The organism is Prevotella sp. P6B1, from assembly GCF_000702825.1.
Taxonomy (GTDB): Bacteria; Bacteroidota; Bacteroidia; order Bacteroidales; family Bacteroidaceae; genus Prevotella.
Window position 1 is genome coordinate 57672 of record NZ_JNKF01000017.1, and the last position, 57671, is coordinate 115342.

At 47.2% G+C, this 57671-nt stretch carries 37 protein-coding genes (2 of these 37 cut by a window edge); 26 read left to right on the plus strand and 11 right to left on the minus strand.

Going from position 1 to position 57671, the window contains the following annotated elements; all coding sequences use genetic code 11:
• Nucleotides 1-1456: the 3' portion of a helix-hairpin-helix domain-containing protein gene (locus T495_RS0114290; RefSeq protein WP_033149168.1), read on the plus strand. Its footprint begins 470 nt before the window's first position; 1456 of the gene's 1926 nt are visible here — the last part of the coding sequence; the start codon falls outside the window, past its left edge; the stop codon is at nt 1454-1456.
• Here the strand turns inward: T495_RS0114290 and T495_RS0114295 are convergent.
• Nucleotides 1440-2561, minus strand: a complete 1122-nt coding sequence (locus T495_RS0114295) for a glycosyltransferase family 1 protein (protein ID WP_033149169.1) — start codon at nt 2559-2561, stop codon at nt 1440-1442. The genes T495_RS0114290 and T495_RS0114295 overlap by 17 nt on opposite strands.
• Nucleotides 2558-2941 (minus strand): GtrA family protein, encoded by a 384-nt coding sequence (locus T495_RS0114300; protein WP_033149170.1) that lies wholly within the window; start codon nt 2939-2941, stop codon nt 2558-2560. The genes T495_RS0114295 and T495_RS0114300 overlap by 4 nt, the downstream gene beginning before the upstream one ends.
• 83 nt (nt 2942-3024) lie before the next feature.
• Between T495_RS0114300 and T495_RS0114305 the strand changes: the two genes are divergently transcribed.
• The 6 genes from T495_RS0114305 (at nt 3025) to T495_RS0114330 (ending at nt 9123) form a co-directional block, all read left to right on the plus strand.
• Complete coding sequence (locus tag T495_RS0114305; RefSeq protein ID WP_033149171.1) at nt 3025-3816, plus strand: glycosyltransferase family 2 protein; 792 nt, start codon at nt 3025-3027, stop codon at nt 3814-3816.
• On the plus strand, nt 3809-4690 hold the full coding sequence (locus tag T495_RS0114310; RefSeq protein WP_033149172.1) for a glycosyltransferase family 2 protein: 882 nt from the start codon (nt 3809-3811) through the stop codon (nt 4688-4690). Before T495_RS0114305 ends, T495_RS0114310 begins: the two co-directional genes overlap by 8 nt.
• Nucleotides 4691-4789: 99 nt before the next feature.
• Nucleotides 4790-6466 (plus strand): phosphoethanolamine transferase, encoded by a 1677-nt coding sequence (locus tag T495_RS0114315; RefSeq protein WP_197020406.1) that lies wholly within the window; start codon nt 4790-4792, stop codon nt 6464-6466.
• A gap of 20 nt (nt 6467-6486) precedes the next feature.
• The gene (locus T495_RS0114320; protein WP_033149174.1) at nt 6487-7419 is read left to right on the plus strand and encodes a lysophospholipid acyltransferase family protein; all 933 of its coding nucleotides are present in this window, start codon (nt 6487-6489) and stop codon (nt 7417-7419) included.
• Between the two features lie 3 nt (nt 7420-7422).
• On the plus strand, nt 7423-8226 hold the full coding sequence (locus T495_RS0114325) for an alpha-1,2-fucosyltransferase (protein WP_033149175.1): 804 nt from the start codon (nt 7423-7425) through the stop codon (nt 8224-8226).
• Nucleotides 8227-8244: 18 nt separating this feature from the next.
• On the plus strand, nt 8245-9123 hold the full coding sequence (locus tag T495_RS0114330; RefSeq protein ID WP_033149176.1) for a hypothetical protein: 879 nt from the start codon (nt 8245-8247) through the stop codon (nt 9121-9123).
• Here T495_RS0114330 and T495_RS0114335 read toward each other — a convergent pair.
• From T495_RS0114335 to dgt, 5 genes are read right to left on the minus strand one after another with little or no spacing between them, the layout of a single operon-like run.
• The gene (locus tag T495_RS0114335) at nt 9097-11067 is read right to left on the minus strand and encodes an LTA synthase family protein (protein ID WP_033149177.1); all 1971 of its coding nucleotides are present in this window, start codon (nt 11065-11067) and stop codon (nt 9097-9099) included. The two genes, T495_RS0114330 and T495_RS0114335, sit on opposite strands and share 27 nt — an antisense overlap.
• Nucleotides 11064-12863 carry an LTA synthase family protein gene (locus tag T495_RS0114340; protein ID WP_033149178.1) on the minus strand — a complete coding sequence of 600 codons (1800 nt, stop codon included), beginning with the start codon at nt 12861-12863 and terminating at the stop codon, nt 11064-11066. The genes T495_RS0114335 and T495_RS0114340 overlap by 4 nt, the downstream gene beginning before the upstream one ends.
• On the minus strand, nt 12847-14673 hold the full coding sequence (locus T495_RS0114345; RefSeq protein WP_033149179.1) for an ABC transporter ATP-binding protein: 1827 nt from the start codon (nt 14671-14673) through the stop codon (nt 12847-12849). Before T495_RS0114345 ends, T495_RS0114340 begins: the two co-directional genes overlap by 17 nt.
• Nucleotides 14674-14695: 22 nt before the next feature.
• Nucleotides 14696-16027, minus strand: coding sequence for a tRNA (N6-isopentenyl adenosine(37)-C2)-methylthiotransferase MiaB (miaB, locus tag T495_RS0114350; protein ID WP_033149207.1), 1332 nt, complete (start codon nt 16025-16027; stop codon nt 14696-14698).
• 10 nt (nt 16028-16037) lie between these two features.
• Nucleotides 16038-17375, minus strand: coding sequence for a dGTP triphosphohydrolase (gene dgt, locus T495_RS0114355; RefSeq protein WP_028903370.1), 1338 nt, complete (start codon nt 17373-17375; stop codon nt 16038-16040).
• Between the two features lie 151 nt (nt 17376-17526).
• Between dgt and dut the strand changes: the two genes are divergently transcribed.
• From dut to T495_RS0114375, 4 genes are read left to right on the plus strand one after another with little or no spacing between them, the layout of a single operon-like run.
• Nucleotides 17527-17964, plus strand: a complete 438-nt coding sequence (gene dut / locus T495_RS0114360; RefSeq protein ID WP_028903371.1) for a dUTP diphosphatase — start codon at nt 17527-17529, stop codon at nt 17962-17964.
• An 8-nt stretch (nt 17965-17972) separates the two neighbouring features.
• A complete protein-coding gene (locus T495_RS0114365) occupies nt 17973-19565 on the plus strand; it encodes a tetratricopeptide repeat protein (protein ID WP_231495125.1) in 1593 nt (530 codons plus the stop codon).
• Nucleotides 19565-20428, plus strand: coding sequence for a DUF4292 domain-containing protein (locus tag T495_RS0114370; protein ID WP_081773296.1), 864 nt, complete (start codon nt 19565-19567; stop codon nt 20426-20428). The genes T495_RS0114365 and T495_RS0114370 overlap by 1 nt, the downstream gene beginning before the upstream one ends.
• Complete coding sequence (locus T495_RS0114375; protein ID WP_369793262.1) at nt 20428-22044, plus strand: murein hydrolase activator EnvC; 1617 nt, start codon at nt 20428-20430, stop codon at nt 22042-22044. Before T495_RS0114370 ends, T495_RS0114375 begins: the two co-directional genes overlap by 1 nt.
• A 3-nt stretch (nt 22045-22047) precedes the next feature.
• Here the strand turns inward: T495_RS0114375 and T495_RS0114380 are convergent, their stop codons facing one another.
• Nucleotides 22048-23112, minus strand: a complete 1065-nt coding sequence (locus tag T495_RS0114380; protein ID WP_028903374.1) for a M20 family metallo-hydrolase — start codon at nt 23110-23112, stop codon at nt 22048-22050.
• 2 nt (nt 23113-23114) lie between these two features.
• The gene (locus T495_RS0114385) at nt 23115-24107 is read right to left on the minus strand and encodes a TerC family protein (protein WP_231480210.1); all 993 of its coding nucleotides are present in this window, start codon (nt 24105-24107) and stop codon (nt 23115-23117) included.
• A 121-nt stretch (nt 24108-24228) separates the two neighbouring features.
• Between T495_RS0114385 and T495_RS0114390 the strand changes: the two genes are divergently transcribed.
• Nucleotides 24229-25422 (plus strand): ComEC/Rec2 family competence protein, encoded by a 1194-nt coding sequence (locus tag T495_RS0114390; RefSeq protein ID WP_051523031.1) that lies wholly within the window; start codon nt 24229-24231, stop codon nt 25420-25422.
• Here the strand turns inward: T495_RS0114390 and T495_RS0114395 are convergent.
• Nucleotides 25367-26266 carry an AEC family transporter gene (locus T495_RS0114395; protein ID WP_231480211.1) on the minus strand — a complete coding sequence of 300 codons (900 nt, stop codon included), beginning with the start codon at nt 26264-26266 and terminating at the stop codon, nt 25367-25369. The genes T495_RS0114390 and T495_RS0114395 overlap by 56 nt on opposite strands.
• 114 nt (nt 26267-26380) lie before the next feature.
• Entirely contained in the window at nt 26381-29110 is a 2730-nt protein-coding gene (locus T495_RS0114400; protein WP_033149182.1) for a triple tyrosine motif-containing protein, read from the minus strand.
• 263 nt (nt 29111-29373) lie between these two features.
• On the opposite strand from T495_RS0114400, the gene T495_RS0114405 reads away from it, so the two are divergent.
• The 14 genes from T495_RS0114405 to T495_RS0114470 form a co-directional block, all read left to right on the plus strand.
• Nucleotides 29374-32511 carry a TonB-dependent receptor gene (locus T495_RS0114405; RefSeq protein ID WP_033149183.1) on the plus strand — a complete coding sequence of 1046 codons (3138 nt, stop codon included), beginning with the start codon at nt 29374-29376 and terminating at the stop codon, nt 32509-32511.
• Between the two features lie 38 nt (nt 32512-32549).
• Nucleotides 32550-34223 carry a RagB/SusD family nutrient uptake outer membrane protein gene (locus T495_RS0114410; protein WP_033149184.1) on the plus strand — a complete coding sequence of 558 codons (1674 nt, stop codon included), beginning with the start codon at nt 32550-32552 and terminating at the stop codon, nt 34221-34223.
• A gap of 30 nt (nt 34224-34253) precedes the next feature.
• Nucleotides 34254-34853 (plus strand): hypothetical protein, encoded by a 600-nt coding sequence (locus T495_RS0114415; protein WP_155993717.1) that lies wholly within the window; start codon nt 34254-34256, stop codon nt 34851-34853.
• A 9-nt stretch (nt 34854-34862) separates the two neighbouring features.
• Nucleotides 34863-37178: an alginate lyase family protein gene (locus tag T495_RS0114420; RefSeq protein ID WP_033149186.1), complete on the plus strand. Its 2316-nt coding sequence runs from the start codon at nt 34863-34865 to the stop codon at nt 37176-37178.
• 2 nt (nt 37179-37180) lie between these two features.
• Nucleotides 37181-39562, plus strand: a complete 2382-nt coding sequence (locus T495_RS0114425) for a glycoside hydrolase family 2 (RefSeq protein ID WP_033149187.1) — start codon at nt 37181-37183, stop codon at nt 39560-39562.
• A 2-nt stretch (nt 39563-39564) separates the two neighbouring features.
• The gene (locus T495_RS0114430) at nt 39565-41769 is read left to right on the plus strand and encodes a glycoside hydrolase family 2 TIM barrel-domain containing protein (protein ID WP_033149188.1); all 2205 of its coding nucleotides are present in this window, start codon (nt 39565-39567) and stop codon (nt 41767-41769) included.
• A 35-nt stretch (nt 41770-41804) separates the two neighbouring features.
• Nucleotides 41805-44384, plus strand: coding sequence for a triple tyrosine motif-containing protein (locus T495_RS0114435; protein ID WP_051652085.1), 2580 nt, complete (start codon nt 41805-41807; stop codon nt 44382-44384).
• A 159-nt stretch (nt 44385-44543) separates the two neighbouring features.
• Nucleotides 44544-46253 carry a hypothetical protein gene (locus tag T495_RS0114440; protein WP_155950073.1) on the plus strand — a complete coding sequence of 570 codons (1710 nt, stop codon included), beginning with the start codon at nt 44544-44546 and terminating at the stop codon, nt 46251-46253.
• 20 nt (nt 46254-46273) lie between these two features.
• On the plus strand, nt 46274-49435 hold the full coding sequence (locus tag T495_RS0114445) for a TonB-dependent receptor (RefSeq protein WP_051652086.1): 3162 nt from the start codon (nt 46274-46276) through the stop codon (nt 49433-49435).
• Nucleotides 49436-49453: 18 nt separating this feature from the next.
• Nucleotides 49454-51409 (plus strand): RagB/SusD family nutrient uptake outer membrane protein, encoded by a 1956-nt coding sequence (locus T495_RS0114450; protein WP_033149190.1) that lies wholly within the window; start codon nt 49454-49456, stop codon nt 51407-51409.
• A 19-nt stretch (nt 51410-51428) separates the two neighbouring features.
• Nucleotides 51429-52199 carry a DUF3823 domain-containing protein gene (locus T495_RS0114455; protein WP_033149191.1) on the plus strand — a complete coding sequence of 257 codons (771 nt, stop codon included), beginning with the start codon at nt 51429-51431 and terminating at the stop codon, nt 52197-52199.
• Nucleotides 52200-53789 (plus strand): glycoside hydrolase family 71/99-like protein, encoded by a 1590-nt coding sequence (locus T495_RS0114460; RefSeq protein ID WP_033149192.1) that lies wholly within the window; start codon nt 52200-52202, stop codon nt 53787-53789.
• Nucleotides 53790-53829: 40 nt separating this feature from the next.
• Complete coding sequence (locus T495_RS0114465; protein WP_369699750.1) at nt 53830-54774, plus strand: family 43 glycosylhydrolase; 945 nt, start codon at nt 53830-53832, stop codon at nt 54772-54774.
• Between the two features lie 1205 nt (nt 54775-55979).
• Nucleotides 55980-57671: the 5' portion of a GH92 family glycosyl hydrolase gene (locus T495_RS0114470; RefSeq protein WP_051652094.1), read on the plus strand. The gene runs 531 nt beyond the window's last position; only the first 1692 of its 2223 coding nucleotides appear in the window; the start codon lies at nt 55980-55982; its stop codon lies beyond the right edge, outside the window.

Consider the following 57671-nt stretch of genomic DNA (forward strand, 5'->3'; position numbering starts at 1 on the left):
TTGGCTGCGCTATCAGTTGTCAAAGGGCGACCAGCTGAAACTGGGACTGGTTGCAGCCCAAGATGCGGGAGAACCTTTCTTTACAAACAAGAATAAGTATGGCTACGACTACTATGCACCCTATCTGGAAATGCGAGGACGGGGAGTGGTTGAGACACTCGTGCTGGGACGCTATCGGGTAGCGATGGGCATGGGGCTGGTGATGAACAATAGTTTTGCGCTGGGCAAGATTGCCATATTGCAGCAACTGGGACGTACCACCAATACGCTGCGAGCCCATGCTTCGCGAACCGTTGGCAGTCTGCAGGGGGCTGGTGCTACCATCAATCTGGGGCATGGACTGCGGACTACAGCCTTCGCTTCGTACGCACCGATGGATGCTACGTTGAATGCCGACGGCTCGGCACGCACGATACTGACTTCGGACTATCATCGTACAGCGACGGAAATGGCCAAGAAACACAATCTACATGTATTGAAAACGGGTGGCGCTCTGAGATACGATGCTGGACGGTATCATTTAGGTCTGCATGCACTCTATACTCATATGGACAGAACGTTGAGTCCCGATATGACACAATTGTACAATTACTATAAGCCAGCTGGCACTGACTTTCTGAACATGGGAGTGGATTACGGCTATACAGGGCGGAAATGGACCCTGCATGGCGAGACGGCCACGGATAAGCAGGGGCATATTGCCACTATCAACACCATCAGCCTATCCATGAACAACGGTCTCAAGGTGATGGCACTACAGCGCTACTATAGCTATCGATATACCTCACTCGACGCCCAGAGCTATAGTGATGGTGGACGGGTACAGAACGAGAGTGGGGTATATCTTGGTGTAAACTGGCAGCTATCACCCCGATGGCAACTCGCAGCTTATACCGACTACGCCTATTTCCCTTGGGTCAGATATGGTGAAACAACTTCGAGTTACTCCTGGGATCACTGGTTACAATGTTTGCATACTACGGGCAGTTGGAAGTTGACGGCACGCTACAGACTGAGGATGAAGGAGAAAACTCACCGTACCCGATTGAGTGCGGAGTATGCTACGGCGTCGCTGAGTGTGAAGACACAATTGGATGGTGGCTATTGCGCTACGGCCGACTCGGAACTGGGGGCTATGCTAAGTGAAAGCGTGGCCTATACTCGTGATTGGTTGCGACTGAATGCTGGTGCAGGCTATTTCCATACAGACAGCTATAATAGTCGCGTGTATCTGTACGAAAATGGACCGCTGTATACCTATACGATGCAGCAGTTTTATGGCGAGGGGCTAAGATACTGGTTGATGGCACGCGCACAAATAGGACGTCATCTGATAATGACCGCTAAACTGGGCGTTACTGATTACTTTGACCGAGGACAGATAGGAAGTGGCTATCAACAGATAGCTCACTCCGCTCAAACAGATCTGGATCTGCAACTCAGATGGACGCCCTGAGCAGTCGTTCGTAGAGCTGGACCACCTGGCCAGCCACATCGTTGCCGTCGAAACGGTGAATGTATTGCTGGCTGAGTTGGATGCGCTGCTCGCGATCTTCGGCGCCTTTCAACGAGCGACGGAGGGCATCGGCCATGCCTAACACATCGCCTGGGGCGACATAGAGATTGTGGGGGCCGCCGGCCTCTTCGAGACAAGAGCCTGTGCATGCTACCACAGGCAGACCACAGCGAACCGCCTCGATGATGGGGATGCCAAAACCCTCGTAGACACTGGGATAGACAAATGCTTCGGCTCCTGCATAGAGGGCTGGCAGTTCGGCATCGCTGACGCCATGGAGAATACGTACACGGTGTGCTACGCCATGTTGTTCGGCCCAAGTTGATATGCGATCGGTATAAGGCGTGTGGCGCCCCACGATGACCAGTGATATTTCGTCGGGCAGATATGGCAAGGCCTGTACTGCTTGTAGCACATTCTTACGTGCCTCGATAGACCCCACGCTGAGTATATAGCGCTGATTGTCTTCTGATGAGCCAATTGGTGATGCCTCGAAACGGGGTGAACACGACTGATAGATGAGTGAGATGCGATCTTCGGAAACGAGGTCGCTACCGTATTCTAATATGTCACGTTTTGTACACTCGCTGATGGCGATGATATGGTCGGCCTCGCGGAGTGTCTGACGGAATTTCCACTTGTATATCTGCACATCGATGGGATGATAGAATTCGGGATGACGCAGGAAGATCAGGTCGTGGATGGTGACCACACTCTTGATGCCACTGCGGCGGATGCCGATGGGGAGCTCGCCTGAAAGACCATGATACAGCTGGATGCCGTCGCGTTTAAGATCGGCAATGATGCCGCGGCTGCGCCAATAAGACTTGAAGTGGCGAGAGGTGGGGTAAACAAACGTAATGTTTTCGCGGGCGATGATTTGCGAGCGGAGGTCATCGCATCCCTTATCGGGAGCATAGAGGTTGAGGCGTAGGGGATACTGGGCCAGATCGTTGACCAACGTGCGGCCATAAGAACCAAGTCCTGTGCCATTACGTACAATGCGCTTGGCATCGATACCTATCAGTGGGGCAGATGAATTCATGAACGGCGGAAGTGTTTAAATACAAAACGGATCATTAGGAAATTGACTGGTACGGCGATGGCATAGACACCTAACGGCGCCAGAGAACGCGACAGACCAAGCCAGAGAAAACCATTGAGCAAAAGAATCTGAAGCAGGTAGTTGCACACATGAGCGCCAACAAATCCTATACCATTACGGGCTGTGGTGCGCTCACGAAAGGTATAGTGTGCCGATAGCAGATAGTTGGCTACAAAACTCACTACATAGCCCACAGTATAGGCTATGTTTACCTCGATATGGTGCTGTAACCACCAGTATATACCATAGTGAATGGCCGTAGCCACCACGCCTACCACGCAGAAGCGTAATGCCTCGGATATGGACTCTTTTTTCAGCATTCTTGCAAAAATATGCTGCAAAGATACGAATATTTTACGGAAAATACAGTTGTTTGGCTTTTTTTTTGTACCTTTGCGCCACAATGAACGAACAAAACAAGATATCGGTAGTCATCAATACCCGTAATGCGGAAGAGCACTTGTTACAGGTGCTTGAAGCTGTCAAAGACTTCGACGAGGTGGTGGTATGCGACATGGAAAGTTCTGACAGGACCCTTGATATTGCTCAGCAATATGGCTGTAGGATTGTGACTTTCCCTAAGGCTGACCATAAGAGTGCGGAGCCTGCGCGTACGTTTGCCATTCAGTCGGCAGATTATCCATGGGTACTGGTGGTGGATGCCGATGAGATTGTGACACCTGAGTTGCGTGACTATCTGTATCGCCGAATCGCAGAGCCGGATTGTCCTGCCGGACTTTATATACCGCGTCTGAACCGTTTTATGGGGCGCTATACGAAAAGTCTTAGCTACGACCATCAGTTACGTTTCTTCCGTCGTGAAGGGACGGTGTGGCCGCCTTATGTGCATACCTTTCCTAAAGTGCAAGGGAGGACTGAAAAGATTCCAGCCTCGCTGCGACATGTGCGTTTTATTCATCTGGCTGATGAGACCATTGGCGACTTGGTGCGAAAAACCAATGCCTATACTGATGGGGAACGGCAGAAACGTGGTGATAAGAATTATGGCTTAGGTGCGCTGATTGGAAGACCCGTCTGGCGATTCTTTCGTAATTATATCCTGAAAATGGGCTTCCGTGACGGGTTGCCAGGATTGGTGCATGCTGGTATGGATGCCTTCTATCAGTTTGTGTTAGTAGCAAAGATTATCGAGAAAAGAACTAGAAATGATAAATCATCAAAGAAAAATGGGTAAACCGTTGTTCTCTATTTTAATTCCTTCGTGGAATAATCTGGATTTTCTGAAACTCTGCGTGGCGAGTATCAAGAAGAACTCAACGTACGAGCATGAATTGCTGATTCATGTAAACGATGGTAGTGATGGTACACTCGACTGGGTGAAGGCTGAAGGACTGAAGTTTACCCATTCGGAGAAAAATATTGGTGTGTGTTATGCTCTGAACGGTCTCAGACCATTGGTGACGACGGACTATGTGCTGTTCATGAACGATGATATGTACACTTGTCCTGGCTGGGACGAGGCGCTCTATGAGGAAATCAAGGCAATCGGACATAAGATGTTCTTCCTGTCTTCAACGCTCATACAGCCTCGAAAGTTCTTCTGTAAGAGTGTGATTGCACCTGCCAATTATGGCGAGAGCGTGGATACATTCGATGAGGAACGATTGTTGCGTGAGTATCAGACTCTGAAGCATGGCGACTGGAAAGGTGCCACATGGCCACCTAATATTGTACACCGTGATCTCTGGGACCTGGTGGGAGGCTATAGTGTGGAGTATAGTCCAGGCATGTATTCTGATCCTGATTTCTCAGCCAAACTTTATCATGCGGGGGTGAGAATCTTTAAAGGTATCGACAAAAGTCGTGTCTATCATTTTGAGGCACGGTCAACTCATCGTATCGTTAAAAATGATGGAAGTACACAGTTCTTGAGAAAGTGGGGTATCACCTCCTCTTCGTTTATGCGCGATGTGTTGCAACGTGGTGAGCCATGGGATAGTCAAAACGATACGAAAATGGCCCTTAAGAAGGATGTGACCAGAAGTATGTTTAAAAAGGCTCTCACAATCTTCCGCGATGTTAAGATCCGGAATATCTGGGAAGACTAAAAAGAAGGTACTTTGATGATGTTGTATTTATCATATATATTGGGCGTTTTGCTTGTGTTTGCTGCCAGTTGCCTGATTTATTACACTTGTAATAAAGGTATGGCGAGTTATGCAAAGGGACAGCAGACAAGACGCTTTCTGATTGGGACTGTTGTCGTCTGGGCGCCGTTTGTAGTTGCTGGTGTTAATCCATTTCAGCTGGGTATTATCACCGCTTGGATAGTAGGCTTCCTGTGGGCGCTCTGCTACCCATTACTCTATCATATCACCTATCGCAAGTCATCACCTGATTACGAAAACTATGGTGACATCTCATGTGGTATGTATTTCTTTGGATTACTGGCTGCTCTTTGGACTATTGGAGCTGGTTATGTTGCTGCGTTGATAGAGTATGTGGTGTTAGTGATTCTGTTGGCACAGGTGGTATATGGTGGCCTTTATGGCACATGTGTGGATGTGAATGGCATGAAACTGATGCACGACACAAATCCTAATGAGGTGATTGAGTTCGCAAAATCCTATCCGTGGTGGAAAGTGGTTCTGATCTTTCTATTGGTCGTTTCGCTCTTGGCTATGCTTTTTGTAGTAAATGCCGATTCGCCCATGTTATGGAAGGAGCAGCCTTTTGAGATGGCGCTTTTATCTGCGGCAGCTATATTCTTTGGCTGGTATATTATAAAACCTCATAGGGGGATGTTTGTGCGTTCTGGTATCATAAGATTGTGGTTGGATGTAAAGGAATACGCTGCTAATAACCAGCGTTATCTGACCGAAATGGAATTACGATTAAAGGACCTTCATGTGACTCCGTTAGGGAAACCGTTTAAGCGCCCTTCTACAATCATTCTGGTGGTTGGCGAGTCAGGTTCACGTGATCATATGAGTGCTTTCAAGCCGATGGAATACGATACAACACCTTGGATGCGAGAGATGGCTGAGGATGTGAACCATTCGGTGATTTATCGCAATGCCTACAGTTGCACCATGCATACGGTTCAGGTGTTGGAGAAGTCGTTGACAGAATATAATCAGTACAATGGCAAACAATTCTATGATTCGTGCTCTGTGATAGATATGGCTCATCAGTTAGGCTATCAGGTACATTGGTTCAGCAATCAAGGGATTCTCGGAGCAAGCGACACACCTATTACCCTTGTGGCAAATACCTCAGATGTGGCAAAGTGGACAAGTGAGGATTTAGGTAAGGTGCAATATGATGAAGCACTTTTGAGCTTTCTTGATGAACTGGATCCAGAACAGAATAATCTGGTTGTGTTCCATCTGATGGGAAGTCACTTCAACTTCTTGAGCCGTTATCCGAGTGAAGCCACAGTTTGGGGAGAGCCTGATGTGCAGGATGATGTACTGAATTACTATAATTCGCTCCATTACACGGATACACTCTTGAAGCATATTTACGAGTATGCCACAGAGAAGCTGAACTTACAGGCTATGGTTTATTTCAGCGACCATGCAACCATTCCTGATCGTCATCGCTCACCAAACTTTGATGGTTTCGGTAACGTGCGTATTCCACTGTTTGTGACCATGAGTGATGAGTATCTGGCATGTCACCCTGAACGGGCAGAAGCCCTGAAAGCTAATCGCGATCGTTATTGGACTAACGACTTGCTGTACGAACTGATGTGTGGATTATTTGATATTCATTCTAACCACTATGATGAGCAGGCCTCTCTGGCTTCTGCATCATACAAATATCAGCGAGATGACCTCCTGACTTATGAGGGAAAGGCACGTATCGCTGATGATAATTGAGTTCTGATATTTAACATCGCATGAAAGTATTGTATTATATCGTTCGATTCGTTTGGTATGTGTTCTCTTTACTGCCGTTCTGGGTACACTATCTGTTCAGCGACTTTATCTACCTGATACTTTATAAGCTGTTAGGCTATCGTGTGAAAGTGGTGCGTAAGAACCTGACAGAGTCGTTTCCGGAGAAAAGTGAGCAAGAACTGCGTGAGATAGAGCGTAAGTTCTACCATCGCTTGTGCGACTATTTTGTGGAATTGGTGAAGACCATGACGATGAGTAATCAGCAGATACGTCGGAGGATGGTTTTTAAAGGGACTGACGTGGTAAACCAGTGTGCCGAGGAAGGTCAGTCGGTGGCTGTCTATCTGGGCCATACCTTCAACTGGGAGTGGATTACATCGCTGCCTTTCAGCGTGTCGGAAAAGTTGCATTGCGGGCAGTTGTATCATGCTCTCGAAAATCCAATCTTCGACAAACTCTTGTTGAATCAGCGTCAGCGCTGGGGTGCAGAGTGCATTGCACTGGTGGATATTCTGCGTAAGACCGTTGAATACAAACGTAAGAACCAATTGACGATTTTTGGTTATATCGGCGATCAGGTGCCGCATTGGAATAATATCCACCATTGGTGCTGGTTCCTGAATCATGATACGCCTGTGATGACGGGTACGGAACGTATTGCCATTAAGAATCGCCAAGCGCTCTTCTTTCTCGAGGTGACTCAGACTAAGAGAGGATACTACGAGGCAGAGTTTAAGTTGATAACACGTCATCCGGAGCAGTTGAAGGAGTTTGAAGCTACAGATATCTATCACCAGATGCTGGAAGCGAATATCCGTCGTCAACCAGAACTCTGGCTCTGGAGTCATAACCGCTGGAAGCGTACACGTGAGGAGTTTGAGCGTCGTTTCAAAGTGGTGGATGGTAAAGTTGTACCAAGAAATGAGAAATAAAGTATGATTTTTGTTCACGATAAAGGCCGTATGGCCAATAATATCCTACAGTACGGACATTTCTATGCCTGGGGCAGAGAGCATGGGCGTCAAACCATGTCTATGCGTTTCGCTTATAAATACCCGTATTTCCATATCTGTAGGACGTCACATCACAACTTCCTGACGTATGCTTTTGCAAAGTATGCAGCCAAATGGGGACTGATTCCTACCTTACATTTTGATGAGAAGGATGGTGATTATCGCGCCCATGAGCAGCAGATGCTGGCACGCAATCTGTTGATGGTGACTGGATGGGAGGCACGTTGGTATGATGCTTTTCTGAAATACAAACAGGAGATTATAACACTCTTTGCTTTCAACGATGCTGTGGAACAGCAGGTGAAACCGTTGTTAGGTGATGGCATCCGACTGGGCATACATATCCGTCGAGGTGACTATGCTCGTTTCTATGGTGGGCGCTTCTTCTATTCGGATGAGCAGTATGTGAATGTGATTCTCAACTTCGTGAAGCTGCATGCAAACGAGCGGATAACGGTATATATTTGTGGCAATGATCCTAAACTGAATCGTGACTACTATCGTGAGCAGTTAGGCGATTGCCAGGTGGTGTTTCCTGATGGTAATCCAGGCGAAGACTTGTGTCTACTGTCACATTGTCACTATCTGATAGGTGCTCCCAGTACGTTTACGTTGGTGGCATCCATGTATCATGAAACACCCTTGTATTGGATTGAAAATCCTGTGAAGGAATTTACTTCCCAAGACTTTAAGCATTTTGATGATTTGTTTAGGCATATTTATTGATAGAAAAATAAACGGATAATGAATATCTTCTATATGATTTTTGGTGAGCAGCCAGTTCACCATATACAGGCATATCTGTCTATACGTACATTCCAGAAACAGTTAAAAAGTGATGATCGCATATTTGTGATGACAACACATCCAGAACTCTACAAGAGCAGTGGGGTAGAAACCATTGCTGTAACAGATGAAATAATCAATAAGTGGAAGGGTGACAAGGACTTCTTTTGGCGAGTGAAGATTAAGGCCATTGAATATATGGCTAACCATTTTCCTAACGACCATCTCATGTATCTGGATACAGATACGATCCTGTATGGATCACTGAAAGTTCTGAAGGAACGGCTTGACGCAGGCTATGGGATGATGCATCTGAACGAAGGGCATCCTTCAAGTATGAAAACGAAGACACTACGTATGTGGAAGAAGGTGGCTGCACATACGTATGGTGGCGTCACACTGGGATTGCAGCACGATATGTATAATGCTGGTGTAGTAGCTATACCCAGAGAAAAACTGAAAGAAGTCAGTCGTTTAGCGCTAACTCTTTGTGATGGTATGCTGGACGATGATGCTGAAAGAATCGTGATAGAGCAATATGCGTTGTCGATAGCTCTTTATGAGTTAACCAATCTGAAAGTAGCCGAAGATCTGATAGGTCACTATTGGGGTAATAAGTCGGATTGGGTGACGATGGCCAACAATCTGATGGTGAATGCCTATATGAAAGGTCTTTCCGTGCAGGAGGCTGTGGCTGCCATCGATGTGGAAAAGTTATGTAAAACACCCGTATTTGTTCACCGATCGAGTACAGCGAGAAGACTGAAAAAACGGATTGATAGCTGTTTTAAGGCTAAGCATCACAAGTATTTATTTGACAATGCTCTGCGGGGTTAGACGGTCTTGCGTCATGCGTTCCATGTACTGCTGGATGATAGCTTTCAACTCGCGTTCCATCTGAGGCTGCTGGGCTACCTTGCCTTTCAGGTTGTGGCGCATCAGCGAATCCTGCAACGCATATACGGCACGCGTGTGCTGTCCATCGAACTGTAGCACATGACCGTGTTTTACATATTGGTAGATACCATTGAGATAGTTGACTGCCCATGTATCTTCAGCAGGGGTGTTGAGTACATCGATACCAAAGCCGAAGTAGGGTTTGGGATAGTGGAGCATGCCCATGATGGTGGGTAGGATATCAATCTGCTGGGCTATCTTATCTTGTATTTCTGGCTGGCAATCCGTACGCCCAGGCTCATATATGATAATGGGTGAGCAGAAACCTCCTAAGTCGGTCTGATAGTAGGCGTGGTCGGAGAGGTTGGTGTGGTCGCTGGTGAGCACAAAGATGGTGTTTTTGAACCAGGGCTGTTTGCTGGCGGTCGCAAAGAACTTGCCTAATGCCATATCTGTATAGCGGATACACTTGTGAATGATGATGCCCTCTTCTGGATAGGTGTTCTTGTATTTCTCTGGGATGACATAGGGGTGGTGACTGCTGGCCGTGAAGACTGCTGTCATAAAGGGTTCTTTCATCTCCGACATCTTTGTGGCGTAGTATTGTAGGAATGGCTCATCCCAGATGGCCCACATGCCATCGAAGTCGGCATCACCGCCAAAACGTTTGTCGGCATCGTAGTCCTCACGACCAAAGTAGTCCTGGAAACCGGTGGCACGAGAGAATGCCTGGAATCCCATGGAACCACGCTGAGCACCATGGAAGAAGGCCGTCTGATAGCCTTCACCAGCCAGCAGACTGGCGATACCGCTGACATGATTCATCGAGGCGGGCGTAAGGAAGAAGGGCTCTACAAACATGGGGATGCTCGACAGTACGCTGGGCATGCCATCGATACTCTTACGACCATTGCAGTACGAGCGACTGAAGGTGATACTCTGACTGATGAGAGAGTCGATACAAGGTGTATAGCCTTTGTATCGTCCGTTCTCTAAGTTCTTATTCAAGGCACCGATATACTCGCGACCAAAACTCTCAACAATCAGTACCACCACATTCTTTTTCTGCATGGGCAGACTATCAACAGGCTCGTGGATGGGTGAATAAACCAGTGCCATCTCCTGTGCATCTGCATAATAATCGGGTACCACGAAGACGGCTTTGCCAATGGTGCGATACATCGAGAATGGGGTGTTGAGTACCAAGGCGGCCTCGACAGGACGATTAACGTACTGATTAGCGTTTGAGATGGTGATAGGACGTACGGCAGTAGTAAAACCACCACGGATGCCTGCTATCACAAAGGGGGCAAAAACCGCTAACGATAACAGGTTGCTGGCATCGTAGGTGAGCCAACGCAGTTGCTGCTTGCGCAGACCTGTTTGGCAATAGAGCTTGTACATGGCCCAGATGATGAACACGAAGAGCAGCACCAAATAAAAGTGGCGCAGGGTTTCTGTCAGGAAAATGGAACCTAAGTTGCCCTCGTTGGAAAACTCGCTGAATACCGTACTGGTGGTACGGCGCATGGTGTACTGGAAATAAACGCTGTCGCAGAGGTTCATGGCCAGTGCGACACCATTGATAAACAGATAGACCATACGGCAAATGCGTTGGTAGGTTTTATTCTCCTTGCCATGCCAGGGGAGTAACATCAGAACGATGTAGGGGATATTGGTGACAAGGATGGCTGAGGTGTCGAACACCAAACCACCACCCAGCATCTCCATCAGGTGACTGAATGTCAGACCTTGGCCTAAGTAGCTGAAATTAACCAGCAGGTAGGCGATACGTGCGATAAAATAGACCACATACACTACCAACAGATTGCGGAGGGTGGTGTATAAGGGCATGAGAAGACTGGGTAGTTTGATATGCTTCATTTTCCTAATTCCTTTAAATCTTTGGTAGTAGCCTGTAGGATGGCTTTGCCGATACGTTCTAAGCGTTGGCTGTCGGTACTTTTATCGGCTACTATTCTATTGACATCGAAATCATATGCCATGAAACCAGTAGAATCCGTCACGGAGAATCCGTTGCGATAGGTGTGCATGGCGAGGGGGTGCTGATAAGAACGACTGAGTATGTCGCGGCTCCAGCGGAACTGGTTATGCGTCAGACCCAGTTGTGCCAACAGCGTAGCTGCCAAGTCGGTCTGATTACAGATGGTGTTGATTTGTCTGGGACCCTTGATGGCGCCACCTGTCCAAACCATAGGGATACGGTTGCGATCTGGCTGTGTCTGGTTGGCACCTGCATAGTCGTAGCTATGGTCGGGCAGCAGGATGACCAGCGTGTTCTTCCACTGGGGCGACTGTTTAAGCTGGTCGATAAACTCGCCGATGCAGGAGTCGAGATAATAGAACGCATTGAGTATCTCGTCGTCGTATTTCTTGACAGGTACATCCCATGGTTCATGACTGCTGAGGGTGGAATAGCCTATGAAACGGGGTTTGTCTGAGGGGTGCTTGATGAGCGACAACAGGGTTTTGAAGGTGATATCGTCGCGCACTCCCCATTGGGCAGAGTTGCGTTCGTCGTCCTTATAGTCGTCCTTCCAGATAAGCTGACTGAAGCCGGTTCCTATCAGATAGCTGCGCATATTGGTGAAGTTGATGTCGCCACCATAGAGATAGGTGGTCGCGTAGCCAGCCTGCTGCAGTGAAGAAGCGATGCCTGGGAGGGCACGTGTCTTATTGGGCATCTTCATGACCGATGAGGTGGGGAAGGATGGATAGCCGCTATAGGTGCAGACGGTGCCACGATCTGTGCGCCATGAGTTAGCAAAGCAGTTGGCAAAGTTGATGCCCTCCTGCTTGAGTTGTTGCAGGCGCGGCATGCCCTTGGCGAAGACCTCGCCGGCGCTCTCCATCAAGATGATGATGACATCAGGGTGGTTGGTCGTTAGCAGTGTATCAGTATCGACAGAGGTGGTGGTGTAGTAATCTGCCATCAGCTGCTGGCAGGTATCTTCTGTATAGAAATCGTAGTCGACGATGTTGCTGGCAGTTTTCTCGAACGACGACAGAAAACTGAATACGGGGTTGACAGCCGAGTGGTTGAGAAACTGGTTCTGCGAGTAGTACACCTGCCCAATATTGGTGGTCGACTCATCCAGCCCACCACGGATACCAATTACAATGAGCGGTATGGTGAGGATATAGACGAGAAGCTCCAGCCACTGGCGTGAAGAACAACATGCCGTATGTAGCATGAGCGGTCGATAGCCACCATAGATGACAATGCTCGCAATAGCGATGGCTAAGAAACGCCAAACAAGATAGACAGACGATACGCTGGCCATAGCCTCTGTAGGCGTTTCGAGATACTGCAGGCATGAGGCGTCAAGCTTAAACTCCCAGAACGGGTACAGACTTGTGTCAGCCACAAAAGCCAAGGCGAAGGCGATGGCTATCAGCACGAAGTAGCCACGCAATATATAGGTGAGCCATTTGGCCCAGTACCAGATGCTGATTATCGACAAGAGGAAGGGTAGAATCAGGAAGTAGAGCGCTGTTGATAAATCGAGTGTTAATCCATGCCATACAACCTGCCACATGTCGGTAAGGGCAAACGGATGCTCCTCTTGACAAAAGAGCATAAAGGATATCTTGGCCATGATGAACACCAACAGCGTCCACAGATAGGTACCCAGTAGGAACTTAACTCTGCATCTCATGGAGTTTCTTGTAATAGCCGTTACTATTCAATAGTTCGTCGTGGGTGCCACGTTCTACTATCTGACCATCGTGCAGCACACAGATTTCATCGGCATTCTTGATGGTAGACAGACGGTGGGCTATGGCCACAGTGGTACGTGTCTTCATCAGGCGCTCAAGGGCGTCCTGAACCAATCGCTCGCTTTCTGTATCGAGAGCAGAGGTGGCTTCGTCGAGAATCAGAATTGGGGGATTCTTCAGGATGGCACGAGCGATAGACACACGCTGGCGCTGACCACCAGAGAGACGTCCGCCACGATCACCGATATTGGTATCAAAACCTTGTTCAGATGCCATGATGAAGTCGTAGGCGTTGGCAATCTTGGCAGCCTCTTCTATCTGTTGCTGGGTAGCGTTATCCACACCAAACGAGATGTTATTGCGGAAAGAATCATTAAAGAGAATAGCCTCTTGGTTCACATTACCAATTAACTGACGCAGGTCGTGGATGCCTAAGTCCTTGACGTTGATGCCGTCGATGAGCACCTCGCCTTCCTGAACATCGTAGTAACGGGGAATCAGATCGACCATTGTCGATTTTCCGCTACCGCTCTGTCCAACCAGTGCAATAGTCTTGCCCTTGGGGATGACGAGGTTGATATCCTTCAGTACCCACTGTTCGCCGTACTTGAATGATACATGACGGAATTCTATCTGGTGCTCAAAGCTGGCAATATGCTGTGGGGCAGCTGGCTCCTTGATGACGTTCTCGGCCATCAGAATCTTATCTACGCGTTCCATCGAGGCCAGTCCCTTTGGGATGTTATAACCAGCCTTGGAAAAGTCCTTTAGAGGGTTGATGATGGAGTAGAGCATTACCATATAATAAATGAATATAGGACCTGAAAGGGCCTGATAGTTTAATACCAATACTCCTCCGAACCAGAGGACGATGACAATAAGGATGGTGCCCAAAAATTCACTCATAGGATGGGCTGACGACTGGCGGATATTAACGCGCATGATGTCATCGCGATAGGCTGAGTTGATAGCGTCGAAGCGTTTATTCATCTTATCTTCGGCACAGAAGGCTTTGATGATGCGCAGACCACCTAAGGTTTCTTCAACCTGACTCATGGTGTCGCTCCAAAGCGATTGTGCCTTGATGGAGGCTTGTTTCAGACGGCGACCTACGTATCCCATAAACCACCCCATGATGGGCACTATGACAAGAGTAAATACGGTGAGTTGCCATGAAATAAAGATGAGGGCCGCAAAGTAGGAGATAATTAGGATAGGATTCTTGAACAGCATTTCCAGCGATGCCATGATGGAGTTCTCGATTTCCTGTACATCGCCACTCATACGGGCTATGATATCGCCCTTGCGCTCCTCAGAGAAGAAACCTAATGGCAGGGCTGTAATCTTCTGGTACAATTGATTACGGATATCGCGAACCACACCTGTACGAATAGGGATGATAGTTGCGGCCGAAAGAAAATAAGCTCCTGTTTTGAGGAAGGTGGTGACGGCCAGAAAGATTCCTATCAGTAACAAGGTGGTGGTCTGACCATAATCGGCTATCAGACCATTGACGTAATAGTTCATGTTGTTCATCAATACCTCCTGGATGTTTGTCCAGTCCCATGCCATCAGCGCAGTAGCCGTCTTGGCATCGCTGGTCTGGAACAGAATCTGCAGGATGGGAATCAGCGCTGCAAACGAGAAGATGTTGAGCAGGGCTGACAGGATGTTGAACACAATCGATAATACCAGATACTTTTTGTAAGGGGGTACAAATCGCTGGAGTATGTTCAGAAATTCTTTCATGCTAAAACTGTTCTTTAAATCATTAGCTCAATGCCTCGCCAAAAAGGGTGGCGCTGGTGGAGCCTGTGATACGGACACGGACAATCTCACCAATGTGGTGGCTGCCTTTGTCGAATACGACCATCTTATTCTGCTCAGTGCGTCCGCAGAGTTGTTCGCGACTGCGTTTTGAGAATCCTTCAACCAGCACGTCGAACTCTTTGCCCTCGTCCTTCTTGTTCTGGATGGCCGAAATTTCTGTCTGTAACGCGATGAGCTCGTTGAGACGGCGAATTTTCTCCTCCTCAGCCACATCGTCAGGCAGATGCTTTGAGGCGTATGTGCCTGGACGCTCAGAGTATTTGAACATGAAAGCAGAGTCGTAGCCAACCTCACGCATCAATGAGAGTGACAACTGGTGATCCTCTTCAGTCTCAGAGTGATAGCCTACGAAGATATCTGTAGAAAGGCCACAATCTGGAATGATACGACGGATAGCGTTGACACGATCCATATACCACTCGCGTGTGTATTTGCGATTCATCAGCTTCAGAATACGATCACTGCCACTTTGTACTGGCAGGTGGATGTGCTTGCATACATTGGGAACTTCGGCGATGACCTTCAAGGTCTCGTCGCTCATATCCTTAGGATGCGAGGTAGTGAAGCGCACACGCATGGTGGGCACCTCCTCGGCCACTCTGCGGAGCAAGGTGGGGAAGTTGATGTCTTCGAACTTATACGAATTGACATTCTGGCCCAACAGGGTTACTTCCTTATAACCTTTTTCGTATAGGTCGCGTACTTCGCGCAGGATACTCTCAATATCGCGACTACGCTCACGACCACGTGTATAAGGTACAATGCAATAGTGACAGAAGTTGTTGCAGCCACGCATGATGCTGACGAAGCCACCAATCTTATGCCCCATGGCAATGCGCTGGGGTACAACATCTTTATACGTCTCTGTAGTTGAGAGCTCAATGTTCATCGCCTTATGACCAGTCTCGGCCTGTGCGATGAGGTCGGGCAGCGAGAGATACGCATCAGGACCAGCCACGAGGTCGCAATGGTGGTTGTCGAGCAGATCCTGCTGAGCGCGCTCTGCCATACAGCCTAACAGACCAATGAGCATACGCTCTTTCTCTGGATGGGTTTTCTGACGATGGCGACGTTCTGCCTCCAATGCGTCCAAACGATTAAAAATCTTCTGCTCGGCATTGTCGCGAACAGAACAGGTGTTTAAGAATACGGCATCAGCCTCTTCAAGGTTCTCGGTGGTCTCGTAACCAGCCATCTGCATCACTGATGCAACTACTTCGGAATCTGCCACATTCATCTGGCAGCCATACGTTTCAATATATAATTTCTTCATCATTCAATCGTTAAATAAGAGGTAGCGATATGCCATTAATCTTCTGGAAGACATCCAGTGCATAGACATCTGTCATACCGCTGATATAATCGATAATAGCCATGATACGTGTCTCAAGATCGGGGGCATCGATGTCGTATTGACTTGATACGCGACTGATGAGGTGCTTAGAGTAAAAGCGTTCAGGATGAACCGCTGCATTGATAAACTTCTCCATTAAAGTCTGGATAATCTGATAACCAGATAGTTCTACGTCGAGTACAGGACGACTCTTATAGATACGGTCAACAGAAAGCGTGCAGCAGTTCTTGTAAGCTTTCTGTGGTGTGTCGCTGATATGGTCGATGAGACTGCCTTGGAACTCGCCGCTGAGAATCTCATCTTCGTGTTCTACGAATACACGAACACATTCGTTCTCGAGCTTGCCAATCACGCAGGCACGCAGATATACCACTTTTTCGTTGTTATCCGTTACGCCTTCTTCGACGATACGCTGTTGGATGTGGATCTTGGTCTCCTCGTCAAAGAATGCTAACAGAAGTTGGGTAGTCTCTTCGTGTGAAATTATTTTAAGTTTGTGGGCGTCTTCGATGTCCATTATTTCATAGCAGATATCGTCAGCAGCCTCGACGAGATAGACTAATGGATGACGGGCGTAATGTAAAGGTTCGCCAATCTCGGATTTGCAAGGGATTCCTAATTCTTCGGCAATACGGCGGTAATAGGATTTTTCGGAATCGAAAAATCCGAATTTACCTTTCTTGCCTGCTGCACTCGAAGAGAATGGATATTTAACGATGCTTGCAAGAGTGGAATAAGTCATGACAAAACCACCTGGACGACGCCCCTTGAACTGATGGGTGAGCAAACGGAACGCATTGGCATTTCCCTCAAAGTGAACCATGTCGTTCCAGAAGATGGAGCTCACCTGACGTTGCAACTCGTTGCCAGCACCCTCGGTAAAGAAAGACTGGATAGCCTTCTCGCCACTATGACCAAAAGGTGGATTGCCCAAATCGTGAGCTAAACAAGCTGTTGCCACAATCTGTCCAATCTCCTGAAACAGACCGTCTTTTAACTCCGGATGCTTCTTGATGAGCTGAGCAGCCACATCATTGCCTAATGACATGCCCACACTGGCTACCTCAAGCGAATGGGTGAGGCGGTTGTGCACGAAGATGCTTCCAGGGAGGGGAAAGACCTGGGTTTTGTTCTGAAGCCGACGGAATGGAGCAGAGAAAATCAAACGGTCGTAATCGCGTTTGAACTCTGTTCTGTCGTCGTGGCGCTCAGGATGGCGATGCTCCTGACCAAGGCGCTTGTTCGATATCAGTTGTTGCCAATTCATCATAATCAGGGTGCAAAGGTACGAAAAATACGCGCAGTAGCCGCATATTTCGCAGAAATTAACGAAAAAATCAAAAAAATGGGGTTCAAAAAGGCAATTTCTTAGGTAAAAGCACTACCTTTGCACATTGATTAAAATAATATTTTAAAGAATGCTGAAAATTAAAGTTGTAAACAAAGGTCACCAGCCATTGCCACAGTATGCTACTGAGCAGAGTGCTGGCATGGATCTGAGAGCTAATATAAACGAACCGATTACCCTGAAACCTCTGGAACGCCGTCTGATTCCAACAGGCTTGCATATTGCCTTGCCCGTTGGCTATGAGGCTCAGGTAAGACCTCGTAGCGGTCTGGCACTCAAGAAGGGTATTACAGTTCTGAATACCCCAGGAACTATCGATGCTGATTATCGAGGTGAGATTGGTGTCGTGCTTATCAACCTTTCGAACGAGGATTTTGTAGTCGAGGATGGTGAGCGTATTGCTCAGATGGTGATAGCTCGTCATGAACAGGGAGAGTTTGTCTCTGTGGAGGTGCTTGATGAGACCGAACGTGGTGAGGGAGGATATGGACATACTGGCGTGAAGTAATGATAAGAATGAAGAAAATAGGACTGTCGTTGTTGCTGATGCTATCCGTAACTGTTAGTTACGGGCAACGGACCTATGACGAGTTCTTTCTTGAGGCTATGGTGCAGCGCCAGAAGGGGAACAATGATGCCGCCTTTGATTTGTTGCGCCATTGTTTGGAGATTAATCCTAATGCACCAGAGGCTTATTTCTTTTTAGCTCAATACTATAACGCACTGAAGGACAACGAGAAAAGTCTGGAGTATATACAGAAGGCGGCTTCGCTCGATCCTGATAACGGTACTTATCTGGAAACGTTGGCGCAAGCTTATCTTCGTCAGCAGGATTACGAGTCGGCCATCCCCGTTTTCGAGAAGATCTATGCACAGGACAAGGAGCGTGAGGATTTGCTGGAGATGTTGTTTCAGCTTTATCAGCAGGTAGATGACTATGCTCATGCTATTGAGGTTCTGAATCGCATCGAGGCTATCGATGGCAAGAGCGAACGTCTCTCAGTGGCTAAGAGTGAAATCTATACCCGTCAGGGCAACAAGAAGGCTGCTATTGCTGAAATCAAATCGCTCTCGGATAAGTATCCCAATGATTTTAATTATCTGGCGCTGTATGGTGAGACGCTGATGATGAATGGTAAGTTGAAACAGGCATTGAAGGTGTATGATAAGATACTGAAGGGAGAGCCAGAGAACAATCGTGTGCTGATGTCGTATCGTACCTATCATCAGGCTTTGGGACATAGTCAGATTGCCGATTCTCTGACAGAACGTGTACTCTTGAATAAGAATGCCACGATGGAAGAGAAAATCCACCTGCTCCGTCAGGAGATTTCGGCCAGTGAGAATGCAGGAGGCGATAGTACCAGAGTTCTCCAGCTGTTTGACAAGATTCTGAAACAGCCTCAAACCGATGAAAACATGGCTCTCCTCTGTGCCTCGTATATGAATGTGAAGAAGATGCCGAAGGACAGCATTTGTAAGGTGTTAGTCAAGGCGCTCGATATTGCTCCTGACAATTCGTCGGCCCGCTTGCAGCTGATAGGCTATGCCTGGGAGGCTGACGATATGGAACGTGTCATCTCGCTCTGCCAGGATGCCCGTCAGTATAATCCTGACGAAATGGCTTTCTATTATTATCAAGGTGTAGCCTACTATCGTCGTGACAGTTTGGATGCGGCCCTGTCTGCCTTCAAGAATGGTATCGGTGTCATCAGAGAAGATAGTGACCCGGCAATTGTCTCTGACTTCTATGCTGTGATGGGTGACATCCTGCATCAGAAGGGACAGATCAAAGAAGCATATGAGGCGTATGACTCTTGCTTGCAGTGGAAAGACGATAATATGGGCTGTTTGAACAATTATGCCTATTACTTGAGTGAAAACGGTGAGCAGCTCTCAAAGGCGGAGCAGATGAGCTTTAAGACCATCAAGGCCGAACCTAAGAATGCTACCTATTTGGATACCTATGCTTGGATCCTTTATATGTTAGGCCGCTATTCAGAGGCTAAGATTTATATTGACCAGGCTCTACAGAATTTGGATGCGTCGCAGGACAATTCCGTGATTCATGAACATGCAGATAAAATAAAACAAAAAACAGATCGATAATGAAACTAAAGAGTATCGTAAGATTGGCCGTATTGGCATTGCCATTGGTGCTGGTGTCGTGTAAATCGCACAAGAAGGCAGCTGAGACCATACCGATGTATGGACAGCAGAAGACTGCCGACTTTGTTACACAGGTGCGTGAGAATCAGCAGACGACAAAGTTCATTACCTCAAAGGTTAAGTTCTCAGTCGAGGTTGGTCCACAGAAACTGACGCTGACTGGCAATCTGAAGATGAGACGTAATGATGTGATTCGTCTGCAGTTGATGGCCTTCGGATTTGTGGAGGCAGGACGTCTCGAATTCACCAAGGACTATGTGCTGATTATGGACCGTATCAATAAGCAGTACCTCAAGGCACCATACCGTCAGATTGACTTCCTGCGTAACAGCGGTCTGAACTTTGAGGCTCTTCAGGCTTTGTTCTGGAACGAACTTTTTAGACCTAACCAAGGTAGCGAGACAGTGGTTCTTGATAAGTCGAAGAGTGGTGGTGATGGCAACTTCACAACCATTGAGAATGGTGATGATATGATTATCAGTCTGGAGAGTGGCAAGATGGATTACAGTTGGTTGGCAAGTAAGAATACTGCCCTGATCCGTATGGCGAACATTCTCTATAAGGACCGTTTCAATGGTAACACTCAGTTGAACTGGGATTATTCTGATTACGAGGTGTTTGGTCGCAAGATGTTCCCCAAGAAGCATGGTATCACTCTGACAACTCCCACTAAGGAGGTTAAATTGGCTGTGACGCTGAACTATCTAGGTACGGATACCGAGTGGGAGCCACGTACCGAAGTGTCGAACAAATATCGTGAGGTAACTGTGGATGAGATACTCCGCCGATTCATGGCTCTATGATGAGTAGAGTGTTCCGTAGAGATTATCTGGTGATGGTGCTGGTGGCACTCATCGCTTTTTCTTCGCCTGCTATAGCCCAGCAGGCGAAAAAAAAGTCTGCCCAGAAGCGTACGACTATCACCGCTAAGAAGTCGACCACCGCAAGAAAGAAGACAACTCCAAAAAAAGGTAGTTCAACTCAACAGCCTGTTACTGTTAATAGTTTGAAAACGGAACAACAGCGTGTTCGTCGGCAAATTGAAGAGCAGCAACGCAAGCTGAAGGCTAATGAGCGTGATGTGAAGAAACGTCTCCAGAGTTTGTTGATTATCAACAACGAGATTGCCGATAAACGTAAGTCGATTGATACCATTCGTCATGATATCAATCGTCTGGATGGTGATATCCACACGTTGGAGGCTCATATGAAATATCTGGAGAGTGAGCTTGAAGAGCGTAAGCAGCGTTTCATCAAGTCGATGCGCTATATGCATCGTAACCGTGATTTGCAGAGTCGCATGATGTTTGTGTTTAGTGCCAAGAATCTGTCGCAGATGTATCGTCGGTTACGTTTTGTGCGTGAATATGCCTCTTATCAGCAGAATCAGGCAGAGGCGGTGAAATCGATGAAGGCGCAGGTGGCTGAGGCTTACGATGAACTGACCGATACCAAGAAACATAAGAACGACCTGCTGGTGAGAGATGAGATGGAGCGTCGATCACTCGAAGGGAAACAGGTAGAACAGCAGAAGATGGTTACTTCGTTGCAGAAGCAGCAGAAGACCATTCAGGGTATCATCGAGCAGCAGAAGAAACGTGATGCAGAGCTGAATGCTCAGATTGACCGTCTGATTGCTCAGGAGATAGCCCGTGCCAAGGCTCGTGCCGAGGCCGAAGCACGCAGGAAGGCTGCTGAGGCTGAAGCCAAGCGAAAGGCAGAGGAATTGGCCCGAAAGAAGGCAGCTGCCGAGGCAGCCCGCAAAGAGAACGAACGTCGAATAGCTGAGGCCAAGGCGAGAGAAGAGAAAGCGAAGGCAGAGGCTCGTGCGGCTGCTGCTCGTAAAAATGCTGAAGAGAAGGCTGTTGCAGAACGTGCAGCTGCAGAGGCTGAGCGCGAGCGACTTGCTGCAGAGCGTAAGGCTGCTGCTGATGCCAAAGCACATGAAAAGGAGGTGGCCGAGGCACGAAAGTCTTCAGAGCCTATTTATACGGTTTCGTCTGAAGACCGCCTGCTGAGTGGTAACTTCGAGAGTAATCGTGGCCGTCTGCCTATGCCTATTGTAGGTGGCTATCGGATTGTGAACCACTTTGGAACCAATCACGTTACAGATGTGAAGGGGCATGTAACACTTGATAAGAAAGGTATCGATATCAAGGGACAGCCAGGCGCTGCTGTACGCTGTATCTTTGATGGCGAGGTGAGTGCTGTGTTCAGTTATGCTGGCACTACGGTAGTCATCGTGCGTCATGGAAGCTACCTGTCTGTATATTGCGATCTGGCATCTGTCAGCGTGAGTCGAGGACAAAAAGTAAGCACCCGACAGACCATCGGTCGTGTGGGTGCTGAGGGGTTGATGCAGTTCCAATTGCGCAAGGGTAGCGCCAAACTAAACCCAGAGGGATGGTTGGCCAGATAGGCACTAAAGTGTCAATCCGTCCAACAATCCTATGTAGGTGTTGATAGCGTTATCTATTTCAGAAATCTTAATGAACTCGTTTGCTGCATGCGAACGACTTGACTCGCCAGGTCCCAGCTTGAATGAAGGGAATGGCATCAAGGCCTGATCGCTCAGAGTGGGTGATCCAAAGGGTTGCATGCCGCGCTCGATACATCTCCTGATAAGTGGATGGTCGGGCGAGATGGATGATGAGTGCAGACGGAACGAACGGGCACGAAGCTCGCACTTGGTCATCTTCTTACAGAGAAAACTAAATAAGAATTCGTTCTGGTAGAATTCGTTGGTGCGCACATCAATAATGAAATGTAATGTATCGGGAACTACATTATGCTGAGTGCCGCCTTCAACGACGGTTACCGTCATCTTGGTTGCACCTAAAAGCGGACTTACTTTTCTGAACTGATAGTCGCGAAGCCATACCAAGTCGTCGAGGGCTTCGTAAATAGCATTTACGCCTTCGTTTCTGGCAGCGTGGCCAGATTTTCCATGGGCGTAGCCGTCAATCACCATCAGACCTTTCTCGGCGATAGCTGGCTGCATGCCTGTTGGCTCGCCTACGATAGCTACGTCTATCTTGGGTAGTAAGGGCAGAACTCTGCTGAAACCGTTTACGCCCGAAATCTCCTCCTCGGCCGAAGCAACCCATAATAGGTTATAGTTGCGATGGCGGTTGAGCATGATACGATATGCTTGCAGCAATGCCACCAGTCCGCCACCACAGTCGTTGGCGCCTAATCCGTAGAGCAAGTCGCCTTCTTGGGTTGGACAGAATGGGTCGTGCGTCCATGAGTTAACAGGTTTTACGGTATCGATATGGGCGTTCAGCATCACGGTGGGGCGATTGTTGTCCCAATCAGGACAGCCTACCCACAGATTGTTACCTTCACGTCCAAATGGCAGGTTCCACAGCCTCAGATAGTCAGCCATCTTATCGGCTGCCTTGGTCTCGTTTCTACTTACCGAGGGAATGGCAATCAGCTCCTTCAGCAGTTCTACAGCATCGTTGGTGTAGTTTCTGAAATCCATGTTTACTTAGTTTTAGTTTTCGATATCCATACAGATAGTAACATTGACATGACCAGCACGCCGAAAATGACAGCCAATGACCAGGTCGTTGGGATCTCCCAATGTGGTATGTTGATGTTCAGCCCAACCATCTCGCCTGCTGCATTGACGTATTCGTTCATGGCCAGGAGCATCTTCACGCCTACAAAGCTCAGGATGATGCCCAGTCCATATTTCAGATAGGTGAAATACTTGGCTACTGCAGCCAGGGCGAAGTAAAGGGCACGCAAGCCGAGGATGGCGAAGATATTCGAAGTGAGTACGATAAAGGGATCGCGGCTCACGGAGAATACTGCGGGGATGGAATCGACGGCAAAGGCTACGTCTGTGGTCTCAATCACCAGAAGGGCGATAAACAGTGGGGTTGCCAGTCGTTTGCCGTTCTCGATAATGAAGAACTTGTCTTTGTGCATCCGGTCTGTGACAGGGAAGAATTTTTTAAACAACTTCACGAAGATGTTGTTCGAAGGGTCAACCTGTTCGTCGTCGTTATGGCTGAACATTTTGATACCTGTGTAAATCAGGAAGATACCAAACAGACCGAGTATCCATTCAAACTGGGCAATCATAGCTGTGCCGGCAAAGATGAAGACGCTGCGCAGCACCAAGGCACCAAAGATACCCCAGAACAGCACCTCGTGCTGGTATTTGCGCTCAACACCGAAGAATGAGAAAAGCATCAGGAATACAAACAGATTATCCATCGAGAGCGATTTCTCTATCAGATAGCCTGCTAAGAACTCCATCGCCTTCTCTTGCGGAGCGGCAGGATAGAACAAATAGATGCCGCCACAGAACACCAGCGAAACACCTATCCACACGGCTGTCATTTTCAGGGCTTCGGATACGCTCACTTCGTGCTGGCCTTTCTTGCCGAAAGATTTCAGGTCGATGAACAACATCACGAATACCATGATGTAGAACAATATCCACGCCCACAGGGGTATATCTACCATTTCCATTTCTTACATTTTTATATGTTTGCGGCTGCAAAGTTACTATTTAGTTAGCAAAAAGCCAAATTAATTTTGTTTTTTTCTTAGAATAAGAAAATAAGTTATACTTTTGTCAATTGGTATGCGAAACGGAATATTTGTGAAGTGTCCATTGGTGCTGGTGGCGATGAGTATGATCATAGGTATCATCATTGCTACTTATGTGGCGTTTCCCATACTCATACTCCCTGTACTGGCTGGTATGGTGGTGATAGCGCTGCTGTTGCGAAGGTTTGAGTATTGGCAGTCGGGGGCCATCGTGGTGTGCTGCTTACTGTTAGGTATGTGGCTGATGCAACGCCACTTGTCGGCTCCAGCAGAGACCTTGACTGATTCGCAGTTGGAACGTTGTCAGACTTATTTCATCCATCAGCGCAGTGTGTTGTTAGAGCGCTTGTCGGCTGGTGGCGTCGATGGTGACACCTATGCGGTGGTGGCGGCGATGTCGTTAGGCGATAAGTCGGCATTGACGCGTGATTTGAAGGAAACGTATTCCGTGAGTGGTGCTTCGCATGTGTTGGCGCTCAGTGGCCTTCATCTGGGCATTGTCTATATGCTGTTCTCGCTGTTTCTACCTCGTCGGCGCTGGCCGGCAGTATCGCAGTTATGCCTTTTGCTGGCTGTATGGATATTTGTGTTTCTCGTTGGTATGCCTATTAGCGCCATGCGTTCTGCCATCATGCTGAGCGTTTACGGATTGCTCTCTATCGGTCATCGCAACAGAATGTCTGTCAATGCCTTGGCCTTTACGGCCATTATCCTGCTGATGTGGAATCCTGCGTGGCTGTTTGATGTGAGTTTCCAACTGTCGTTCATGGCGGTATGGGCCATCTTGATGTTCGTGCCATTGTTCGAGAGTGTATTCCCGAGCGAATTCCTGATGTCGCATCGCTGGTTGAAGTGGATGTGGGGGATGGTGGCTGTATCCTGTTCTGCCCAACTTGCGGTGGCACCACTGGTGGCCTACTATTTCGGACGTTTCTCTACCTATTTCCTGCTTACCAACTTTATTGTCATTCCTGCGGCTTTTGTTATTCTGTGGCTGGTATTGGTGGTACTGGCGTTTCCATCGGTAGCATATCTGTTATTATATGTGGTGCAATGGTTGAATACCGTTTTGCAGGCAATAGCCTCCTGGCCGGGGGCGAGCGTCGAGGGATTGCACCCCAATACGCTTCAGGTGGTGCTCATTTATGTGCTGATAGGCTGTGTCTATCTGCTTATAGGAAGAATAAGACCATTAGTGGGATGGAAACCATCGAAACGAGCGTTGTGATAAAGGTCACACCTGTGATGGTGGTCGTGTCTTTGTCGTATTTCAGGCAGAGGATGGTGCCATAGGTGGCTACGGGCATGGCAATGACGACTGTATTGATGTTGACTACGAAATCGTCGAACCCTAAAGCCTTGCACAGATAATAGATGCCGATGGGCAGGATAGCCAGTCGGAAGAGTGTGGTCGTATAGACGGTAGTGTTACCTAATAATGAGCGTAGCGACAGGTTTGACATCGATGAGCCGATAATCAATAAGGCTGCAGGAACGGTGATGTTGCCAATCATTGTGAGTGGAGCACTGATGGCCTCAGGGATGTTGTCAATGCGTAACGCCACAATCAGCATGGTCAGATAACAGGCTAACATCGGGGTAGAGTAGAGCACCTTTTTCTCAAATCGCTTTTGTTCCACGTCGCTTTTACCAGTAATGAGGATTGTACCTACCGTAAACACGGCAAAGGTGTTCACTACATTCAGCACAGCAGCATAGAACACGGCCTCATGACCAAATATGGAGGCTACCACAGGGTAGCCCATGAATCCTACGTTGCCAAACATCAGGGCAAAGCCAATGGCGCCTTCGTCGTCCTTCTTCTTTGTGAGGTAACGTGGCAATAGAAAAGCCACGCCCGTCAGAACAGCGTATGTAATCACGCTAATCAAGAGCAATGGGAGAATATACTCGCGATCAGGCAGTTCGCCTGTCATCGCCGACGATAGAATGAGCGCCGGACAAGTCATATTAATCACCAACCTCGACAATTGCCTATCGAAGTCGCCTCCTAAGTAACCTAATTTGCCAGCTCCGTAACCTACGATCACAATGGCAAACAATGTCATCATCACTTCAAACATGCTGCAAAGGTACATCTATTTTCTATCATAGATACTATGCGTATGACGAAATCTTATTTAATTCATGAATTCCTTAACTCAGGACAATCCGCTTCGCTGCATTTATAGTGATTGGAGGAAATCAGTGAGACTTTCTTTTTGTTCGAGACCAAGCTTTTGGCGGATACGGTAGCGGGCGATTTCTACACCACGGATGGAGATGTTGAGTAGTGGGGCAATCTCCTTCGACATCAGATTCATGCGCAGGTAAGCACAGAGCATCTTTTCCTTATGCGATAGCTGTGGAAAGCGTTCGCCAAGGGTTTTGAGGAAGTTGTGATGTACACTGTCGAACTCGCTGCGGAAGGCTTCCAGGTCTTCATCGTGTTCGATGTTGGTATCAATCTGACCAATCAATCGTACTACGCGGCGCTTGATGGCTGGAAGATTTTCCTCGTTCAGTCCGTTATTGATGCTTACGGCGGTCTTTTTGATTTCCTGTAGCATCTCGTTCTTACGGACCACGTTCATACGCGAACGCACCAGTTCATCTTGTCGTGCTCTCAGTTCTATCTCCAGTTTTTCCTCCTCAAGATTCTCGATTTTCTCGTCTTTCTCGCGGATCAGTCGCTGGCTGCTCTGTACAATACGCAGGTACATGACGTAGAGTGCTGCCAGGATACCTATTATATATAAGGTGTAGGCCCACCACGAACGATACCATGGCGGCAGAACAGTGAATTCGAAACTGGTTATGCCGCCCTCACTGCCATCGGAGGTGACAACCTTTACATGGAACACGTAATGTCCCTCGGGCAGATTAGTGTACTCCTTGATATGTAAACGGGTAAAGGGGCTCCAATTGCGTTCGCCAGAGCCTTCGAGCCAATAGCTGAATCGCACGGTCTGCGTAGGATCGTAGCTGTTGGCACTGTATTCGAAACGTATCGAATTGTTGGCCCACTTAATCTGCGGACTCGCTGCTTTGTAGTAGAGTGTGTCGGTGCCGTTGCCAATGACGATGCGACGTATGTATGGTTGGATGATACGGGCCGTATCCTGTGGTTGCTGGTTCTCAAGCAACGCAAAACCATCTTCTGTACCTATTACGGCTTGGTGGTGGTTGGTGAAACTGACACTCTCGAAATCGGCCATCAGACAGTCGTTCAGATAGCTGCGATGTAACTTGCCGTCGCTCACGTGCATGGCACCATCGGTGGCATACCAGATCTGGTCATCGGGCGACTGATAGATATAGGTATAGGCTGCTGTACCGCTCAGGCGTTTCTCGAGTGCGATATGACGTACTAACTGGTCGTGTGCTGCGTCATAGCGGAATAAGCCCTGGCGACTGGCGATAACCATTTCACCATCAATCTTAGCGATATGTACATTATCGCCCTTAGGCAGATCTGCTGAGTTATAGCATTTCTTGGTCCTGACGCTCTGCAGATTGTCAGAGAGGGTTAGGCGGTAGAGGCCTTTCTCCTTGTTTGCCACCCAGACAGCATCTGTCACATCTTCTATATAGAAGGTCTTGGCTGATATGTCGGCTCCCTTCACCTCTTCTGCCATCGTCCAACCTTGTGGTGTCTGACGCATCAGGCGTAATCCCCAATAAGAGCCTGTCAGCAGTACATCAGGATGGTTTCCCAACCGTCGTACACCCCACACGCCACGATTGGCGTAGCGGGTGATGCGGTCGCCGTTGATGTTCAGGAAGAACTGTCGACCGCCACAGAATAGTTGACCGCCGATGGTGTCGAGACAGAGCACCTGACTGCCTGTACCCTCAATAAAGCTGATTTGCTGATTGGCCATCACATATAATCCTTGGTTGGTGCCAAAGTAAAGTTTGCCTTGATAGGTTACACTGCAGTTGCCGCTGCCGATGGGTGACTGTCGGCTATTAAGGAATCGTAATGGTGATTGGAGTTGTATACAGTCAAGGCCGTTGTCGAGTGCTAACCACAGATTCTGGTCGGCATCAAAGGAGGCAGAGAGCACTGTCTTGTTCTGCAGACCGTTGTTAGTAGAGATTCTGTCGACGGTACGGTTAGCCAGATCCAGAAGTATTACACCATCGCGCAGGGTCCCTAATGCCAAGGTCGATCCGGAGAGTGCTGCGCACGATAACTGTAATCCCTCAGGAATCCTGCATCCTTCGAGCGTAAATGGTTGCAAGCGGTTGTTGCCATAGAGGTACAGACCTTTCTGACTGGTTACCATCAGCAGTTGTTGTTGCCAAGGCAGGATAGCTACGATGTCTGAGGTTTCGCGGATATCGATACCGCTAAGTGGCACAAACTGTTGCCCTACCAGCACTGAAACTGATTTTGATGAGGTGAGATACAACTTGTTGTAGACTACCGTCGAATAGTGTACGCCAGGGTGGCTGGGCAGGCGTGTCTGGTAATCATTGATGTAGAAAGTGCCGTCGGTCTGGAAGTAGATATCGTTACCGATGCGGTGTATGTGCCAGACGTTTACCTGCTCCTTCTGACCTATCTGCCCTGACAGGTCGTGGTAAATCAACTTGCCTTTGCTGTTTCTGACAAAACATCCGAATTGGCCTAAGGCACCCACATAGATGGTGTCGCCCACTGATAATACCGATCTTACCTTGGTGTTGCCAGGCAGTGGATAGGTGTTCCAGTTGGCACCATCATATTCCAATAGTCCGTTGTTGTTGGCAAAATACATCCACCCTTCCATGCTCTGCGCAATCTGCCAGTTCTGGTTACCAGAATGGTACGACTGACGCGAATGGTTCACCACTGCTCTTTGCCAAGGCGTCTGGGCCATTGTCTGCAGTGTTGCAACAGTCATTAGTGTTAACAGCCATTTCCTCATACCTATTCTATTTTTCGGCAAAGATAAGCAATATATCCGAATCGTGCAACAATAATGAGATATTTCTTTTGAAACTTTGATGTAATGGTTATATAATAGAACACGCTGACTATTAACGAGATAGCGTTTTGATGAGAAATCATTGATGTAGTGATAAATGTTGTTTGTAGTAATCGTGATGTGGCAGAAAGTTTGTAATGCATGAAGATTTGACTTACTTTTGCGGCATCAATTTTTATTTTCAAACTAATATACCTGTTTATATGAGAAAACAAACATTGTCAACAAGAGGCATGCAGCTGGTACTAAGCTGCTGCATGTGGTTACTGATGGGAGCCAGTGTCTGGGCACAAGGTAACCAAACCATTAAGGGAACCGTGCTCGACGCCAGCACGCGTGAACCTATGATTGGCGTCAGTGTACTTGAAAAAGGTACCTCGAATGGTACTGTGACCGATTTTGATGGTCAGTTCTCTCTCACAAGCGTCAAGAATGGAGCTACCATTCAGCTTACATTTATTGGTTACAAGAGCTTGTCGTTGCCCGTAGCCAAGGCACAGGGTACTATTCTGATGACTGAAGACGACAAAACCTTGACAGAAGTGGTTGTTGTGGGTTACGGCACACAGAAGAAGGTAAACCTTTCAGGTGCAGTATCGGCTGTGGATGGTGAAAAACTGGCTGCTAAGCCATCGAGTAATGTGCTCGATGCAATGCAGGGTGAACTGCCTGGTGTTGCAGTACTGCGTAGCAGTGGTGAGCCAGGCAGCGAGACCAGCGGTATGCGTATCCGTGGTTTTTCTTCGGTCAACTCTACCTCAACACTTGTGTTGATTGATGGTGTAGAAGGCGATTTATCGTTGCTCAATGCCGATGATATCGAGAGTATTTCTGTACTGAAGGATGCTGCAGCTTGTGCTATCTATGGTGCTCGTGCTGCTGCCGGAGTTGTGCTGGTGACCACAAAGAATGGTGGCGAGGGTAAACCCAAAATCAGCTATAGCGGTTACTATGCTACCAACCTGCCTGGCAATATGCCAGAACGTTTGCCGGCCTGGGAGGAGCAGGAGTGGATTAATATTGGTCGTCAGAATCAGGGAGGTAAACCAGAATGGAACCCGGAGCAGTCAAGTTGGGTTGGTAACCGCAACTTCAACTATCGTCCTAATAACTCCAATGGTCGTTGGGATCAGTTCTCGGCTACCAATTGGGTCGACGAGGGTACACGCAACCATTCTGACCAAACCAATCATAGCATTTCTGTATCAGGTGGTTCCAAGAGTATCAACTACCTTATTTCTGGCAACTATTTCTATAAGAATGGTATGCTGAAGTATGGTAAGAACGACAATACACGCGTGAATCTGCATGCGAAAGTGAATGCCGAACTTAATAAGTATATCGCAGTCGGCGTAAACATGCAGTATCAGTCAAAGAAGAACAATGCACCATCGGCTGGTGCAGGTGCTATTCTGAACAATCTCTATGGATCTCGTGCTCGTCAGTTATTGTACAATCCTACTGAGGACGTGAACTACGATGTGAATCCTTATAATGGCGACCTGCAGTTCAATGCCATCCAACTGATGAAAGAGGGTGGACAGGCTGAGACTCTTTATGAGAGCTTTATCGGCAAGGGCGACCTGACTATTAAGAATCTGGTAAAAGGGCTGCGTATTAATCTTAATGCCAGTCGCCGGGCTGGTTACTATACCGGTCGCACAGAGCGTCACTATCTTGTTTGGTATGGCATGACTGGTAATAATAAGCGTCAGTCGTACAACGATCCGAATCAGCTCTATCGTATCAAGAACAATGATTATCATGATCTGTTCGAGGCTACCGTAAATTATGAGTTCGACGTGAAGAAACACAACATCAAATTGTTGGCTGGAACTTCCTATGAAAACTATCGCAAAGATGAGTTCTCGGCTACTGCCAAGAATATGAACTCTAACGATTTCTATTCGTTCAACTACTATGATTCAGCTGAGGCTACCAATACCTCTCTGAGTGATAACATCGCCCCTTGGTCGATGATGTCGTATTTCGGTCGTCTGAATTACAACTATGCCGATCGCTATCTGCTTGAGGCCAACATCCGTTACGACGGCTCTTCACGTCTGGCTCCAGAGAAGCGTTGGAAGGCCTTCCCATCTGTATCAGCTGCTTGGCGTGTCAGCCAGGAGACGTGGTTCAAGCTCGATTGGGTTAGCAATCTGAAATTGCGTGCTTCATGGGGTCAGTTGGGTAATGGTGCTATCTTAGGTCTCTATGATTATATCCCAACCATCTCACAGAGCACGGTCTATATGGGCGAGAAGTCGTACTATCAGAGTCAGTTGGCTTCAAAGGATAAAACCTGGGAGACCATCGAGACAACGAATGTGGGTGTTGACCTCGGTCTGTTAAATGGTCGACTGAATGCCTCGTTCGACTACTATTGGAAGTACAATAACGACATGTTGTCTAAACTCCAGTTACCTCATACCATCGGTATTGGTATCCCTAATGTGAATGTTGGTAAGCTGAAGACTTGGGGGTGGGAGTTCGAAGTGAAATGGAACGACCGAATCGGCGACTTCAGATATCAGGTGGCCTTCAATATCTCTGATGCCCAGAACAAGCTGATGGAGTATGATGGTGCCGATGTGATTTCTGCAGGAACAGTTGGCTTGCTCGAGGGCTATGCCTTGAATACCATCTGGGGGTATAAGACCGATGGCTATTGGAGCAGTCTTGAAGAATATAAGCAGTATAAGGAAGAACATCCAGGCTACAAGTCGTTCAGCGATGGAAAGGTGGGCGGTGGCGATGTACGCTACCTCACTCAGCCAGATAAGGATGGAAACATAGGTCATCAGGTAGGTGCCGGCGATGGAACAAAGGAAAACCACGGCGATTTGGTTTATCTGGGTGATGCCAATGGACGTTATCTCTATGGTCTGAACCTCTCTGCTCAGTGGAAAGGCTTCGATTTCGCGATGATGTTTCAGGGTGTTGGAAAACGCAAACTACTTATAGATACAGAAGCTATCGCCCCCTTCGGCCGCACCCATCAGATGCCTTGGACTATCCATCGCGACTACTGGACCGAAGATAACCCAGATGCCTTCTGGCCACGTCTTTACAATTACAATGGCGATATGTTCAACTTCCAGCCATCAGACAAATGGGTGCAGAACGCAGCTTATCTGCGTCTGAAGAATGTTACGCTTGGCTATACCATTCCTGTCTCAAAGCGTTACATCCAGAAACTGCGTGTTTACATCAGCGGTAGCGATGTCTGGGAGAAGTCTGACATCCTGAAGGTGTTCGATCCTGAGTCGGGCAATAATGTTGGACGTAACTACTATCCTTTCTTCCGAACATGGGCTTTCGGTGTGAATATAACTTTATAATGAATAACGAATATTGAATAATGAAATAAGAAAGAGTTATGAAAAAGATAATCCTCAAATCCATATATGTAGCAGGTGCTGTCTGTTGTATGATGCTGCTGACGGGGTGTGAACTCGATCGTCTGCCTGAGACCACACTGGCTGATAATACATTCTGGCAGAGTGAGACAGACCTGCGTGGCGCTTGCAATAAATTGTATGTCGACCTGCCTGGTTTCGACCACGACCGTCGTGCCGACGATATCATCGGTACATCAGCCAATGGTACATCGAGTGGTAACTGGAGTCTGCCCTCAACATCGAGCGACTGGACAAACCCTTATAATAGAATAGGTGTATGTAATAATATCATAGCTAAGGGTAGTGTGGCTCCATTGACTGATGCCCAGAAGAATCGCTGGACGGCCGAAGCTTATTTCTTTCGTGCTTTCCACTTCTTCGATTTGGTGAAGAAATATGGCGACGTGCCCTTGATTCTGAAGGCTTTCGACTCTACCAGCGATCCGGATATCAAAATGGCACGCACCCCAAGAGAAGAGGTCGTCCAGCAGTGTTATAAGGATCTGCGTTTTGCTGAAGAGTGGTTGCCAGAGATTGATGCTGTAAGCAGCGAGTCCGACTGGGGACGTGTATCCAAGTCTGCTGCTCGTGCGCTGATGATGCGTATCGGACTCTATGAGGGAACCTTCTCAAAGTATCACAGTCTGTCCAGCGACCCAAAGACACACCTCCAAATAGCTGTCGATGCGGCAGAACGTCTCATCAACAGCGGAAAGCATGCCTTGTATCCCGACTATCAGAAACTGTTCTACTTCGATGGTGAGGGGCGTCAGAACAAGGAAAACGTGTTTGTGAAGGTGTATGGTCCTAATGGTGCAGGTGCTACCATTTCGCATGGTAACTCTCGCCAGTTGGAGAATGGTGTCAGCGTGACTCGTCAAGCTATCGACCAGTATCTCTATACCGATGGTCTACCTCGTGAGAAGAGTACACTGGCTATGATTCCTGAAACGCATTACGACGATATCTTTGAGAACCGCGATCCTCGTCTGGCTATGACCATCTATCATAAGAACGAAGAGGCTTATAAGGGGGGCTACATGCCTTTTAGCAACCAGCATGGCAATGGCTATGGTATCAAGAAGGGCTTCATGATCGACGAATGGACTACTAATAGCAAGGAGACTGTTGATAAGATGGTAATCCGCTATGCTGAGGTTCTGCTCTCATACGCAGAAGCTCTCTATGAACTGAATGGTAGCATTACCGATGAACAGTTGAACATGACAGTGAATGCCGTTCGCGCCCGTAGTGGATTTGAGGCAAAGTTGACCAATAGCTTTGCTCAGCAGAACGGCCTGAATATTCTTGATGAGATTCGTCGTGAGCGTTTAGTGGAGTTTATCGACGAGGGCTTGCGTTACAACGACATCATTCGTTGGAAGATAGCTGAGCAGGTACTGCCTGTCACTATGCTTGGTTTGAAATACAATGAGGACGATACCAATGCCCAGCGCGAGGATTTGCAGAGTCGCCTGACTACCGAGGGTGGTATGTACAAGGGCCAGAAGGTTTGCGACCAAGCCGATATCTATGTGATTGAGGAGGCTGGCGCCCGCTCTTTTAATCCTAATAAGGACTATTATTATCCCATCCCAACCTACGAGATTGCTACATCTGATGGCAATGTTGTTCAGAATCCAGGATGGTAAACAATCAAACAAACTAATAAGAACGTATTTATGAAAAAGATATTATATCAGATCGCATGTGCCGCTTGCATGATGATCGTTGGCATGTCGCTCTCAAGCTGTGGCGACGATGCGTGGGGTAACGACAACCCCGAAACAGAGAATGTATTCTATTTCGGATTCCAGGATTGGGGTAAATTAGACAATAAGGTTGCCTATACCGTTAATCAGGGGCAGACAATTGATATTCCTGTACAGTTCTGGTGTGCTGGCTCGCGTACTTTCGACGCAGAGGCTTACTATTATGTGGATACCAATTTGGCACTGGGCACCGATTTCCAGATTGTCGATGCTAATGGTAATCCGCTGCAACCAGATGCCAATGGCGCATTCACGATGAAATGGCAACTCACTGGCCCCGATGAAACTGATAACCATCGTGTACAGAGTATCTATTTCAAGGCTCTGAATGGCACAACTGGCGATGTCAACGTAACCACCTTCGATCCCAAGGATGTGGATGTTGATGGTAAAGTGAAAATATCGAACGGTTCGGCAGATGGCGTCATTTACACGCCCAACAATATCAACAGTCTGTATGAAGTGCATTGCTTTACACAGAACTACAAAGTAAAAGTTTCGATTAAGTAATTTCATGATATGAAGAAGTTTAGGTTAGTTGTATTCATACAGTTGGTTTTGTTAGTTATGCAGGCAGGTGCGCAGTCCATTTGGGACGGCGCGCACCTGACCCAAGTAAAATCCTGCCTGGAACAGCCGGCCTATGCTACGGCTTATCACCAGCTGATTAAGGAGGCTGACAGACAACTACAGGCTGAACCAGTATCGGTGATGATGAAAGAAAAAGCAGCAGCCAGTGGCGATAAGCATGATTACCTCAGTTTGTCGCGCTACTACTGGCCTGACCCCAATCAGCCTGATGGTCTGCCTTATGTGGCACGTGATGGTGTATCGAATCCAGAACTGGAGAGATACGATCGTCCCAAACTGGCAGAGATGGCAGGACGTGTTACCACGCTTTCGTTGGCTTGGTTCTTCAGCAACGATGAACGCTATGCACAGAAGGCTGTTGAACAGCTTCGCGTGTGGTTCCTTAATAAGTCCACACGTATGAATCCCAATCTGAACTATGCCCAGACTATTCCTGGCAAGTTCGATGGGAGAGGACGTTGCTATGGTGTCATCGATGGCTATTCATTGGTCGAGATGCTTGATGCCGTACAACTGCTGGAACACTCTAAATCGATGACTTCCAAGGATTCCAAGGTGCTGAAACAATGGTTCTCGCAGTTTCTGAATTGGATTCTGACCAGTGAACAAGGCATTGAGGAAGGTCAGCAGCTGAACAACCACTCTACGGCTCATGATGTGCAGGTAATTGCCTATGCCAAATATGTGGGCAACCAAAAGGTGATGAATCAATATCTGGGTGAGTTTTACACAAAACGGATGGAGCCACAGATCAACAGCGACGGTCGACAGCCTCGTGAACTCCGACGTACACTGGCGTTTGGTTATTCGCAGTATAATCTGAGTCATATCATCGACGTGTTCCAGATTGCCCGTTCTGTTTCCTTCGAGTTGCAGCCCGAGGCGCTCCCCTTGTTGGAGAAAGCGGCTGATTTCCTTGCTAAGTATTTAGGAAAGCAGGTTGAGCAGTGGCCCTATCAGCAGATAGGAGAGTGGGATTACAAACAGAATCTGTTTGCGCAGGATCTCTATCGACTCTGGTTGCTGCATCCGCAGCGTACTGATTATCTGCAATTGGCCCAACAGCATATGATAAAGCGTTTCTCTGATCGTTTCTTTCTGTTGTATTACCAGCCCGATAAGGCTGACCATGCCTTTGCGGCCGCCGATACCCAGTTGCGATTCCTGTTGAAGAATACGGAACAGGCCAGAAAAGAGAAAAAGGACAAGTCGAAGTTCATGCCTCGCTGTGTTGAGAAAGACGGTTCATTACGTTTGGTGGGTATGTACGACTGGTGCTCAGGTTTCTTTCCAGGTTCTCTTTGGCAGATGTATGAGTACTCGCACGATCCGTTCTGGCGCGAGAAGGCTGTGTCGAACACCTGGAAGATAGAGGAGGTAAAACACCATAAAGGTACCCATGACCTTGGTTTTATGATGTATAACTCGTTTGGTCAGGCTTATCGACTCACGGGTGAGCAGTCCTATCGTGATGTTATCATTCAGTCGGCTAAGACGCTTGCCACTCGTTTCAACGAGAAGGTTGGTTGTATCCGTAGCTGGAGCTGGGGTACCCCCGATCGTTGGCAGTATGCGGTTATTATCGACAATATGATAAATCTCGAGCTCTTATTCGAGGCTTCCAGACTGACTAACGACAAGCGCTATTTTCAGATGGCTGTGAGTCATGCCAATATCACGATGGCCCATCATTTCCGTGAGGATGGCTCGTCGTATCATGTGGTGGATTACAATCCAGAGGATGGCAAGGTCATCAAACGTATCACTCATCAGGGATTGTTTGATGAGTCTGTCTGGAGCCGTGGTCAGGCTTGGGGCTTGTATGGCTTTACCATGTGCTATCGCTATACCCACGATGAGGCTTATTTGCGTCAGGCTCAGAAGATTGCCAAGTTCTTTTTCTCGCAGAAAGATATGCCTCAGGATATGATACCCTACTGGGATATGCGTGATCCTCAGATTCCCAATGCACCTCGTGATGCCTCGGCAGCCGCTGTATTCGCTTCAGGCTTGTATGAGTTGGCTACTTATTCTGATGCTGCATTGGCCAAGGAATATCGACGTATTGCCAATCATATCATCTTGTCTTTGGAATCAGGATATCAGCCTCAACCTGGTACCATGCAAGGCTTTCTACTCCTCCATTCAACAGGCAACTATCCTGCCAAAGATGAGATCGATGTGCCTATCAACTATGCCGACTATTATTATCTGGAGGCATTGCATCGCTCAAAAAGAATGTAGTTATGTTAGTTAGGTTATATTTGTTATTATTATTTGTTTCATTGATTGGTCGGTCAGATGCACAGCCTGTGATGGGTGAGGGGCATCTGACTCAGACCATCAATGATGGTTGGACGTTTGAAGGACAGAGGATAAAGCTACCGCATACCTGGAATACCGATGCTTATACAGTGAAGGATTATCGTCAGGGATGTTTTACTTATGAGCGCTCCTTCGTGTGGCACCCGGCTGGTCGTCAGACGTGGCTGAAGTTCGATGCTGCCTTCAAACGTGCTGATGTGTTGGTTAACGGGCAGGCCATTGGCCAGCATGTTGGTGGCTATACCGCTTTTGCATTTAACCTAACCCCATATTTACGAGAAGGAAGTAATACCTTGCAAGTAAAAGTGTCGAATGCTGATGAGACGATAACGCCTGTTTCGGCCGACTTTACTTTCATGGGTGGTATCTATCGCGATGTATGGCTGATAGAGAAGACACCACAGCATTTTGATGTGGTTGATGGAGTGAATGTCACAGCCAATCTTCATCAGGTCACTGTTGATTGTAAAGTTTCTGCCCCCGATGGCTGCCAGGTGGTTAGTGTGTTGCAGGATGCCGAAGGGCATGTCATAGCTCAGGCTCATTGTCGTGCTAGTGCTACCACACGTCAGGTTCTGCCTTTACCCAAACAACCGCATCTCTGGTCGCCCGAATCACCATATCTATATAAGGTTGTCACGCTACTGCAGAGTAAGAACGGTAAGACGGAATACGATCGCCAGCAGCGCTCAGTGGGTGTCCGTTCGTATGCATTCGATGCAGAGAAGGGATTTCTGCTGAATGGCAAACCTTATAAACTGCATGGAGTGTGTATCCATCAAGACCAGAAACCGTATGGCATCGCACTCGATGACGACCAGCATCGCCGTGACTTCCGACTGATGAAGGAGATGGGGGTGAACTTCGTGCGCTTGGCACATTATCCACAGGATGATGCCTTGCTCGAATTGTGCGATCGCGAGGGTATGTTGGTGTGGGAAGAAATCCCCGTGGTGGATGTTGTGCCTGAGGGTGAGACTTTTGCTGCAAACTGCGTGCGCCAGTTGCGCGAGATGATTCGTCAACATAAGAGTCATACATCTATTATCCTCTGGGGATACATGAATGAGATTCTGCTTCAGACACAACGCCGTTATCAAGGTGTGCAACTCGATGCTGCCATCCAACGAACACTCGCGCTGGCTCGAAGGTTGGAGCAGGTTGTGCACGAAGAAGATAGTACCCGTTTCAGCGTGATGGCTTTTCATGGTAGCAATGATTATAATAAGGTGGGGTTGAGCGATATTCCTCAGGTTGTAGGCTGGAACCTCTATCAGGGATGGTATGGTTCGGATATGACTGATTTCGAGCGATTCCTCGAACGCCAATATCGCCAGCAGCCTTCCCATCCCATTATCGTCAGCGAGTATGGGGCTGGTAGCGACCTGCGTTTACATAACCCAACAAATTCGGTGGCTTTCGATTTTTCGATGTCGTATCAACAGCGCTATGTTGAACATTATCTGCCGGTCATCGAACAGACACCCTATGTGTGTGGGGCGGCATATTGGAATTTTATCGACTTCGCCTCGGCCAACCGCGATGAGTCGATGCCACGAATCAACAACAAGGGGGTGGTTACTAACGCTCGACAGCCTAAGGATGTGTATTATTATTTCCAAGCCAACTGGGTTCAACGCCCTGTGGTACATATCGCCGTTAGTGATTGGCCCGACCGTTGTTCGTTTGAGCGCAAGATGCCTGTCAAGGTATATACTAATCAGCCCACGATAGAACTGATACATAATGGACAGTCGTTAGGTCGGAAAAAAGTGGTAAACTGCCAGGCTGTGTTTGTTGTTTCATTCTTTGATGGTGTCAACACCTTGCGGGCAGGTACAGGAACTCATGAGGATGTGGCAACGGTGAAATATTGTCAGCCGTCGGACGAGATTGCTGTGAATGTAGGTAGTAACTGCTATTTCCAATCAGATGCCTCCGGACTGACTTGGCTGCCTGACCAGCCTTACCGTGAGGGTAGTTGGGGCTATATCGGTGGCAAGGCGATTCAAACGCAGAAGGAGATACTCCTGACGCCCGATGTACCGCTCTACCAGACTATGCGTGAGGGAATGCAGGCTTATCGTTTCGATGTGCCCATTGGGAGCTATGAGATTGAACTCCTATCTGTCGATACCCGTAAATCGCAAGCTTCGAGTGCCTATCTGCTGGGGCGCCAGGATACCCGTGGCGGTGGTATCGCTGTGCGTCGCCGTTACTTTGTCGATAATACCGATGGCTATTTGTTGCTACCGTTTGGTGTGCACGATTGTTTGTCTGGAATCAAAATCAGGAAACTATAGTTATGTACAAGCAAACTTTACAATTCATATTGTCCGCCTGTGTGGTAGCTACTACAGCTACTGCACAGGTTAAACTCTGTGTAGATGATAACTGGCATTTCTCTCGTCAGGATTTGATGAATTCATGGAAAACCGTTAATCTGCCGCATTGCTACAATGCGCAGGATGGAGTCGATCCCGATGTGAAATACTATCAAGGGGTAGGCTGGTATCGTACTACACTACAGGTAGATAATCCATATCCCAATGGTCATACGTTGTTGGAATTTGAGGGCGCAGGTCAGAAGACAGAGGTGTATGTTGATACGGTTCTGGTCGGATCGCATGTGGGCGGCTACGACTGTTGGACGGTCGATCTCTCACGGTTTGGCAATGGCCCATTGCCATTGGTGGTTCGTTGTGATAATAGTCGTGATGTACAGATGATACCATCCAATCTGTCCGACTTCTGTCTCTATGGCGGACTCTACCGCCCTGTCAATTTGCTATATATGCCTGAGACGTACGTCGATGATGTCTGTATCGATGTCAGTGACAACGTGGTCACCATCTCTCCTCAGTATCCTTTACTGGTGGAGTTGTTTTCTCCCAATGGTAAGTGTGTTTACAAGGGCGACAACCACAAGCCTATCGTCATCAAGCATCCTGCGCTTTGGGATGTGGACCATCCCCAGCTCTATACGGCTCGCATCCGCTATGGAGAGCAGCTGATTGAGAAGCGTTTCGGCTTTCGTTCATTCGAGTTCAAGAAGCACGGGCCGTTCTATCTTAATGGTCGGCGCTTGCTGCTCAATGGCACGCACCGTCATGAAGACCATGCTGGGGTAGGAGCAGCCATGACCGATGAGCAAATTCGTCGCGAGATGCAACAGATTAAGGATATGGGGGCCAACTTTATCCGTTTGGGGCATTACCAGCAGCGCGACCTCGTATTACAACTTTGCGATTCGTTGGGTTTGCTGGTGTGGGAGGAAATCCCCTGGTGTCGTGGTGGCGTGGGTGGCGAACGCTATCAGGCGCAGGCTCGTCGCATGCTGACCAATATGATTACCCAGCACCGTCATCATCCCTCTATAATCCTTTGGGGATTGGGCAATGAGAACGACTGGCCTGGCGATTTCTCGGATAAGGTCGATACGGTTGGTATCAGGCAGTTGATGACCTCGCTGAACACCTTGGCCCACCAACTTGATCCGGGCCGCAAAACCACCATCCGCCGTTGTGATTTCTGTGCGGATATCGTTGATGTTTATTCGCCTTCCATCTGGGCGGGTTGGTACACCCGACGTTTTGCCGACTACCGTACCATGGAGCAGTCGGCCATCGAGCGTTTCCCCCATTTCCTGCATGCTGAGTGGGGAGGTGATAGCCATGCTGGGCGTCATGCCGAGGGTGGCTTCGATATCGAGGCAGGCGACCGCCATGGCGATTGGTCAGAGAGCTATATCGTACGCCTGTTCGATTGGCACTTGAAAGAGCAGGCGCAGATGGATAGTCTTACGGGCTCAGCCTTCTGGACCTTTAAGGATTTCTGCACCCCTTTACGTCCTAATAATCCTATTCCTTATGTCAATCAGAAGGGCGTCTGCCAGCGCGATGGTACACTCAAGGAGAGCTATTTTGTTTTTCAGTCGTATTGGTCGACCAACCCTATGCTTCATATCTACGGCCACTCTTGGCCAATCCGCTGGGGTAACGAGGGCGAGGCAAAAGAAATATTGGTCTATTCCAATCAGCCAGAGGTGGAACTATTCGTGAATGGCAAATCGTATGGTAAGAAACAGCGTCGAATCAGCGATTATCCTGCACAGGGCTTCCATTGGTATGTGCCGTTGGCAACCGGTACCAATCATATCCGTGCTGTGTCAGCCGAACTTTCCGACGAAATCATTTGCACGTATCAAACCGAGAAATGGGGAACACCAGCACAAGTCAAACTGAGTTATGCTGACGGGCTGCTGACGGCTCAGATCTGTGATGCCCATGGTGTGCCATGCCTGGATTCAAAGGATTGGATTGAATTCTCGCTTGTTGGCGATGGATATCTTCATCAGAACGAGGGAACGGTTACCGGTTCCAGTCGTATTCAGGCAGCCAATGGTCGTGCCGTAGTGCGTATTGATGCTTCGGGGGAGTGTATCGTTTATGTTCGGACATATCAAACAGCTTTTTTTGATATAATACGTGCTGAATTCAAAATAAAGTAGTATATTTGCATCCGAAAATTAAATGACCGACTAAAATGCTACGTACTATTACTCTTTTCTGTTTTTTTGCATTATTGTGCGTTGGAACCTCTGCTGGTGTTCCATTTATTTGTCACTATGGTATTGAAGACTATGGTAGTGGCCATACAACTTGGCGTATCGCTTCTTATGAAAACTGGACTTTTTTTGCCAATGAACGTGCATTACTTACGTTTGATGGCGTCAGCTGGGAGCGGCATATGCTCAATAACCGTTCAGAAGTAAGAGGCGTTGCAGTTTTTCCTAAACAGCATCGTGTGTATGTTGGTGGAGAAAATGAATACGGTTTCTTTGAGGTTGGTCAAAACGGTGTTCTGCAGTATCACTGTTTATCAGATTCTGTTGATAAGAAATTCCGTGAGGTCGGAAATGTTTGGGAAATATATGAATTAAGCGGTGTCCTCTATCTGCGTTGTGATGATTATATCCTGATCATGCACCATAAGGAACCCTTCATGATTGAATCAAAAGACAAGATTTTTGCCTCTATATTGGTAGATGGTGTTATCTATGTGGCTACTGATCATGGTGTGAAGATGGTGGCTGGTGAGCGTCTACTGCCTATAACTGGAGGAGCTGTTCTGGATCACATGCGTATCAACTCTATGTTTAAGTATAAACAAGGTATGATTGTTACCACTTCTAATGATGGAATGTTTTACTATAATGGTCGCTCGGTTACGCCTTTTCCAACAGCTGCCGACCGTCTGCTGAAGGAAGGTGTCATCTGTTGTGCTGCTATTAATGGTGATCTGGTAGCATTGGGAACGATACATAATGGCGTTGTTATCATCAATCTTGCCACGGGTGAAGTGAAAAATTATGATGAGATGCATGGATTGCAGAATAATACCGTACTCTCAATAAGTTTTGATGCTTCAGGTAATTTGTGGGCTGGTATGGATTACGGTATTGACTATATCCTTCTTAATGCGCCTTATTTTCATCTTTATGGCAAAGGCATGTCGTATGGTATTGGCTATAGCGCACAAGTATTTCATGATAATTTGTATCTTGGAACTGATCGTGGACTATTTATGACACCTCTTGACCATGTTTTGGAAGGTCAGAACATTAATATGAATAGAATTGATAGTCCCAGTGGACCTGCTTGGTTCTTATATAGTCATCATGATGAGTTATTCTGTCTACATGACAAAGGCATCTTTTGTGTTAATGGGACAAAAGCAAGCAAAATAACTGATGTAATCGGTGCATGGTCGTGTGTGGCCCAAGATGGAATAAACAACAGACTGTTTGTGGGGTTGTATAGTGGTATCTGTATTTTGGAGAAGATAAATGGTCAATGGCGGTCGTTAGGTCGGATAAAGGGAATAAGTGAATCATGTCGCTATTTCCGACAAACGGGGAGACAACAGCTTACTGTGTATAACCGGAATTTGAATCTTGCTGAAATCTATCAATTGGATAGTTCATATCAGAAGGTTATCAGTCATAAAACGGTGAGAAAAGTTTGGATAGATTCCTTATCAGATGTTCCTTCTGATTTATATGAGATGTGGGATGCTTCAGGTAATATCATTAAACTCGATAAGCAGATTAATTTAATTCCGTGTAGTGCTGGTTTCATCCTGTATAAACCTGATGTGAAAGTGCCGCCAGTGCGTACGTTGATTCACCGGATGCTACTGACTGCACCGAGGGATTCTGTAGTGTATCGTGCTAATTTCTCTCATATCAAGTCTTCACCGATTATCAGCTTTGACAACAACTCTGTCCGTTTTGATTTTCGTGCCGTTGCATTACAAGTTGATGGTGGTGTTACTTATCAGTATAGACTGAATGATGGTGAGTGGTCTGATCCTACTACTTCGACGTCAAAAGAATATAGTAATCTTCTTGAAGGAACCTACACTTTTGAGGTCCGAGCATGTAGTGGTAATCATTTTACAGATCCTGATAGTATTACTTTTACTATTTTATCTCCCTGGTATCGTACATGGATAGCCAATCTCATCTATATCTTCCTGCTTTGTTGTGGTGGATTATTTATATATCAATACGCCCGTCGTTACGTATGGCAAAAGCAAAATTTGGCGGTTGAACAGAAAACCAAGGAAATGAAGATAGAAATCGATCAGTTGGAGAAAGACAAGATAGATCTTGAATTGAAGCATAAAAACCAGGAAATAGCTAATCTTATTATTAGTGTTGCCAGAAAGAATGAGACACTCTTTGCCTTAAAAGAGAGTATTCGTTCTGTGGCTGTGAAACTCTCAAAGACGAATACGGCAGAAAGTAAGCGTGAGTTGTTGATGATCAATAACAGTATTGAAGCGAGTATGGAAGGGGATGAGTTACTGAAGCGATTTGAAGAACAGTTTGATTTGGTTAACAATAACTTTATGCAACGACTTTCTCAAAAGCATCCCGACCTGTCTGGAAGCGAACGATTGATGTGTGCTTATCTGAAAATGAATCTTTCTACGAAGGAAATAGCCCCGTTACTCAACATTTCTGTACGTGGAGTTGAGACAATGCGATATAGAATCCGTAAAAAATTCAATCTTGAACGCGATATGAATCTAATCGATTATATTAACTCATTTGCTTGATAATCAGTAGTTTGTGTATTTTGACGTACTTCTGACGTATTCGGCAGATGCGGGTGGTGTATTTATAACGACCATTAAAAAGAACACCATTTGGTCATAATAACTACCTTTGCCAGCGAAATCGACTTTTATCCATTAACTAAATCAAAGCAATCGATTATGAAAAAAAAGTTTTTGAATGCGCTCCTCGTTGGAGCAATGGTGCTAACAGGAACAAGTTTCTCATCCTGTAGTAAAGACAATGATGACCTCGAAACACGTATTACAGCTATCGAGGGTTACTTTAATGAGGCTGTAGGTGCTACGGTCGTAAGTGCTTCTCAGGCAGCTGATGGTTCTTGGACATTGACTATGAGCGATGGTAAGGTGATTACGACACCACCGGCAAAGAGTGGTTCTGAGGTAACTGTAATTGAAAACGAGAACAATTTTATTATTACTGTAAATGGTACTCAGTACGTCATTCCTAAAGCTGCAGCGGCTTGCCAGTTAATCTATAGTCCACAGTATGTGGATGGAATGGAAATGTATGATGGTCAGCCTATCTATATTATGTTCCAGATGAGTCCTAAGCTTGCTACACTTGATGGTGCCTATATTGATATACAGGAAGCACATGAGCTGAAGACACGTGGTAGCAACGACTTGTTCAAGGTTATCGATGGTGCCAGTATTAGTGGCGACATGATAACCATTCCTGTTCAGGCAACAGCTGCCGAGGAAGGTAAGTCTTATGCTGTGAATATTGTGATCACACAGAATGGTAAGACCTACATCTCTAATTATTTCCGTATTCAGGTTAATAGTAATAGTTTTGTAGCCGAGGCTCTTGAGGATTATGGCTTTGCCACATCTGTTTCTGATGCGCAGAAAAGCGAGGTAACACAGAGTACCGCAGGTACGGATACCTGGTATTGGACTGCTACTATTCCTGCCGATCTGGTGGATGATTTCAATATGGCGGAGTTCTTTACAGGATTGCCTGAAGGTGTAACGTTCGAGGTTGCAAGTGCCTCTAAGCAGATGAATGATAATGCACGTAAGGCCTATGATGTTCTGAAGAGTAGTCTTGCAGCCAATGGCACATGGTCGTTGGCTGGTCGTCCTGGTTGTGACTTCCCTGAAGGTTTTATGGTAAATGTTCTGGTTGATGGCGTGGTCAAGATGAAGGTTAATTGGATTTTCAATGATCCATTGAAGGAAATCAGTTTCAAAGGTGGTTTCAACAATCTTTCTGAGCATATGGAAATTTGTCCGGAGGACGGCTCTGGCTATTGGGCTCCAGGCGTGAATAGTTGGGATATCCAGAAGGCTTTCTCTGCCGTATTCGATGGCGACGATAGTCAGGTCCCCATGCAGCATGGCGGTGCACAGACATTCCTGCACGAACAATGGGGTAATTATTCTGTTCAACTGAAGGAGCAGGGCGACATCATCTTCCACGATGGAACCCGTTTGGCATTAGGTGATTTGGGACAGAAGTATGCTAAGCATTCTAAGGGCGTCTACTGGTATCTTGGTGGTACTGCTGTCACTTCTTCTAACCGTCGGAATATCGCAGGAAAACCAGAGGATGAAGCAGGTCTGATAGAGCTGTTTGGTGGTAACTGTAATGGTGAGATTATTGGTGGCTGGGACTGGATTCCATATAGCGACTGGCATGATCTGATTGGTATTGATATCAACGATGCTGGCGTGATGACCACTGGCGCTCAATATCCTGGATGGGGTCTCCGCATCCATGCCCGTGCAGCCTTCGAATATGCTTATGGTCAGCGTTATATCGGTGATGGTGATGGTGGTATCGCATTCCTCTTCATTAATCGTCGTGGTGCTGCTGAAGGTGTTGTCGATCCAGCTTCGCGTTAATCATTAATCTCCCATTGCTTATGAGAAGATATATTATTGTCATATTGTGTATGCTTGCTGCATTGTCAGGTTTTGCACAGCAACGTGAGGTGAAGGGCCTTGTGACTGATGCTAACGGTGAACCTGTCATTGGCGCGACCATACGTGTGAATGGTTCGAATAGGGCGACCGTCACTGACATGAATGGCCAATTCAGTATTTTGGCTTCTCCCAAAGAAAAGCTTAAAATCTCTTTTGTAGGTTATCATGATGCGCAGGTTACCGCTTCAAAGAATAGCTTGAGTGTGATGTTACAAGAAGATAGCCACTTGCTCGACGACGTGGTTGTTGTTGGTTATGGTACACAGAAAAAGGCTACTCTTACTGGTGCCGTCGCTTCCATTAACAACAAGGAAATGACTGTCACCAAAAACGAGAATACGGTTAACATGCTCGCTGGTAAGATACCTGGTATCCGAATCACCCAATCCAGTGCGCAGCCTGGTGAATTTAATAGTAAGATTGATATTCGCGGTATGGGAACGCCATTGATTGTGGTCGATGGCATTCCTCGCGACCAGTCCTATTTCTCACGTATGGATGCTAATGAGATTGAGAATGTATCTGTCCTGAAGGATGCATCGGCTGCTATCTATGGCGTACGTGCTGCAAATGGCGTGATTTTGGTTACTACAAAGCACGGAACTGGTGCAAAGAATGGTAAGTTTGATATTACGTTCTCTGCAAACTACGGTTGGCAGTCGTTCCTCTACCTTCCAGAAACGGCCTCTGCTGCAGAACATATCATGCTGTACAATGAGAAGGTTAACAATTCCCTCAGCAATAATACCTATCCTCAACGCTTAGGTAACGGCCTGAAATCGTATAAGGACATGTTCTACTATACCTCGCATGGTATCACCGGTACCAACTGGACTAAGGAGATGTTTGATAATACTTCACCTCAGGAACAGTACAATGTGTCATTGAATGGTAGCTCGCAGAAAATCGACTATTTCTTCAATGTCGGCTATATGAAACAGATGGGTAGTTATAAGAGTCACTCGATGAATTATAACCGTTGGAACTTCCGTTCGAATGTCGATGCAAGAATTACTGATCGTCTTAAAGCCACAGTTTCACTCAGTGGCTATAAGGACGAGAAGAATCAGCCTTATACGGATATTTGGAGCGTTTATAAAAAAGCATGGACCTATCGTCCTACTGCTTCACCATATTTGAACGGCAACACGGATTATCCTTCTAAGGACCCTGACTTTACAGAAGAGTCTAATCCTGTTACGGAAATTGATTCAGATTACTCAGGTTTCCGACGTGAGCGTCGTTATAATTTTAATGGTGGCTTGACGTTACAGTACGACTTCAAGTATGTAAAAGGTCTGAGTGCCAAGGCATTCTATAGCTATGATTATTATACCACTGATAACCATAACTACCAGAAGGAATATAACCTTTATCGTCTTAACGATTCAGCCAAGGGCATAGATGAGCCAGGAAACTTGGTTTCTCTGCCTCAGAATTCTGGTAAGTCATATGTGCGCCGTTGGACTGATCCCAGTCATGCTACTGATCTCCAGCTGTCGCTGAATTACGATCGTACCTATGGTGACCACAAGATCAGTGCCTTGCTACTTTATGAAGAGCAGTATAACACATGGGACAATTTCTCTGCACAGCGTAACATGCTATTATCGACCGAGTACCTCTTTGCTGGTGATACAGATGGTATGGCAGGCTCAAGCTCTGGTATTGGCGATATCACCCGTAAGGCTTGGGTGGGCCGTCTGAATTACGATTATCAGGGAAAGTATCTGGCAGAGTTGGCATTCCGTGAGGATGCCTCTTCTCGCTGGGCTGATGGCGCACGCTGGGGGTTCTTCCCCTCTGTGCTTGTAGGTTGGCGCGCCAGTGAGGAAGGCTTCGTTAAAAAGCTGATACCATTCCTGTCTAACTTAAAATTCCGCTTGTCGTATGGTGAGATGGGAGATGATGGTGCTGCCGGTACTTATCCTCCAACTGTTGTTGGATACAACCTGAATAACGATTATGGTTGGTATTATACTGAGGGAACTCTGACAACAGGTGTCACGCCTACTGCTATCCCTAATCCTGATCTGACATGGTATAAGTCAAAGCTTTACAATGCAGGTATTGATTTCGAACTATGGAACGGACTCCTTGGTGGTACGTTCGAAGTGTTCAAGCGTCAGCGTAGCGGACTTCTCGATCGCTCAAACCGTACTATCCCCGGTACTGTAGGTGCTGATCTGCCGTTGGAAAATATGAATAGTGATATGACTTTCGGTTGGGAAATCAGTCTCTATCATCGAAATCGCATTGGCGAGTTGGGCTATCAGGTCATGGGCCAGATCTCCGCAGCTAAGAACCGTTGGGATAAACGTAACAACAATCAGGGTAGTAACTCAATGAGTAACTGGTACGATGTAAACCGTAGTGGTCGTAACATGGATATTTGGTTCAGTATCGAAGAAGGTGGTCGTTTCAGTAACTATGAGGAAATCCAGCACCATTCAACTATTGGTACCAACTATGGCACAGGCACACTTCCTGGCGATTATTGGTATAAAGACTGGAATGGCGATGGTGTCGTTGATGGAAATGATAATCATCCTGTTGCCACCTTCAATCTGCCAGTATTCAACTACGGCATCTCTTTGTCAGCCGACTGGCGTGGTATCGACCTTTCTATGAACTGGCAGGGTTCGGCAGGTATCTATAATCTGTACGATGAGGTGTTTACTGAGGTTTGTCCGTTCAATGGCGGTGCTGCTCTTGATATCTATCTTGATCGCTGGCATACCAAGAAACTGACTGACGACCCCTGGAATCCTCATACAGAATGGATGTCGGGCTATTATCCAGCAACAAGTCATAGCTTTAATATTGGTACAACAGGTATTCAGAATACGTCTTACATTCGATTGAAGACCTTGGAACTGGGCTATTCTTTGCCAAAGAAATGGTTAGGAAGAGTTGGTGTGAAAGACCTGCGTGTCTATGTCAATGCCTACAACCTGTTGACAATAACTGGTATTAAGAATATGGACCCAGAGCGTCCTGGCCATCAGGGTGGAGCTAATAATGGTACTGAGAGCAGTATACTTTTCTATAATTATCCTGTGAACCGCTCGTTTAATGTTGGTGCTACGCTTAAGTTCTAATTAAAGAAAGAAAAGAATATGAAGACGATTAAGTATTTAATATTTACAGCATTCATAAGCACGTTAACGATCGCCTGTAACGACTTGGACTTGGAACCTAAAGGTATCTTGGCCGAGAACCTGCTCTTTAAATCGGAGGTGGGAGTGCAGCAATATTTCGCACGTGTTTATAATACTTTACCGATAGAGGATTTCAATTACTATCAAGGCGAAGGGTATAAGAAAGAAGGTAATGCTTGGGAAGGTCAGAAAAACAGTCCTTCATCAGTCTGTCTGGAAGGCAATGGTCGTGGAGAAAACATGGATGCCGGCTATTACTGGCCCTATGGAGAAATCCGTTATATCAACACTTTCCTGACAGAGTTCCCTAAATACAAAGAGAACTATACTGAGTCCGATTATGAGGCGCTGATGTCTGAAGGTTACTTTATTCGCGCCTTCTACTATTTCGGTTTGGTTAAGCGTTTTGGTGGTGTGCCCTTGATTGATACACCACAGGATCCCAAAGCTGCTCCTGACACATTGAAGGTCGCTCGTAGCACAGAGTATGATACCTACAAGTTTATCTATAACGACTTGAAGTATGCTATGAATCATGGCAGTACGGATAAGAAACGAACCACCCGTGGAACAGCATATGCTGCAGCAGCTCTGATGTCGCGTGTCATGCTCTATGCGGCTTCAAGTGCCAACTACGGTTGGACGGTAGGAACCACTGGTCCTGCAGTCAATGCGGGCTTGATGATTATCCCTCAAGAGCATGCCGAGGAGTTCTATCAGTATGCATATGATGCTTGTAAGTTCCTACATGATGCAGGCTTTAAACTCCATCTGGCTGGTGATGGCGAGACTGCTTTTGTTGAAACCATGGTCAATGATACTGAGGAGGATATCTTTATGAAACGATTTGGCAATGTAACGACACTCGAGGCTGGTGGTAATCGTAATACAGGCTTGTTCCATGGTTGGGATGCTATGGTATTGCCTTTGGGCACAGGCTTGTCATCGAGTGTAGGCTGCGCATTGCAGGGGTGCTGGGAATCGGCAAAGCTGTTTCAGATGCCGGCTATTGCCGACGAAGATGGCAAGCCCATTCGCTTTAATGACCCTTCTGAGTTGTGGGATACTGATGAGATGGAAGGGCGTGCTCGTGCCACCTTCTTCTTCTCAGGTATGACAGAACCTGTGTCTGGCGAGAAGATGGATTTCCGTGCAGGTATTTTCAAGACCTATGGTAGTCATACGCAGGCTGATGGATGTCCTTATGGCGGCAGTAACGACTTCACCAACGAGAACCGTGTTATTGGTGGCGATAACGATATGCTGAATGGCATCCGTGTAAATGGTCGTTATGGTATGGTTACCAATCATGGCGATGAGGGGTGGAACTACATGGGTATTGGTGTGCGTAAATATGTAGGCACCACCACCGGTCGAGGTAAGGAACTGCATCAGAGTTCTACCAACTGGAAAGTGTTCCGTTATGGCGAAGTGCTATGTAACTGGGCTGAGGCTGCTTATGAACTTGGACAGCTGCGTGGCGATGAAAGTCTGAAACAGGAGGCTGTTGCCCATATTAACGAGTTGCATGCTCGTGCTGGCGCTCGTCCTTATGTCTATAAGGCTGATGCTCAAAACGTCAATGAGATGGATGCCGAGCAGTATCCTTATTCCTATAACGTTGATGAGAATCTTCAGTATATTCGTGATGAGCGCGTTCGCGAGCTGTGCTTCGAGAATCAACACTACTGGGATCTGCGTCGTTGGAGAGTATATCATGATTTGTTTCAAAGCACGATTGCTCACTGTCTGTCTTGCTATTATGTGTTGGATGAGGATAAGTATATTTTCCTGCCCGATGAGCCTTCGTTCAACTCTTATCGTCGCACGTTCTACTCCTCGCAGTACTATAAGCAGATTGGTGACGATGAGATTAATAAGAATGATTTGCTGATCCGAAATGATGGATTCTAAATAAAAAAGATAGAAGAATATGAAAAAAGGATATTTTAATCTGATATGTGGCATGACTCTGCTGGGCTTGGTGTCGTGTATGGAGATTGATAACTTCGATGAGCCGGCAGCTTCTGTCAGAGGTAGTATTATCGACTCTACAACAGGACTGCCCTATGAGGGCTGTGTGGGCGATAATCATATCAAAATCTGGGAAAAGAGTTTCAGTACCAATCCAGCTGAACAGGGCCTTCATATCAAGTCTGATGGTACGTATGTCAACAATAAACTCTTTGCAGGTACTTACGATATGTGTCCTGTCGATGGTCCTTGGTTCCCTATTGATACTATCCGTGGGGTACAGATTGGTAATACGAATAATGCCACTCAGGACTTTGTGGTAACGCCTTATATCAAGGTGAAGGATTTCTCTGCAGAGCTTGAGTTGTATCCTGAGGCCACTTACGATACGCTGGTGGTAAGCGGACGCTTGTTTGCTCCCTATCCTAAGGGCTATAATGGTATAGATATGCCACAAGTACGCGAAATACGTCCTTTCGTGAGCAATGTCGAGACCTGTGGCGCTTCCATGTGCATGAGTTACTACTATAGTGATCAATGGCGAGTAAACGTGAGAAAAGGTTGGAGTACCATTGGCAACATGGATACTGGCGAGGGCAACTTGACTTATACTTTCCGCCTACCTGTTAAGCGTGGATACAAGTACTGGGTTCGTATGGGGGTCAACATGAACGACCAGTATAACCACTGGAATTACTCTGAAGTCAAATCGATAGAAATCCCACAGTAAATGATGTTAAGTAAAAGAAAGTTAGTTGTTGCAATGATGGTTGGGGCCTTTACTGGCCTCACCATCATGGCTTGCGGTGGCGGTGGTAACGATGATTATATTCCGCCTGCAGTACAACCGGAAAAACCTGTGAATTCCGATACACCGGATGCAATGTCTGAATATAACAGTCTGGGCGATGATTTCAAGATCCATCAGGACGGTGAGCCGTTTGATACCTACATGGGTTTGGTGATGTGTGGTTATCAGGGGTGGTTTGGTACACCGGGCGATGGCTCGCCTCTCACCACCGTGGCAGCCAACGAAGGGTGGTATCATTATCGCGAGAGTGAGCAGTTCCGTCCAGGCGTACTGCGTAACAGCATCGATTTCTGGCCAGATATGTCGGAATACGAGCATAAGTATGTGGTTGGTGATGGCGATGAGACGGGCTACAGTTCTCCTTTTATACTGCCTGATGGCAGTCATGCTACAGTGTTCAGTTCGTACGACCAACAGACGGTGATGACCCATTTCAAGTGGATGAAACAGTATAACATTGATGGTGCCTTCATGCAGCGTTTTGTAGGTGAGATTATGGATGCTCGTCATAAGGATCATTTCGATGTTGTTCTCAGTCATGCTATGACTGCCTCTAACGAGTACCAGAGAGCCATCGCCGTGATGTACGATATGAGTGGAGTCACTACCGATGCCAATATGCGAATCATGGTTGACGATGCACAAAAACTAATGAATGAATATAGTCTGTCTGATCGTTCCAAACAGAAATACTATCTGTATGAGAATGGTAAGCCCATGCTGGCTCTTTGGGGCGCTGGCTTCAATGATAACAACCATCCCAAACCATCGTTCCTGAGAACCTACGTTGAACAGCTGAAGGCTCAGGGTTGGAGTATCATGCTGGGATGTCCTGGCTACTGGCGACAGGGTGGCAACGATTGTGTTAGTGGCTCTGAACATACCGAACTCATCAAACTCATCAAAGAGTGCGATGCTTTTATTCCTTGGTATGTGGGGCGTTATGGGCACGATAATTTTACCAATGCTGATTGGCAGACGCGTATTAAACAGGATATTGCCACTGCCAAGACCTATTCCACAGCCTCTCATCGTGTGGTTTATGCTGAGCATATCTTTCCAGGTGGCAGCGATCGCAATATGCATCCTAACAATGGCAAGGCTAATCCGGATCATACCAATACCGGTTTCCGTTTTGGGGGGCAGTTCTACTGGAACCAGTTTTATTACGACATCAAAAATGGTGCGCAGGCTATCTATGTTGGTATGTTCGATGAGATGGACGAGGGCACAGCCATCTTCAAGCAGCTGAATGTGAGCAAGGTGCCTAGCAATGTAGCCAGTCAGGACTATTATGTCAACTATACCACCGGCGGTAGCTATTCTATGTCGTCCACTCAGCGCACAGGCTCTTCTATCCAGTGGAGCGAGCTGGCCAGTTCGTTGGATATCAGGTTCCAAGGTATCGATGATGATAAGCCTACTGACCACTATCTCTGGTTGACAGGCGAAGGTCGTAAGATGCTGAACGGTCAGACCAAGATGACAAAAGATATTCCTTTACGATAATACAACAGTTATGAAGTTATTCAAGACAACAACAATTCTGATGGCAGCAAGTATGAGTATCAGTCTGCTTGCTTGCAGTTCTTCGCGTGAATCAAAAGAAACAAAGATTGGCGAATTGCCTGCCAATCCATTCGTGACTCATATCTATACAGCCGACCCCTCTGCTCATGTATGGAAGGACGGCCGACTGTACGTCTATCCTTCACACGATGTTGACCCACCCCGTGGTTGCGATCTCATGGACCAGTACCATGTGTTCTCCACTGATGATATGGTCAACTGGAAGGACCATGGCGAAATTCTCAACTCATCGCAGGTGGAGTGGGGGCGTCCGGAGGGTGGCTTTATGTGGGCACCTGATTGCGCCTATAAGAATGGTAAATACTATTTCTACTTCCCGCATCCCAGTGGTAGTGATTGGAATGATACATGGCAGGTAGGCATCGCTGTGAGCGACAAACCAGATTCAGGCTTCCAGCCAGTAGGTTATATCAAGGAGATTACCGACCATTTCGCCATGATCGACCCTTGTGTGTTTGTCGATACCGATGGTACACCCTATTTCTACTATGGTGGTGGCGGCCGTTGCTTGGGCGCAAAGATGAAGGACAATATGGTAGAGTTGGCCGAGCCTCTCCAGGAAATGAAGGGGTTGCAGGATTTCCACGAGGCCACATGGGTGCATAAGCGTGGCGATTGGTATTACCTGTCGTATGCCGACAACCATACAGAGAATGGTCGTGGTGCCAACCGCATGCACTACGCCATGAGCAAATCGCCGCTTGGTCCATGGGATTATAAGGGCATCCTGCTATTGCCTACAGGGTGCGATACTACCCATGGTTCTATCGTCGAATATAAGGGCGAGTGGTTCCTGTTCTATCATAATCAGGCACTGTCAAACCATGGTAACCTCCGTTCCATCTGTGTCGACCGTTTGTCGTATAATGATAATGGAACCATTAAACTTGTTAAACAACATTGATGAATGTATAAGTTAGAGATAGTTATATGTTAGTTAGTTTTGTAGTTTTTCTGATGTTATTCTGTGTCTCTCCTGCGGGAGCAGCAGCGTACACGGGCGGTAAGATGTACAACTCTTATCGTGGTTTAGTCATGGCCGGATACCAGGGGTGGCAGAACACCCCTGGTGACGGCGCTAACCGTGGCTGGCATCACTATCAAGGACGCAATGGTTTTCAGCCAGGTTCAACGAATGTCGATTTCTGGCCCGATGTGTCAGAGTATGAAAAAACATATCCTACCCCGTTTAAGTTCGATGATGGCAGTGTGGCCCAGGTCTATTCGCCTTACGATGCCTCGTCGGTTGATACGCATTTCCGTTGGATGCAGACGTATGGACTCGATGGCGTGTTTATGCAACGCTTTGTGGCCGAGATTCGTAATCCCAGTGGTAAACAGCATTTCAATCGCGTGTTGAGTTCGGCCATGACGGCTGCCAATAAGTACGAACGCGCCATTTGCGTGATGTATGATCTGAGTGGTATGAATCCTGGCGAAGAACAGTTGCTGTTGAATGATATCAAGGAACTGTCTGCAATCCATGCGTTGAAGGAACACCAGAAAACCCCCTCTTATCTCTATCACAATGGTCGCCCATTGGTGGCCGTTTGGGGCGTGGGCTTCAACGACCATCGCCGCTACGGCTTGGATGAGGCTCAAACCATCATCAGTGGTCTGAAGGCTCAGGGCTTCAGTGTCATGCTGGGTGTACCCACCCATTGGCGACGCCTTTATGAGGATACCGAGGGCGATGCCCGTCTGCACGAGTTGATTCAGCAGTGCGATATCGTGATGCCGTGGTTTGTTGGTCGCTACGATGAACGCGTCTTTGATACCAGATATCGTCAGCATATCATCGATGATATCGCCTGGGCTAAGGCGCATGGTGTAGATTATGCCCCGCTTTGTTATCCAGGCTTCTCGTGGCATAACATGCACTATCCCCATAAGCCAGCCGTTGAGATACCTCGCAACCGTGGACGTTTCTTTCAGATGCAACTCGATCATGCCATCAATAGTGGTGCAGAGATGATTTACATTGCAATGTTCGACGAAATAGATGAGGGTACGGCCATCTATAAGATAGCTCGGCGTGTACCTGTAGGACAGCCTGGCTCTATATTCGTACCTTTGGAGGATGGTATCGGCAACGATCATTACCTACGACTGGCAGGACAGGCTGCCCAGCGACTGAAACGCCAAGTCAAGGAGCCTGTCGACTATGTAAACCCCTACATCGGTAATATCAGCCATCTGTTGGTACCTACGTTCCCCACGGTACAATTGCCCAATAGTATGTTGAGGGTCTATCCTCTGCGTGCCGACTATACCTCGGAATATGTATCTGGTTTGCCTATCATTGTGACCAACCATCGTGAACGTTCAGCCTTCAGTCTGTTGCCACAGACAGGTAGCCAGTTGGCGCTAAAGAAACAATATACTTACGATAATGAGACAATTCGTCCTTATGAGTTCGCCATTGAACTCGACGACCAGATGTCTGCTCGCTTTGCCGTTAGTCATCAGTCGGCTATCTACGAGGTGAGCTATGATGATGGCATTGCACCCAGTGTGGTTCTTGCTACCGACAATGGTCAGCTCACGGCTTCTGGTCGTGTCATACATGGCTGGCAGCGCATAGATGGTTCAGTTAGCAACGATACCAAGGTCTATATTTATATGGAGTCGCTTGAGCAGCCCACGCAGACCGTCACACTCTCTTCAGGAGGTAGTACCAGTGGCGTGGGGGTCCGTTATCCTCTGTTAACTCAGAAAGTACATCTGCGTTACGGCATCTCTTTTATCAGCGAAGCACAGGCCAAGGCCAACCTGTATCGCGAACAGTCTGGCTTCGATATCGATAGTCTGGCCGCTGCAGGTCGTCAGTCATGGAACGATGCCCTTGGACGTATACAGGTGAAAGGGACTTCTGATAATGATCTGACAGTCTTCTATACCGCTTATTATCGCACCTTCGAACGTCCTGTATGTATGAGCGAGGATGGGCGTTATTGGAGTCCCTTCGATGGACAGGTGCATGACGATGGTGGCACGCCGTTCTATAATGACGATTGGATATGGGATACTTATCGTGCTGCCCATCCTTTGCGTACGCTAATGGATCAGTCTGTCGAAGAAAACATCCTGAATTCCTATCTTCTGATGGCCGAACAGATGGGCAACGGATGGTTGCCTACGTTCCCGGAGTTGAATGGCGACTCACGTCGCATGAACTCTAATCATGGTGTTCCCGCACTGGCCGATGCTTTGGCCAAAGGCTTAAGAGTCGATGCGCAGAAGGCTTTCCGTTATTCTCAGAAGGCCATGGAGGAAAAAACCTTGGCGCCATGGTCGGGGGCAAAAGCGGGCTGGATTGATCAGTTCTATCAGGCTCATGGCTATATCCCCGCTCTGAATCCAGGCGAGAAGGAGAACGACCCCAATGTGAATGGTTGGGAGAAACGTCAGCCAGTGGCTGTCACCTTAGGTACCAGTTATGATGCGTTCGCACTCTCAGAGATTGCGAAGCATCTAAGTACAACAGCCAAGAAGAAGGAGCGCCAGCAGTGGTTGCAATTGTCTGAAAAGTATGCTCGTCAGAGTCTGAACTATCGTCATCTGTTTAATGCAGAAACAGGTTTCTTTCATCCGAAGAACAAGGAGGGTGAATTCATTACCCCTCTTGACTATCGATACGATGGCGGTGTTGGAGCCCGTCAGTATTATGATGAGAACAATGGTTGGATATATCGTTGGGATGTGCCTCATAATATTGCTGATCTGATTCAGTTGATGGGTGGGCGCCAGCAGTTTGTCGCCAATTTGAACCAGACTTTCGCCGAGCCGTTAGGCAAAAGT

What these genes read in the sequence shown, in the direction of transcription:
- T495_RS0114295 (WP_033149169.1), bottom strand. Translation starts at nt 2,561, where the DNA reads ATGAATTCATCTGCCCCACTGATAGGTATCGATGCCAAGCGCATTGTA.
- T495_RS0114300 (WP_033149170.1), bottom strand. Translation starts at nt 2,941, where the DNA reads ATGCTGAAAAAAGAGTCCATATCCGAGGCATTACGCTTCTGCGTGGTA.
- T495_RS0114305 (WP_033149171.1), top strand. Translation starts at nt 3,025, where the DNA reads ATGAACGAACAAAACAAGATATCGGTAGTCATCAATACCCGTAATGCG.
- T495_RS0114310 (WP_033149172.1), top strand. Translation starts at nt 3,809, where the DNA reads ATGGGTAAACCGTTGTTCTCTATTTTAATTCCTTCGTGGAATAATCTG.
- T495_RS0114315 (WP_197020406.1), top strand. Translation starts at nt 4,790, where the DNA reads ATGGCGAGTTATGCAAAGGGACAGCAGACAAGACGCTTTCTGATTGGG.
- T495_RS0114320 (WP_033149174.1), top strand. Translation starts at nt 6,487, where the DNA reads ATGAAAGTATTGTATTATATCGTTCGATTCGTTTGGTATGTGTTCTCT.
- T495_RS0114325 (WP_033149175.1), top strand. Translation starts at nt 7,423, where the DNA reads ATGATTTTTGTTCACGATAAAGGCCGTATGGCCAATAATATCCTACAG.
- T495_RS0114330 (WP_033149176.1), top strand. Translation starts at nt 8,245, where the DNA reads ATGAATATCTTCTATATGATTTTTGGTGAGCAGCCAGTTCACCATATA.
- T495_RS0114335 (WP_033149177.1), bottom strand. Translation starts at nt 11,067, where the DNA reads ATGAAGCATATCAAACTACCCAGTCTTCTCATGCCCTTATACACCACC.
- T495_RS0114340 (WP_033149178.1), bottom strand. Translation starts at nt 12,863, where the DNA reads ATGAGATGCAGAGTTAAGTTCCTACTGGGTACCTATCTGTGGACGCTG.
- T495_RS0114345 (WP_033149179.1), bottom strand. Translation starts at nt 14,673, where the DNA reads ATGAAAGAATTTCTGAACATACTCCAGCGATTTGTACCCCCTTACAAA.
- miaB (WP_033149207.1), bottom strand. Translation starts at nt 16,027, where the DNA reads ATGAAGAAATTATATATTGAAACGTATGGCTGCCAGATGAATGTGGCA.
- dgt (WP_028903370.1), bottom strand. Translation starts at nt 17,375, where the DNA reads ATGAATTGGCAACAACTGATATCGAACAAGCGCCTTGGTCAGGAGCAT.
- dut (WP_028903371.1), top strand. Translation starts at nt 17,527, where the DNA reads ATGCTGAAAATTAAAGTTGTAAACAAAGGTCACCAGCCATTGCCACAG.
- T495_RS0114365 (WP_231495125.1), top strand. Translation starts at nt 17,973, where the DNA reads ATGAAGAAAATAGGACTGTCGTTGTTGCTGATGCTATCCGTAACTGTT.
- T495_RS0114370 (WP_081773296.1), top strand. Translation starts at nt 19,565, where the DNA reads ATGAAACTAAAGAGTATCGTAAGATTGGCCGTATTGGCATTGCCATTG.
- T495_RS0114375 (WP_369793262.1), top strand. Translation starts at nt 20,428, where the DNA reads ATGAGTAGAGTGTTCCGTAGAGATTATCTGGTGATGGTGCTGGTGGCA.
- T495_RS0114380 (WP_028903374.1), bottom strand. Translation starts at nt 23,112, where the DNA reads ATGGATTTCAGAAACTACACCAACGATGCTGTAGAACTGCTGAAGGAG.
- T495_RS0114385 (WP_231480210.1), bottom strand. Translation starts at nt 24,107, where the DNA reads ATGGTAGATATACCCCTGTGGGCGTGGATATTGTTCTACATCATGGTA.
- T495_RS0114390 (WP_051523031.1), top strand. Translation starts at nt 24,229, where the DNA reads ATGCGAAACGGAATATTTGTGAAGTGTCCATTGGTGCTGGTGGCGATG.
- T495_RS0114395 (WP_231480211.1), bottom strand. Translation starts at nt 26,266, where the DNA reads ATGATGACATTGTTTGCCATTGTGATCGTAGGTTACGGAGCTGGCAAA.
- T495_RS0114400 (WP_033149182.1), bottom strand. Translation starts at nt 29,110, where the DNA reads ATGAGGAAATGGCTGTTAACACTAATGACTGTTGCAACACTGCAGACA.
- T495_RS0114405 (WP_033149183.1), top strand. Translation starts at nt 29,374, where the DNA reads ATGAGAAAACAAACATTGTCAACAAGAGGCATGCAGCTGGTACTAAGC.
- T495_RS0114410 (WP_033149184.1), top strand. Translation starts at nt 32,550, where the DNA reads ATGAAAAAGATAATCCTCAAATCCATATATGTAGCAGGTGCTGTCTGT.
- T495_RS0114415 (WP_155993717.1), top strand. Translation starts at nt 34,254, where the DNA reads ATGAAAAAGATATTATATCAGATCGCATGTGCCGCTTGCATGATGATC.
- T495_RS0114420 (WP_033149186.1), top strand. Translation starts at nt 34,863, where the DNA reads ATGAAGAAGTTTAGGTTAGTTGTATTCATACAGTTGGTTTTGTTAGTT.
- T495_RS0114425 (WP_033149187.1), top strand. Translation starts at nt 37,181, where the DNA reads ATGTTAGTTAGGTTATATTTGTTATTATTATTTGTTTCATTGATTGGT.
- T495_RS0114430 (WP_033149188.1), top strand. Translation starts at nt 39,565, where the DNA reads ATGTACAAGCAAACTTTACAATTCATATTGTCCGCCTGTGTGGTAGCT.
- T495_RS0114435 (WP_051652085.1), top strand. Translation starts at nt 41,805, where the DNA reads ATGCTACGTACTATTACTCTTTTCTGTTTTTTTGCATTATTGTGCGTT.
- T495_RS0114440 (WP_155950073.1), top strand. Translation starts at nt 44,544, where the DNA reads ATGAAAAAAAAGTTTTTGAATGCGCTCCTCGTTGGAGCAATGGTGCTA.
- T495_RS0114445 (WP_051652086.1), top strand. Translation starts at nt 46,274, where the DNA reads ATGAGAAGATATATTATTGTCATATTGTGTATGCTTGCTGCATTGTCA.
- T495_RS0114450 (WP_033149190.1), top strand. Translation starts at nt 49,454, where the DNA reads ATGAAGACGATTAAGTATTTAATATTTACAGCATTCATAAGCACGTTA.
- T495_RS0114455 (WP_033149191.1), top strand. Translation starts at nt 51,429, where the DNA reads ATGAAAAAAGGATATTTTAATCTGATATGTGGCATGACTCTGCTGGGC.
- T495_RS0114460 (WP_033149192.1), top strand. Translation starts at nt 52,200, where the DNA reads ATGATGTTAAGTAAAAGAAAGTTAGTTGTTGCAATGATGGTTGGGGCC.
- T495_RS0114465 (WP_369699750.1), top strand. Translation starts at nt 53,830, where the DNA reads ATGGCAGCAAGTATGAGTATCAGTCTGCTTGCTTGCAGTTCTTCGCGT.